This window comes from Halobacillus seohaensis (assembly GCF_042663045.1).
GTDB classification, from domain to species: Bacteria; Bacillota; Bacilli; order Bacillales; family Halobacillaceae; genus Halobacillus_A; species Halobacillus_A seohaensis.
The window spans coordinates 1-55,867 of sequence record NZ_JBHSZV010000019.1; the positions used below are offsets into that span (position 1 = coordinate 1).

General features: G+C 40.7%; 72 protein-coding genes, 1 pseudogene and 2 other annotated features (1 of these 75 cut by a window edge). Of the genes and pseudogenes, 71 read left to right on the plus strand and 2 right to left on the minus strand.

The genetic code is table 11. The features are described from left to right. The first annotated feature begins 162 nt into the window (after positions 1-162). From ACFQIC_RS08005 to rpsI, 69 genes and pseudogenes are all read left to right on the plus strand, one after another. Complete coding sequence (locus tag ACFQIC_RS08005) at positions 163-855, plus strand: MgtC/SapB family protein (protein ID WP_204710753.1); 693 nt, start codon at positions 163-165, stop codon at positions 853-855. A gap of 162 nt (positions 856-1,017) precedes the next feature. Beyond that, positions 1,018-1,482: a CtsR family transcriptional regulator gene (locus ACFQIC_RS08010; protein WP_204710755.1), complete on the plus strand. Its 465-nt coding sequence runs from the start codon at positions 1,018-1,020 to the stop codon at positions 1,480-1,482. Positions 1,483-1,502: 20 nt separating this feature from the next. Further along, a complete protein-coding gene (locus ACFQIC_RS08015; protein WP_204710757.1) occupies positions 1,503-2,051 on the plus strand; it encodes a UvrB/UvrC motif-containing protein in 549 nt (182 codons plus the stop codon). Further along, complete coding sequence (locus ACFQIC_RS08020; RefSeq protein WP_204710759.1) at positions 2,051-3,121, plus strand: protein arginine kinase; 1,071 nt, start codon at positions 2,051-2,053, stop codon at positions 3,119-3,121. The genes ACFQIC_RS08015 and ACFQIC_RS08020 overlap by 1 nt, the downstream gene beginning before the upstream one ends. A gap of 20 nt (positions 3,122-3,141) precedes the next feature. Next, complete coding sequence (gene clpC / locus ACFQIC_RS08025) at positions 3,142-5,598, plus strand: ATP-dependent protease ATP-binding subunit ClpC (RefSeq protein WP_204710761.1); 2,457 nt, start codon at positions 3,142-3,144, stop codon at positions 5,596-5,598. Between the two features lie 166 nt (positions 5,599-5,764). Next, positions 5,765-7,141 carry a DNA repair protein RadA gene (gene radA / locus ACFQIC_RS08030; protein ID WP_204710763.1) on the plus strand — a complete coding sequence of 459 codons (1,377 nt, stop codon included), beginning with the start codon at positions 5,765-5,767 and terminating at the stop codon, positions 7,139-7,141. Continuing rightward, a complete protein-coding gene (gene disA / locus ACFQIC_RS08035) occupies positions 7,142-8,215 on the plus strand; it encodes a DNA integrity scanning diadenylate cyclase DisA (RefSeq protein WP_204710765.1) in 1,074 nt (357 codons plus the stop codon). It begins immediately after the preceding gene. A 125-nt stretch (positions 8,216-8,340) separates the two neighbouring features. Next, positions 8,341-9,444, plus strand: coding sequence for a PIN/TRAM domain-containing protein (locus ACFQIC_RS08040; RefSeq protein ID WP_204710767.1), 1,104 nt, complete (start codon positions 8,341-8,343; stop codon positions 9,442-9,444). 180 nt (positions 9,445-9,624) lie between these two features. Next, a pseudogene (ispD, locus tag ACFQIC_RS08045) lies at positions 9,625-10,284 on the plus strand (2-C-methyl-D-erythritol 4-phosphate cytidylyltransferase); the annotation flags it as partial. Between the two features lie 45 nt (positions 10,285-10,329). Continuing rightward, the gene (gene ispF, locus ACFQIC_RS08050) at positions 10,330-10,812 is read left to right on the plus strand and encodes a 2-C-methyl-D-erythritol 2,4-cyclodiphosphate synthase (RefSeq protein ID WP_390217032.1); all 483 of its coding nucleotides are present in this window, start codon (positions 10,330-10,332) and stop codon (positions 10,810-10,812) included. Between the two features lie 58 nt (positions 10,813-10,870). Then, positions 10,871-12,340 carry a glutamate--tRNA ligase gene (gene gltX / locus ACFQIC_RS08055; RefSeq protein WP_204710771.1) on the plus strand — a complete coding sequence of 490 codons (1,470 nt, stop codon included), beginning with the start codon at positions 10,871-10,873 and terminating at the stop codon, positions 12,338-12,340. 44 nt (positions 12,341-12,384) lie between these two features. Further along, positions 12,385-12,599 (plus strand) — a binding site (T-box leader). Between the two features lie 124 nt (positions 12,600-12,723). Continuing rightward, positions 12,724-13,389, plus strand: coding sequence for a serine O-acetyltransferase (cysE, locus tag ACFQIC_RS08060; protein WP_204710772.1), 666 nt, complete (start codon positions 12,724-12,726; stop codon positions 13,387-13,389). After that, entirely contained in the window at positions 13,379-14,779 is a 1,401-nt protein-coding gene (cysS, locus tag ACFQIC_RS08065; RefSeq protein ID WP_204710773.1) for a cysteine--tRNA ligase, read from the plus strand. Before cysE ends, cysS begins: the two co-directional genes overlap by 11 nt. Positions 14,780-14,783: 4 nt before the next feature. Then, entirely contained in the window at positions 14,784-15,191 is a 408-nt protein-coding gene (locus ACFQIC_RS08070; RefSeq protein ID WP_204710774.1) for a Mini-ribonuclease 3, read from the plus strand. Beyond that, positions 15,188-15,931 carry a 23S rRNA (guanosine(2251)-2'-O)-methyltransferase RlmB gene (gene rlmB / locus ACFQIC_RS08075; RefSeq protein WP_204710775.1) on the plus strand — a complete coding sequence of 248 codons (744 nt, stop codon included), beginning with the start codon at positions 15,188-15,190 and terminating at the stop codon, positions 15,929-15,931. Before ACFQIC_RS08070 ends, rlmB begins: the two co-directional genes overlap by 4 nt. Before the next feature lie 3 nt (positions 15,932-15,934). Beyond that, positions 15,935-16,444: an NYN domain-containing protein gene (locus ACFQIC_RS08080; RefSeq protein ID WP_204710776.1), complete on the plus strand. Its 510-nt coding sequence runs from the start codon at positions 15,935-15,937 to the stop codon at positions 16,442-16,444. Between the two features lie 79 nt (positions 16,445-16,523). After that, positions 16,524-17,177, plus strand: coding sequence for an RNA polymerase sporulation sigma factor SigH (sigH, locus tag ACFQIC_RS08085; RefSeq protein ID WP_204710777.1), 654 nt, complete (start codon positions 16,524-16,526; stop codon positions 17,175-17,177). Positions 17,178-17,256: 79 nt separating this feature from the next. Then, positions 17,257-17,406: a 50S ribosomal protein L33 gene (gene rpmG / locus ACFQIC_RS08090; RefSeq protein WP_204710778.1), complete on the plus strand. Its 150-nt coding sequence runs from the start codon at positions 17,257-17,259 to the stop codon at positions 17,404-17,406. A gap of 41 nt (positions 17,407-17,447) precedes the next feature. Continuing rightward, a complete protein-coding gene (gene secE / locus ACFQIC_RS08095; protein ID WP_204710780.1) occupies positions 17,448-17,621 on the plus strand; it encodes a preprotein translocase subunit SecE in 174 nt (57 codons plus the stop codon). Between the two features lie 133 nt (positions 17,622-17,754). Then, positions 17,755-18,291, plus strand: a complete 537-nt coding sequence (gene nusG / locus ACFQIC_RS08100) for a transcription termination/antitermination protein NusG (RefSeq protein WP_204710783.1) — start codon at positions 17,755-17,757, stop codon at positions 18,289-18,291. Positions 18,292-18,441: 150 nt separating this feature from the next. After that, positions 18,442-18,867, plus strand: coding sequence for a 50S ribosomal protein L11 (gene rplK, locus ACFQIC_RS08105; protein ID WP_204710785.1), 426 nt, complete (start codon positions 18,442-18,444; stop codon positions 18,865-18,867). 115 nt (positions 18,868-18,982) lie between these two features. Beyond that, positions 18,983-19,678 carry a 50S ribosomal protein L1 gene (gene rplA / locus ACFQIC_RS08110; RefSeq protein WP_204710787.1) on the plus strand — a complete coding sequence of 232 codons (696 nt, stop codon included), beginning with the start codon at positions 18,983-18,985 and terminating at the stop codon, positions 19,676-19,678. A gap of 53 nt (positions 19,679-19,731) precedes the next feature. Further along, positions 19,732-19,880 (plus strand) — a sequence feature (ribosomal protein L10 leader region). 58 nt (positions 19,881-19,938) lie between these two features. Beyond that, complete coding sequence (gene rplJ / locus ACFQIC_RS08115) at positions 19,939-20,439, plus strand: 50S ribosomal protein L10 (RefSeq protein ID WP_204710789.1); 501 nt, start codon at positions 19,939-19,941, stop codon at positions 20,437-20,439. A 57-nt stretch (positions 20,440-20,496) separates the two neighbouring features. Continuing rightward, positions 20,497-20,862 carry a 50S ribosomal protein L7/L12 gene (gene rplL, locus ACFQIC_RS08120; RefSeq protein ID WP_204710791.1) on the plus strand — a complete coding sequence of 122 codons (366 nt, stop codon included), beginning with the start codon at positions 20,497-20,499 and terminating at the stop codon, positions 20,860-20,862. A gap of 125 nt (positions 20,863-20,987) precedes the next feature. Further along, positions 20,988-21,590: a class I SAM-dependent methyltransferase gene (locus ACFQIC_RS08125; protein ID WP_204710793.1), complete on the plus strand. Its 603-nt coding sequence runs from the start codon at positions 20,988-20,990 to the stop codon at positions 21,588-21,590. 321 nt (positions 21,591-21,911) lie between these two features. Beyond that, positions 21,912-25,442 carry a DNA-directed RNA polymerase subunit beta gene (gene rpoB / locus ACFQIC_RS08130; RefSeq protein WP_204710794.1) on the plus strand — a complete coding sequence of 1,177 codons (3,531 nt, stop codon included), beginning with the start codon at positions 21,912-21,914 and terminating at the stop codon, positions 25,440-25,442. A 59-nt stretch (positions 25,443-25,501) separates the two neighbouring features. Next, positions 25,502-29,110, plus strand: a complete 3,609-nt coding sequence (gene rpoC / locus ACFQIC_RS08135) for a DNA-directed RNA polymerase subunit beta' (protein ID WP_204710795.1) — start codon at positions 25,502-25,504, stop codon at positions 29,108-29,110. Between the two features lie 142 nt (positions 29,111-29,252). Continuing rightward, the gene (locus tag ACFQIC_RS08140) at positions 29,253-29,504 is read left to right on the plus strand and encodes a ribosomal L7Ae/L30e/S12e/Gadd45 family protein (protein ID WP_204710796.1); all 252 of its coding nucleotides are present in this window, start codon (positions 29,253-29,255) and stop codon (positions 29,502-29,504) included. 96 nt (positions 29,505-29,600) lie between these two features. Further along, a complete protein-coding gene (gene rpsL, locus ACFQIC_RS08145) occupies positions 29,601-30,014 on the plus strand; it encodes a 30S ribosomal protein S12 (protein ID WP_204710797.1) in 414 nt (137 codons plus the stop codon). Between the two features lie 53 nt (positions 30,015-30,067). Continuing rightward, positions 30,068-30,538 carry a 30S ribosomal protein S7 gene (rpsG, locus tag ACFQIC_RS08150; RefSeq protein WP_204710803.1) on the plus strand — a complete coding sequence of 157 codons (471 nt, stop codon included), beginning with the start codon at positions 30,068-30,070 and terminating at the stop codon, positions 30,536-30,538. A 42-nt stretch (positions 30,539-30,580) separates the two neighbouring features. After that, positions 30,581-32,659: an elongation factor G gene (gene fusA / locus ACFQIC_RS08155; protein WP_204710805.1), complete on the plus strand. Its 2,079-nt coding sequence runs from the start codon at positions 30,581-30,583 to the stop codon at positions 32,657-32,659. Positions 32,660-32,782: 123 nt separating this feature from the next. Next, on the plus strand, positions 32,783-33,973 hold the full coding sequence (gene tuf, locus ACFQIC_RS08160; protein ID WP_204710807.1) for an elongation factor Tu: 1,191 nt from the start codon (positions 32,783-32,785) through the stop codon (positions 33,971-33,973). A 412-nt stretch (positions 33,974-34,385) separates the two neighbouring features. After that, entirely contained in the window at positions 34,386-34,694 is a 309-nt protein-coding gene (gene rpsJ, locus ACFQIC_RS08165) for a 30S ribosomal protein S10 (RefSeq protein ID WP_204710809.1), read from the plus strand. A gap of 34 nt (positions 34,695-34,728) precedes the next feature. Then, positions 34,729-35,361, plus strand: coding sequence for a 50S ribosomal protein L3 (gene rplC / locus ACFQIC_RS08170; RefSeq protein ID WP_204710811.1), 633 nt, complete (start codon positions 34,729-34,731; stop codon positions 35,359-35,361). Positions 35,362-35,383: 22 nt separating this feature from the next. Beyond that, positions 35,384-36,007 carry a 50S ribosomal protein L4 gene (gene rplD, locus ACFQIC_RS08175; protein ID WP_204710813.1) on the plus strand — a complete coding sequence of 208 codons (624 nt, stop codon included), beginning with the start codon at positions 35,384-35,386 and terminating at the stop codon, positions 36,005-36,007. After that, on the plus strand, positions 36,007-36,294 hold the full coding sequence (gene rplW, locus ACFQIC_RS08180) for a 50S ribosomal protein L23 (RefSeq protein WP_204710815.1): 288 nt from the start codon (positions 36,007-36,009) through the stop codon (positions 36,292-36,294). The genes rplD and rplW overlap by 1 nt, the downstream gene beginning before the upstream one ends. Positions 36,295-36,328: 34 nt before the next feature. Then, complete coding sequence (gene rplB, locus ACFQIC_RS08185; protein WP_204710817.1) at positions 36,329-37,162, plus strand: 50S ribosomal protein L2; 834 nt, start codon at positions 36,329-36,331, stop codon at positions 37,160-37,162. A 57-nt stretch (positions 37,163-37,219) separates the two neighbouring features. Next, positions 37,220-37,498 carry a 30S ribosomal protein S19 gene (gene rpsS / locus ACFQIC_RS08190; RefSeq protein ID WP_204710819.1) on the plus strand — a complete coding sequence of 93 codons (279 nt, stop codon included), beginning with the start codon at positions 37,220-37,222 and terminating at the stop codon, positions 37,496-37,498. A 20-nt stretch (positions 37,499-37,518) separates the two neighbouring features. Further along, positions 37,519-37,860: a 50S ribosomal protein L22 gene (gene rplV, locus ACFQIC_RS08195; protein ID WP_204710827.1), complete on the plus strand. Its 342-nt coding sequence runs from the start codon at positions 37,519-37,521 to the stop codon at positions 37,858-37,860. 3 nt (positions 37,861-37,863) lie between these two features. Continuing rightward, on the plus strand, positions 37,864-38,505 hold the full coding sequence (rpsC, locus tag ACFQIC_RS08200; protein WP_204710829.1) for a 30S ribosomal protein S3: 642 nt from the start codon (positions 37,864-37,866) through the stop codon (positions 38,503-38,505). Between the two features lie 18 nt (positions 38,506-38,523). Next, positions 38,524-38,958: a 50S ribosomal protein L16 gene (gene rplP, locus ACFQIC_RS08205; protein WP_101847022.1), complete on the plus strand. Its 435-nt coding sequence runs from the start codon at positions 38,524-38,526 to the stop codon at positions 38,956-38,958. Then, on the plus strand, positions 38,948-39,148 hold the full coding sequence (rpmC, locus tag ACFQIC_RS08210; RefSeq protein ID WP_101847020.1) for a 50S ribosomal protein L29: 201 nt from the start codon (positions 38,948-38,950) through the stop codon (positions 39,146-39,148). The genes rplP and rpmC overlap by 11 nt, the downstream gene beginning before the upstream one ends. Before the next feature lie 24 nt (positions 39,149-39,172). Then, a complete protein-coding gene (rpsQ, locus tag ACFQIC_RS08215) occupies positions 39,173-39,436 on the plus strand; it encodes a 30S ribosomal protein S17 (RefSeq protein ID WP_204710830.1) in 264 nt (87 codons plus the stop codon). 41 nt (positions 39,437-39,477) lie between these two features. Continuing rightward, positions 39,478-39,846: a 50S ribosomal protein L14 gene (gene rplN, locus ACFQIC_RS08220; protein WP_204710832.1), complete on the plus strand. Its 369-nt coding sequence runs from the start codon at positions 39,478-39,480 to the stop codon at positions 39,844-39,846. Positions 39,847-39,882: 36 nt separating this feature from the next. Then, positions 39,883-40,194, plus strand: coding sequence for a 50S ribosomal protein L24 (gene rplX / locus ACFQIC_RS08225; RefSeq protein ID WP_204710834.1), 312 nt, complete (start codon positions 39,883-39,885; stop codon positions 40,192-40,194). Positions 40,195-40,220: 26 nt separating this feature from the next. Then, positions 40,221-40,760 (plus strand): 50S ribosomal protein L5, encoded by a 540-nt coding sequence (gene rplE, locus ACFQIC_RS08230; protein ID WP_204710836.1) that lies wholly within the window; start codon positions 40,221-40,223, stop codon positions 40,758-40,760. 26 nt (positions 40,761-40,786) lie between these two features. Then, positions 40,787-40,972, plus strand: a complete 186-nt coding sequence (locus tag ACFQIC_RS08235; RefSeq protein ID WP_204710838.1) for a type Z 30S ribosomal protein S14 — start codon at positions 40,787-40,789, stop codon at positions 40,970-40,972. Between the two features lie 30 nt (positions 40,973-41,002). Beyond that, positions 41,003-41,401 carry a 30S ribosomal protein S8 gene (gene rpsH, locus ACFQIC_RS08240; RefSeq protein WP_204710840.1) on the plus strand — a complete coding sequence of 133 codons (399 nt, stop codon included), beginning with the start codon at positions 41,003-41,005 and terminating at the stop codon, positions 41,399-41,401. 31 nt (positions 41,402-41,432) lie between these two features. Next, positions 41,433-41,969, plus strand: a complete 537-nt coding sequence (gene rplF, locus ACFQIC_RS08245) for a 50S ribosomal protein L6 (RefSeq protein WP_204710842.1) — start codon at positions 41,433-41,435, stop codon at positions 41,967-41,969. Between the two features lie 35 nt (positions 41,970-42,004). Further along, positions 42,005-42,367: a 50S ribosomal protein L18 gene (gene rplR, locus ACFQIC_RS08250; protein ID WP_204710844.1), complete on the plus strand. Its 363-nt coding sequence runs from the start codon at positions 42,005-42,007 to the stop codon at positions 42,365-42,367. A 20-nt stretch (positions 42,368-42,387) separates the two neighbouring features. Beyond that, positions 42,388-42,885 carry a 30S ribosomal protein S5 gene (rpsE, locus tag ACFQIC_RS08255; protein WP_204710846.1) on the plus strand — a complete coding sequence of 166 codons (498 nt, stop codon included), beginning with the start codon at positions 42,388-42,390 and terminating at the stop codon, positions 42,883-42,885. Between the two features lie 18 nt (positions 42,886-42,903). Beyond that, positions 42,904-43,086: a 50S ribosomal protein L30 gene (gene rpmD / locus ACFQIC_RS08260; RefSeq protein WP_204710848.1), complete on the plus strand. Its 183-nt coding sequence runs from the start codon at positions 42,904-42,906 to the stop codon at positions 43,084-43,086. A 30-nt stretch (positions 43,087-43,116) separates the two neighbouring features. Beyond that, entirely contained in the window at positions 43,117-43,557 is a 441-nt protein-coding gene (gene rplO / locus ACFQIC_RS08265; RefSeq protein WP_204710849.1) for a 50S ribosomal protein L15, read from the plus strand. Continuing rightward, positions 43,557-44,849 (plus strand): preprotein translocase subunit SecY, encoded by a 1,293-nt coding sequence (gene secY / locus ACFQIC_RS08270; protein ID WP_204710851.1) that lies wholly within the window; start codon positions 43,557-43,559, stop codon positions 44,847-44,849. The genes rplO and secY overlap by 1 nt, the downstream gene beginning before the upstream one ends. A gap of 40 nt (positions 44,850-44,889) precedes the next feature. Continuing rightward, on the plus strand, positions 44,890-45,543 hold the full coding sequence (locus tag ACFQIC_RS08275) for an adenylate kinase (protein WP_204710852.1): 654 nt from the start codon (positions 44,890-44,892) through the stop codon (positions 45,541-45,543). Beyond that, a complete protein-coding gene (gene map, locus ACFQIC_RS08280) occupies positions 45,540-46,286 on the plus strand; it encodes a type I methionyl aminopeptidase (protein ID WP_204710853.1) in 747 nt (248 codons plus the stop codon). The genes ACFQIC_RS08275 and map overlap by 4 nt, the downstream gene beginning before the upstream one ends. A gap of 16 nt (positions 46,287-46,302) precedes the next feature. Further along, positions 46,303-46,638, plus strand: coding sequence for a KOW motif-containing protein (locus ACFQIC_RS08285; RefSeq protein ID WP_204710854.1), 336 nt, complete (start codon positions 46,303-46,305; stop codon positions 46,636-46,638). Beyond that, positions 46,616-46,834, plus strand: coding sequence for a translation initiation factor IF-1 (gene infA / locus ACFQIC_RS08290; RefSeq protein WP_204710855.1), 219 nt, complete (start codon positions 46,616-46,618; stop codon positions 46,832-46,834). Before ACFQIC_RS08285 ends, infA begins: the two co-directional genes overlap by 23 nt. Positions 46,835-46,871: 37 nt before the next feature. Then, on the plus strand, positions 46,872-46,985 hold the full coding sequence (gene rpmJ / locus ACFQIC_RS08295; RefSeq protein WP_044153295.1) for a 50S ribosomal protein L36: 114 nt from the start codon (positions 46,872-46,874) through the stop codon (positions 46,983-46,985). Between the two features lie 24 nt (positions 46,986-47,009). Next, positions 47,010-47,375: a 30S ribosomal protein S13 gene (gene rpsM, locus ACFQIC_RS08300; protein WP_204710856.1), complete on the plus strand. Its 366-nt coding sequence runs from the start codon at positions 47,010-47,012 to the stop codon at positions 47,373-47,375. 24 nt (positions 47,376-47,399) lie between these two features. Beyond that, positions 47,400-47,795 carry a 30S ribosomal protein S11 gene (rpsK, locus tag ACFQIC_RS08305; RefSeq protein ID WP_204710857.1) on the plus strand — a complete coding sequence of 132 codons (396 nt, stop codon included), beginning with the start codon at positions 47,400-47,402 and terminating at the stop codon, positions 47,793-47,795. 180 nt (positions 47,796-47,975) lie between these two features. Continuing rightward, complete coding sequence (locus ACFQIC_RS08310) at positions 47,976-48,920, plus strand: DNA-directed RNA polymerase subunit alpha (protein ID WP_204710859.1); 945 nt, start codon at positions 47,976-47,978, stop codon at positions 48,918-48,920. Positions 48,921-48,964: 44 nt separating this feature from the next. Further along, entirely contained in the window at positions 48,965-49,324 is a 360-nt protein-coding gene (gene rplQ / locus ACFQIC_RS08315) for a 50S ribosomal protein L17 (RefSeq protein WP_204710861.1), read from the plus strand. Between the two features lie 160 nt (positions 49,325-49,484). Then, complete coding sequence (locus ACFQIC_RS08320) at positions 49,485-50,324, plus strand: energy-coupling factor ABC transporter ATP-binding protein (RefSeq protein WP_204710863.1); 840 nt, start codon at positions 49,485-49,487, stop codon at positions 50,322-50,324. Continuing rightward, the gene (locus ACFQIC_RS08325) at positions 50,300-51,172 is read left to right on the plus strand and encodes an energy-coupling factor ABC transporter ATP-binding protein (RefSeq protein WP_204710865.1); all 873 of its coding nucleotides are present in this window, start codon (positions 50,300-50,302) and stop codon (positions 51,170-51,172) included. Before ACFQIC_RS08320 ends, ACFQIC_RS08325 begins: the two co-directional genes overlap by 25 nt. Beyond that, positions 51,165-51,962 carry an energy-coupling factor transporter transmembrane component T family protein gene (locus tag ACFQIC_RS08330; RefSeq protein ID WP_204710867.1) on the plus strand — a complete coding sequence of 266 codons (798 nt, stop codon included), beginning with the start codon at positions 51,165-51,167 and terminating at the stop codon, positions 51,960-51,962. The genes ACFQIC_RS08325 and ACFQIC_RS08330 overlap by 8 nt, the downstream gene beginning before the upstream one ends. Positions 51,963-51,978: 16 nt before the next feature. Then, complete coding sequence (truA, locus tag ACFQIC_RS08335) at positions 51,979-52,719, plus strand: tRNA pseudouridine(38-40) synthase TruA (protein ID WP_204710869.1); 741 nt, start codon at positions 51,979-51,981, stop codon at positions 52,717-52,719. Positions 52,720-53,046: 327 nt separating this feature from the next. After that, positions 53,047-53,484, plus strand: a complete 438-nt coding sequence (gene rplM / locus ACFQIC_RS08340; RefSeq protein ID WP_204710871.1) for a 50S ribosomal protein L13 — start codon at positions 53,047-53,049, stop codon at positions 53,482-53,484. A 21-nt stretch (positions 53,485-53,505) separates the two neighbouring features. Next, a complete protein-coding gene (rpsI, locus tag ACFQIC_RS08345; protein ID WP_204710873.1) occupies positions 53,506-53,898 on the plus strand; it encodes a 30S ribosomal protein S9 in 393 nt (130 codons plus the stop codon). 165 nt (positions 53,899-54,063) lie between these two features. Here rpsI and ACFQIC_RS08350 read toward each other — a convergent pair whose 3' ends face one another. After that, positions 54,064-54,216, minus strand: coding sequence for a serine hydrolase (locus tag ACFQIC_RS08350; RefSeq protein WP_204710885.1), 153 nt, complete (start codon positions 54,214-54,216; stop codon positions 54,064-54,066). 9 nt (positions 54,217-54,225) lie between these two features. Continuing rightward, complete coding sequence (locus ACFQIC_RS08355) at positions 54,226-54,348, minus strand: hypothetical protein (protein WP_390217031.1); 123 nt, start codon at positions 54,346-54,348, stop codon at positions 54,226-54,228. A gap of 302 nt (positions 54,349-54,650) precedes the next feature. On the opposite strand from ACFQIC_RS08355, the gene cwlD reads away from it, so the two are divergent. Both cwlD and ACFQIC_RS08365 read left to right on the plus strand, forming a co-directional pair. Further along, the gene (gene cwlD, locus ACFQIC_RS08360; RefSeq protein ID WP_204710875.1) at positions 54,651-55,367 is read left to right on the plus strand and encodes an N-acetylmuramoyl-L-alanine amidase CwlD; all 717 of its coding nucleotides are present in this window, start codon (positions 54,651-54,653) and stop codon (positions 55,365-55,367) included. Between the two features lie 88 nt (positions 55,368-55,455). Continuing rightward, positions 55,456-55,867, plus strand: partial view of an Mrp/NBP35 family ATP-binding protein gene (locus tag ACFQIC_RS08365; RefSeq protein ID WP_204710877.1) — the 5' portion only. 647 nt of this gene lie beyond the right edge of the window; 412 of the gene's 1,059 nt are visible here — the first part of the coding sequence; the start codon lies at positions 55,456-55,458; its stop codon lies off the right edge, out of view.

Sequence of the window (55,867 nt, forward strand, 5' to 3'; positions counted from 1 at the left end):
AGTTAAGCTCTTCAGCGCCGATGGTAGTCGGGTCGATCCCCGTGAGAGTAGGACGCTGCCACGTTAACTTAAAAAAAGTCGAAAGCATAAGCTTTCGACTTTTTTTATATATTTAATACATATCACCGATTTTTATTTCTGATGGCAAGGGTGGGGGAAACAATGGAACAAATATATATGTTTACGGAAAATCTTGATATATTTTCAATCCGTTTATGTATTGCCTTATTACTATCGGGTTTGATTGGTTTTGAGAGAGAATTAAAAAACCACTCGGCTGGATTCCGTACCCATATTCTTGTAGGGATTGGTTCCTGTTTAATGATGTTATTATCTTTATATGGATTTGAATCATTTATTCTTCATTATGACAATACCCGGTTCGATCCCTCTCGTATTCCTTCTTACGTTATAAGTGGGATTGGTTTTCTTGGGGCAGGTACAATTATTGTGAATGGAATGACAATAAGGGGATTAACTACCGCAGCGTCAATTTGGACTGTAGCTGGATTGGGTTTAGTTGTAGGTGCCGGTATGTATGGGGTGGCTATACTAGCTACTCTACTTGTGCTCCTTAGCTTAATCTTCTTAAATAATTTAGAGAAGAAGTATGTAAGTCATTACTTTAAGAACTCCTATGTAATACTTGCAGACGACCATGTGAAAATAAGTGAGGTTCTTTCTGTTTTTGATAACGAAAGTATGATGCTTCAAAGAGTTGAGTTAGAAAAGGAGAATAATGATAGAAGGAAAATTTTCATTCAATTAGAAAGCAACCAGCACTATGATGAAGCTTATTTATTAGAGAACCTATCGAAACTAAATAATGTAATACAAGTTACTCAGAGAAATTAAAAACTATGCGATATATATCGTATAGTTTTTTTGTTTTAATCTTGGATTAATTAGGGAATGATTACTTATGTAACTCAAAACATTTTAGTTGCTAAAGAAAATAAAATTAGTATAATAAAGTTAAGGTCAAAGATAGTCAAAGTCAAAAGAGGGGGAGGGAAAATGCGGAATATTTCCGATATTATTGAAGAGTACTTGAAAAACATCTTAGATGAGAATCAAAAGCAAGCCATTGAAATTAAGCGAAGTGAAATTGCAGATCAATTTCAGTGTGTTCCATCTCAAATTAATTATGTGATTAAAACCCGTTTTACTGTGGAAAAGGGGTATATAGTTGAAAGTAAGCGTGGTGGCGGCGGTTATATCCGTATACGTCGTGTACAACATCGCTCAGAATCACAGATGATTGATGAGATTGTCAGTATGATTCAGCCAGAGGTTTCTCAGTCTGTAGCTATAGATATCATTCAAAGATTATTTGAAAACGATAGTATTACAGATCGTGAAGCACGCATGATGGGTAGTGTGATGGAACGTGAGATTCTTGCATTCCCTCTTCCTCTCAGGGATGAGATCCGTTCCAGAATCCTTACGGCTATGTTGTTTACCCTTAAGTATAAAAGTTAGCTTAGGAGGGAGGAATTATTATGGATTGTCAACGATGCCATAAACGTCCTGCGACTGTTCACTTGACCCAAGTCATAAATGGTGAAAAGACAGAAACTCATGTATGTGAATATTGTGCCAAAGAAAAAGGATATATGAGTGATAATGAAGAAAACTTTACGTTAAATGATTTATTATCAGGGCTTTTTAATTATGAACAAAGTCCATCGATAAAAGGTAATCATTCAAAAGCTTTTCAATCCAATAAACAACTGAAATGTCCAACTTGTGGCTTAACCTATCAAAATTTTGCGCAAATTGGCAAGTTTGGGTGTGGAGATTGTTATAAAACCTTTAATGAGCGTTTGAATCCGATATTCCGCCGTGTGCATAGTGGAAATACGAGGCATGACGGGAAGGTTCCTAAGCGAGAAGGTGGAAATTTGCATTTGAAAAGGCAAATTGGAGAATATAAATCCGAACTTCAGCGTCTGATTGAACAAGAAGAGTTTGAGGAAGCTGCTAAAATAAGAGATCAGATCCGTTCTTTAGATCATCAACTTCATCAGGGAGAGGAGGATGAGGAATAATGTCTATAGAACAATTTATAAATGGAGCGATTAGTCCCTGGATGAAGGAAGAGGGACCAGACAGTGACATTGTCATGAGTAGCCGCATCCGATTGGCTCGAAACTTTCAGAAGTACCCTTTCCCGATTATAGCTTCTGAAGAGCGAATGGAAGAGGTACTAAACTTTTTTAAAAAAGAATACAATGGTCAGTCTTTTAGAGATTACAAGAAATTTGAAGTTGTCGAAATGAATGATTTGCAACCAATTGAGAAAAGAGTTTTAGTTGAAAAGCACTTAATCAGTCCGCATTTAACAGATCACTCAAAATATTCAGCATCTTTAATTTCACAAAATGAACAAGTATCGATTATGATTAATGAAGAGGATCACATTCGCATTCAACTTTACTTCCCAGGATTTCAATTAGACCGTGCTTTAGAACAAGCATCACAATTAGATGACTGGTTAGAAGAAAAAGTAGATTATGCCTTTGATGAAAATAGAGGATATTTAACATCTTGTCCAACAAACGTTGGTACGGGAATGAGAGCCTCGGTAATGATGCATTTACCTGCATTGGCCATGACGCAACAAATTAACCGTATGACCCCTGCCATTAACCAGCTTGGACTTGTCGTCCGTGGGATTTATGGAGAAGGAAGTGAAACGGTTGGAAATATATTTCAAATTTCCAATCAAATTACTTTAGGGAAATCAGAAGAAGATATTGTTGAGGATTTGCATAGTGTAGTCAGGCAATTGATTGATCAAGAACGCAAGGCCCGTCAGGTATTGATGCATCGGTCTGGCATGCAACTTGAAGATCGAGTATTTCGCTCCTATGGTGTTTTGAAGCACAGTCGCATCATAGAGTCTAAAGAGGCGGCTAAGTGTTTATCTGATCTGCGCCTTGGAATAGACTTAGGGTTTATTGAACATATACCCCAAACTATATTAAACGAACTGATGGTGTTGACCCAGCCTGGGTTCTTACAGCAATATGCGAAAGAATCCTTATCTCCATCTGAGCGGGATATTCGCCGAGCATCGTTAATTAGAGAAAGAGTTCAGCTAGAAAATAAAGAATAATTTGTTAGGAGGTTTTGTCCATGATGTTTGGACGATTTACTGAGAGAGCACAAAAAGTTCTAGCATTAGCGCAAGAGGAGGCAGTTCGCTTAGGCCATAATAATATTGGTACCGAGCACATTTTGTTAGGTTTGGTTAGTGAAGGAGAAGGTATCGCTGCCAAAGCACTGACTGCCTTAGGCCTTGAATCTAGCAAAATCCAACAAGAAGTAGAAAATTTAATTGGTAAAGGCGAAAAGGTATCCCAAACGATTCACTATACACCTCGTGCGAAAAAAGTTATCGAGCTGTCAATGGATGAAGCACGAAAGTTAGGCCATTCTTATGTAGGTACAGAGCATATTCTCCTCGGTTTAATTCGTGAAGGAGAAGGTGTAGCTGCTCGGGTATTGAATAACCTTGGTGTAAGTCTGAATAAAGCACGTCAACAAGTTTTACAGCTCCTTGGAAATAATGAATCGACTGGTGGCCAAAACCGCCGTGGCGGAAGTGGTAGTTCTCAATCAGCTAACGCTAACACACCGACTCTTGATTCCTTAGCACGGGATCTAACTGCCATTGCTAAAGAAGGTAATATTGATCCGGTAATTGGGCGTAGTAAAGAGATTGAGCGTGTGATTCAAGTTCTTAGCCGACGCACAAAAAACAACCCAGTACTTGTAGGTGAACCTGGTGTTGGTAAAACTGCCATTGCTGAGGGACTTGCTCAACAAATTATGGATAATGAAATCCCAGAAATCTTACGAGATAAACGAGTGATGACACTTGATATGGGTACGGTGGTAGCTGGGACAAAATATCGTGGTGAATTTGAAGATCGCTTGAAGAAAGTGATGGAAGAAATTCGTCAGGCGAACAATATTATTCTATTCATTGATGAGTTACACACGCTAATTGGTGCAGGTGGCGCAGAAGGTGCTATTGACGCATCGAATATCTTGAAGCCGTCATTAGCCCGAGGTGAACTACAATGCATTGGTGCAACTACTCTTGATGAATATAAGAAGTATATCGAAAAAGATGCTGCACTTGAGCGTCGTTTCCAACCAATTCAAGTGGGCGAACCTAATTTGGAAGAATCGGTTCAAATTTTAAAAGGATTGCGTGATCGTTATGAAGCACACCATAGAGTTTCGATTACAGATGATTCCATCGAATCTGCTGTTCGTTTCTCTGATCGTTATATTCCAGATCGTTTCTTACCAGATAAGGCGATTGATTTAATTGATGAAGCAGCATCAAGAGTTCGTCTTCGTTCTTATACGGCTCCGCCAAACTTAAAAGAGTTGGAACACAAGCTTGAAGAAGTTAGAAAAGAGAAAGACGCTGCTGTTCAAAGTCAAGAATTCGAGAAAGCGGCTTCCCTAAGAGATACAGAGCAACGGTTACGTGATGAACTTGATCAAACGAAAGACGAATGGAAAGAAAAGCAAGGCCAAGAGGATTCTGAAGTGACGGTAGAAGATATCGCTGCCATCGTCTCTACATGGACGGGGATACCAGTTGCTAAAATGACTAAAGATGAGAGTGAGCGATTGCTTCATCTAGAAGATACACTTCACAATCGTATTATCGGTCAAGAAGAAGCTGTGAAGTCAATATCTAAAGCGATCCGTCGTGCTCGTGCAGGTCTTAAAGATCCGAAACGTCCTATTGGTTCCTTTATCTTCCTAGGACCTACAGGTGTAGGTAAAACAGAACTAGCCCGTGCATTAGCTGAAAGTATGTTTGGTGAAGAAGACGCTATGATTCGTATTGATATGTCCGAGTATATGGAAAAACACAGCACTTCCCGTTTAGTAGGTTCACCTCCGGGTTATGTAGGATATGAGGAAGGCGGTCAATTAACCGAAAAAGTTCGTAATAAACCGTACTCTGTTATCCTGTTGGATGAAGTTGAAAAAGCACACCCAGAAGTATTTAATATTCTTCTGCAAGTATTAGAAGATGGACGATTAACCGATTCTAAAGGTCGTGTGGTTGATTTCCGTAATACGGTATTGATTATGACTTCAAACGTAGGTGCTCAAGAACTGAAAAGTAATAAATATGTAGGCTTTTCAATGGGTGAAGCGGGACAAAGCTATAAAGATATGAAATCTAAAGTTACTGAAGAACTAAAAAAGGCATTCCGCCCAGAGTTCTTAAACCGTATCGATGAAACTATTGTGTTCCACTCTCTTGAGAAGAAACACATGAAGCATATTGTTACCCTAATGGCAGAGCAGTTAAGAAAACGTCTGCTTGATCAGGAAATTGACTTTACGTTGACAGAAAAAGCGATTGATCATATTGCTGAAGAAGGGTTTGACCCTGAATATGGTGCACGCCCATTACGTCGTTCCATTCAGAAAAACGTAGAAGATCTGTTATCAGAGGAATTATTAAAAGAAAATATAGAAAAAGGTCAAAAAGTGAAAATTGACCTAAATGATAAAAAAGAATTTACTGTTCATTCTCAGCAAGAAGCTAAATAAGATAAGTTATGGACGAGATAAGAAATCTTGAAAATCGGAAGGTTTTTGCCTTCCGATTTTTTACATATTATATTATGATTTTAGTAAGAGAAATTTAATTAAATTGATATGATTATGAAACTTTTTCACAAGCTATATCGTTTATAATAAAGAGGGAGAGATTGTCTTGGCAAAAAGAAAAGTAAAGTTTGTTTGTCAGGAATGTGGGTATGAAGCTCCCAAATGGATGGGGAAGTGTCCTGGCTGCCATCAGTGGAATACACTTGTTGAAGAGTCAGCCATTACGGGCGGAGGATCTAGACACGTATTTCAAACCAATTCCTCTACGTCTGCAAAGCCGGAGAAGATAACGGCAATAAAATCTGACAAAGAACCAAGAATGGCGACAGATATGCCTGAACTTAATCGCGTTCTCGGTGGTGGCATAGTGCCGGGGTCATTGGTTTTAATTGGTGGAGATCCGGGTATCGGAAAATCAACATTACTTTTGCAAGTTTCTGCGCAGATTGCGAATAAACAATTACCAGTATTATATATTTCAGGAGAAGAGTCTTCCCGTCAGACTAAACTTCGAGCAGAAAGATTAGGGATTCATTCTGATGAGTTATATGTATTACCTGAAACAAATCTACAAGACGTCATCAATCAAATTGAGGCAATTGAACCCAAGTTTGTTGTCATTGATTCGATTCAAACGATTTTTAAAGAGGATGTGACTTCAGCGCCTGGCAGTGTTTCGCAAGTGCGTGAATGTACAAGTCAGTTAATGAGAATTGCTAAGACTAAAGGCATTCCTATTTTTATAGTAGGACATGTAACAAAAGAGGGATCCATCGCTGGCCCTCGTTTGTTGGAGCACATGGTAGATGCTGTTCTTTATTTTGAAGGAGAACAACATCATACTTTTCGTATATTGCGAAGTGTGAAGAACCGTTTTGGAAGTACACATGAAATGGGAATTTTCGAAATGAAGGAGAAGGGCTTAGAGGAGGTGTTGAACCCTTCTGAGATCTTTCTTGAGGAAAGGTCCCAAGGAGCAGCGGGATCCATTGTAGTAGCTTCTATGGAAGGCACACGACCTGTTTTAGTGGAAATACAGGCGCTGATATCTCCGACTGCATTTGGAAACCCTAGAAGAATGGCGACAGGTATAGATAATAGTCGTGTGCCACTTTTGATGGCTGTACTTGAAAAGCGAGCCGGTTTACTTTTACAAAACCAGGATGCTTACATTAAAGTGGCTGGCGGGGTGAAACTCGACGAACCTGCCATTGACTTGGCAGTGGCAATCAGCATTGCTTCTAGCTTTAGGGATCAAGTTTCAAATGGTGATGATGTGGTTGTTGGAGAAGTAGGTTTAACAGGTGAAGTTAGGCGGGTGGCACGAATAGAACAACGAGTTCAAGAAGCGGCAAAGCTTGGATTTAAGCGAGTTATTATTCCAAATAAGAATTTAGAAGGTATGAAACCACCTTCATCTATTAAAGTGATTGGTGTTAGTACAGTTCAAGAAGCCATGCAAGTTATATTGGGGGATCGGTAAATGGAAGGACATGAACATAATGAAAACCTTATCGGTGGTATGCTCAAATTCGTGGCCCCTGGTACCCCGCTTCGTGACGGGATTGATAATGTGCTTCGAGCTAACACAGGGGGATTAATTGTAATAGGCTACGGTAAAGAAGTTCAAGGCTTAGTTGACGGAGGATTTCATATTCAGTCAGACTTTACTCCGGCTCACTTATACGAATTAGCTAAAATGGATGGAGCGTTACTTCTCGATGATGAAGGATCCAAAATTTTATATGCAAATGCTCAATTGATGCCTGACCCTGAAATAATCTCAACGGAGACAGGAATGCGTCATCGGACCGCTGAACGTGTAGCTAAACAAACCGGGTATCTAGTCATAGCTATATCACAGCGGCGAAATGTGATTACCTTGTACAAAGGATCGATTCGATATTCATTGAAGGATATTGGGGTGATTCTAACTAAGGCAAATCAAGCAATTCAAACGCTGGAAAAATATAAAATTGTTCACGATCAAAGCATTACTAACCTTGGAGCAATGGAATTTGAAAACATGGTTTCTTTTTCTGAAGTCATTCAAGTGGTCCACCGCATTGAGATGGTGTTACGTATTAAACGGGAAATCTTAAACTATGTTAATGAACTTGGAACGGAAGGAAGACTTATCCAGTTGCAGTTAACAGAACTCGTTTCTAATATAGAAGAAGAGGCAACTCATTTATTAAAAGATTATAGCAAGCGTCCCGATTACGAGCCCTATTATATTTTAAGGAAGATGCAGGAGGTTTCAGGGACAGAGTTATTGTCAGATGAACAAGTGCTAAAGTTGCTTGGTTACTCATCTACCACAAAGTTAACGGATCATATATATCCAAGAGGTTATCGGATCATGCAGAGAATTCCACGGTTACCTTCATTGATTATTGAGCATATAGTCGGCAAGTTCGGAACATTAAATGATGTTGTGCAGGCTTCGGTAAAAGAACTTGTGGAAGTAGATGGTGTTGGAGAAGTTCGGGCCAAGAAGATATGCGATGGGTTAGAACGGATTCAGGAACAGTTGTTTGTTGATCGTCACTTATAAACTCTCCATTCCTTTTAAAATTGAAAAAATTTGGAATTTATGCTAGTTTAATAAACAACATTTTTTAATTTTCACGATTAATAGGCCATTAGATTGGTCATAATGAATTTAAGGAGGTGAAGCAAGTGCTTAAACGAATTGTTCAGTTATTTATTGTTATAACCGGTGGTACTATAGGATATCTATATATTCCGGAAATACTAGCAAATATGGACCTTTCCTGGCAAGGTTGGATTCAATCCGTGGCAGGGGCTATTATCGGAGCACTTATACTATTTTTATTAACGTTTTGGATTGTAGATTATATAGTCGATTTCCTCAGGTGGGTGGAGGATGCCCTCGTACGAGTCCCGGTAGCGGATTTATTGTTTGGAAGCTTAGGATTAATCGTGGGACTTATAATTGCTTATTTAATCAATAACTTGTTACAAGATATTGAAATCAAGGTGATCAGCCAGATTTTGCCGATTTTCATTACCTTCTTGTTAGGGTATTTTGGTTTTCAAGTCGGATTCAAGCGTAAAGATGAATTTTTGAATTTATTAATGATCGCTAAAAAAGACAAAAAAGCAAATGAGGATGAGATCGCACAGAATGCAACAGAAGCTGAAGCATTAATACCGAAAGAAAAGATATTAGATACCAGTGTCATTATCGATGGTCGAATCGCTGATATTTGTGAAACACATTTTCTAGAAGGAACGATTGTGATCCCTCAATTCGTGTTAGAAGAACTTCAACACATTGCTGATTCTTCTGACGGTCTTAAGCGTAATCGGGGACGTCGAGGACTTGACATCCTAAACCGTCTACAAAAAGATTTACCCGTTAAAGTAGAGATTTACGATGGGGATTTTGAAGATGTTCAGGAAGTAGATAGTAAGCTTGTGAAACTGGCAAAGGTAATGGATGGAATCGTAGTAACCAATGATTTTAATTTAAATAAAGTATGTGAATTTCAAAATGTCCAGGTATTGAACATTAATGATCTGGCAAATGCTGTGAAACCTGTGGTTCTTCCAGGAGAAGAAATGACTATCCAAGTCATAAAAGATGGCAAGGAACAAAAGCAGGGGATCGGGTATTTAGATGATGGTACGATGATCGTAGTTGAAGAAGGAAAAAATTATATCGGAAAAACAATTGAGGTTATTGTTACGAGTGTGTTGCAGACCTCTGCTGGACGAATGATTTTCGCAAGACCAAAATCACTTGAAAAAGCATTGTAAAAACGGTATAACAAATAGAGACTAACAAAAGTGATAACTATGTGTTATCGCTTTTGTTATTTCAGCGTAGGTTCTTTAAGCAGGCAGTGATGCCCTAAAGCCCAATCGTTGATTAACCCGTAAAACAAGGAGGGGGAACCCTTCAATGACGGAAGCTTCACTTTATATAGGGTGGTAATTATGACAAATTACACAGCAATAATATTAGCTGCAGGACAAGGGAAACGAATGCTGGCTGGAAAGAACAAACAGTTTTTGAAGATAAATGACCTGCCTCTTATCATACATACACTAACTATTTTTGTTCAGGATCCTTGGTGTAATGAGATGGTGCTTGTAACTAATGAACAAGAACATAATCAAATGAATGAACTACTTAAGGAATATTTTCCAGGTGAAAACATACGGCTTGTAAATGGGGGAGACCAACGTCAAGACAGTGTTTACTCTGGGTTACAACTCGTAGAGCGTACCCGACAACCTGTTTTTATTCATGACGGAGCCCGTCCTTTTGTAAAAAGAGAAAACCTTCATGAATTAGCTAGCGTAGTCGCCAAACGTGGAGCGGGATTGCTAGCAGTCCCTATAACAGATACGATTAAACAAAGAAGTCACGATCGTTTGGAGACACTGGACCGCAGTACTCTTTGGGCAGCCCAAACCCCTCAAGGCTTTGACTACTCTTTAATTTTGAAAGCACATGATCACGCAAAAAAGGAACATCATTATGGCACGGATGATGCCTCTCTAGTTGAACGGCTTGGCGGAAATGTAGATATCGTACAAGGAAGCTACAATAACATAAAGTTAACGACTCCCGAAGATTTAGCGAAGGCAGAGTCTTATATAACCCATCACGAAAAGAGAAAGGTCGTGAAAGAACCAGTGATTCGAATTGGACAAGGATTTGACGTTCATCAATTTGCTGAAGGTCGACCATGCATCATAGGTGGTGTAGAGATACCTCATGAGAAAGGTTTGCTTGGTCATTCAGACGCTGATGTCCTGCTACATACAATCGCTGATGCATGCCTTGGGGCGATTGGGGAAGGTGACATCGGTAGGCACTTCCCAGATGCTGATGAGGCTTTTAAAGACGCTGACTCAGGTGAACTTCTAAAAAAAGTTTGGGAATCTGTAAAAGCCCAAGGGTTTGATCTTGGTAATTTAGATTGTACAGTCATTGCTCAAGACCCTAAAATGGCCCCTTATATTCAAGAGATCCGTGAACGTATTGCCAAACTGTTAGAAAGCGAAGTAGAGAAAATCAATGTAAAAGCAACGACGACCGAGAAGTTAGGATTTACAGGTCGAAAAGAAGGCGTAGCGGCTCAAGCTGTAGTTCTTCTGCAAAATGGTCAACAATAATGACCAAATAATGATAAACTAAAAAAAGATTAAGAACGGAATGGAAGGAGATCAATTCATGAGTAACGAAGTACGTGTGCGCTATGCACCAAGCCCAACGGGAAATCTTCATATAGGGAATGCCCGTACAGCTTTATTTAACTATTTATACGCTAGGAACGCAGGTGGGAAGTTTATTATCCGCGTTGAAGATACTGATGCAAAACGAAATGTAGCAGGTGGAGAAGAAAGTCAGTTAAATTATTTAAAATGGCTTGGTATCGACTGGGACGAAGGTGCAGACGTTGGGGGTAATTATGGTCCTTACCGTCAGATGGAACGTCTAGATATTTATAAAAAGTACGTAGATGAATTACTAGAACGTGACCTTGCTTACAAATGTTATATGACGGAAGAAGAAATAGAAGCTGAACGAGAAGCTCAAATTGCCAGAAGTGAACCACCGAAATATTCTGGAGCTCATAGTAATCTTTCGGAACAACAAATAAGAGAGTTTGAAGCAGAAGGTCGCGAGCCGAGTATTCGAATTCGTGTGCCTGAAAATCACACTTATGAATTTAATGATATTGTTCGAGAGAAAATTTCTTTTGAATCGAGTGACTTTGGTGACTGGGTAATTGTAAAGAAGAATGGCACACCGACGTATAACTTTGCTGTAGCCATTGATGATCATTTGATGGAAATTACTCATGTACTGCGTGGGGAAGAGCATATTTCCAATACTCCGAAGCAACTCATGGTTTATAATGCGTTTAACTGGGAAGCGCCGAAGTTTGGGCATATGACGCTCATTCTAAATGAGAACAGGAAGAAGCTAAGTAAACGTGATGAGCATATCTTGCAATTTATCGAACAGTATAAAGATTTAGGCTATTTGCCTGAAGCGCTTTTTAATTTTGTAACTTTGCTAGGTTGGTCTCCAGTCGGAGAGGAAGAGATTTTTACTCAAGATCAGTTAATTGATATCTTTGATGCTGAACGTCTATCTACATCACCAGCTATTTTTGATCCGGCTAAGTTAAAGTGGATGAACAACCAATACATTAAGGCTTCTAACCTAGAGAGTGTTATTGATTTAACTCTTCCTCACCTCATCAAGGCTGGACGAGTTGGGGAGCAATTGAGTGAAGAAAACCGAGAATGGACCCATGAGCTTATTTCGTTATACCATGAGCAATTAAGTTATGGAGCTGAAATTGTTGAGCTTACCGATCTCTTTTTTAAAAATGAAATCCAATACAGTGAAGACGCGTTAGAGGTGCTTCGAGGCGAACAAGTCCCAGAAGTGCTGGAAGCATTTAAAGAAAAGCTTGCTCAATTAGATGAGTGGACTCCGGAAAATATTAAAGCACAAATTAAAGCGACTCAAAAAGAGACAGGCCATAAAGGCAAGAAGCTATTCATGCCTATCCGCGTAGCAACAACGGGTCAAACCCATGGACCGGAACTTCCTAATGCTATTCGTTTACTGGGCTTAGAAACGGTAACAATTCGTCTTGAAGATGCATTGAACCAAATTCAAGACTAAACAATTCACAAATGATACTTTTTGTCATATAGTAAAGGTACTATACGAAAACGTTGATGAGGATAAGTAAGAAATGAAGCCCTTAGTTAGAGAGAATCACCTTAGGCTGAAAGTGATTTTAAGGGGAATTCTGAAATGCACCTCTGAGTCTCTAGTTGAATTTCAAGTAGACTAGGGCGGAACCTGCCGTTATCGGGTCGAAGTGGGGAGACTATTTTACTCCCAAACAGAGTGGAACCGCGCTAAACGCGTCTCTGTGCTACCAAGCACAGAGACGCGTTTTTTAATGAAAAATAATAGGTGTAGGCAAGGCAATATTATTTACTTTATAAGTGTTAGGTTTATCATTCCTTTCCACTTTTCACAGAAGAGGAGGCTTATAGATGGGGCTATTTAAAATGTTTAAGGATGATGTAGATGTCGTATTTGATCAAGATCCCGCTGCCCGTTCCTATATTGAAGTTATTTTAACGTATGCTGGCTTGCATGCGACTTGGTCGCATCGAGTGGCTCATGCTCTTTTTAAGCGAAAGTTCTTTTTTCTGGCTCGCATCATCTCTCAAATCAGCCGTTTTCTAACAGGAATTGAGATCCATCCCGGAGCCAAGATTGGTCGTCGCTTTTTTATTGATCATGGAATGGGTGTGGTTATCGGAGAGACGTGTGAGATTGGTGACAATGTAACGCTTTTCCAAGGAGTAACCCTTGGGGGAACGGGAAAAGAAAAAGGCAAGCGTCATCCCACACTAAAAGACAACTCCCTAGTAGCTACTGGAGCAAAAGTATTAGGTTCTATTACTATTGGAGAGAATTCTAAAGTAGGAGCGGGTTCGGTTGTGTTGAATGATGTACCTGACAACTCCACGGTAGTAGGAATTCCGGGGCATGTAGTAGTTCAAGACGGAAAGAAAGTTAGGCAAAAAGATTTAGATCACCACAAGCTTCCTGATCCTGTATATGATCGTCTAGACGAAATGGAAGAAGAAATTAAACAGCTTTGTTTGCAATTAGAAAAAGAGGAAGAAGGAGCGAAGCAGAATGAGCATTAGGTTATACAATACGCTGACTCGATCTAAAGAATCTTTTATACCAATAGAAGAAGGAAAAGTAAAGATGTATGTATGTGGTCCCACTGTATACAACTATATTCATATCGGTAATGCTCGACCAGCCATTGTGTTTGATACGGTAAGACGCTACTTTGAATATCGAGGTTTTGATGTGGAGTATGTATTAAACTTTACCGATGTTGATGATAAGTTAATTAAAGCGGCAAATGAACTTGGGGAAGAAGTGCCTGACATTGCAAACCGTTTTATTCAAGCTTATAAAGAAGATGTCGGTGCGTTAGGTGTGAAAGAAGCGGTCCATCATCCGCGCGTAACAGAGAATATGGATGAAATTATTGCTTTTATCCAAGGACTAATTGAAAAAGGGTTTGCCTATGAGTCTGATGGCGACGTTTATTTTCGCACCCGTTCTTTTAATCAATATGGAAAACTTTCACATCAATCCATTGATGAACTTCGTTCTGGAGCAAGAATTGAAGTAGGTGAGAAAAAAGAAGATCCTATTGATTTCACATTATGGAAAGAAGCGAAACCTGAAGAGATATCGTGGGAGAGTGATTGGGGAAATGGTCGTCCTGGCTGGCATATTGAATGCTCAGCGATGGCTAAGAAATACCTTGGTAATACGATCGATATACACGCAGGTGGGCAAGATTTAACTTTCCCTCACCATGAGAACGAAATCGCCCAGTCTGAGGCGAATAATGGAAATTCTTTCGCTCGTTATTGGATGCACAATGGATATATTAATATTGAAAACGAAAAAATGTCCAAGTCTTTAGGGAATTTTGTACTTGCTCATGATCTAGTGAAAAAGCACGATCCTCAAGTCATTCGTTTCTTTATGTTAAGTGTACATTATCGCCATCCGATTAATTTCAGTGATGAGCTATTAGCTGGAGCTAAGAATAGTTTCGATCGAATTCGTAACGCCTTCGAAAACTTAAAGCATCGTCATGAAACGAGTTTAAATTTAACAAATGATAATCAAAAGTGGTTCGATGAAATTAATCAGCAAAAGCAGCAATTTATAGTGGAGATGGATGATGATTTTAATACTGCTAATGCCATTTCTGTCTTATTTGATGTAACGAAGTCTGCCAATCTTTACCTGCAATCAGAACAAACGCACACAGAAGTAATTACAGGCTTTACAGAATTGATTAAGGAACTAATGGGAGTATTAGGATTACAAATTGAACAAGAAACGGAATTGTTGGATGAAGAAGTGGATGATCTCATAGAAGAGAGAAAGCAAGCACGTAAAGACCGCAATTTTGCTCGAGCCGATGAAATTCGTGACGAACTTAAAGAGCGTAATATTATTTTAGAAGATACTGCTCAAGGTATACGTTGGAAACGAGGGTGAGCATATGACAATTTCTAACGTGAAACAAATGAAGAGTCTGGCTTTGGCCTATATGGGAGACGGAGTTTACGAGCTGTATGTACGGCGTTACTTATTGGAAAAAGGTGCAGTTAGACCTGAATTGTTACACAAAACTGCTATTCAGTTCGTTTCTGCAAAATCCCAGGCAAAAGTAGTCCGATCTTGGCAGGAAGAAGGCATTTTAACCGAGGAAGAAGAAGCGGTACTTAGGCGCGGAAGGAATGCAAAATCCGGTACGACACCAAAGAATACAGACGTGCAAACTTATCGTTATTCAACAGCATTTGAAGCTGTTATTGGATTCCATTACTTATCTGGAAATGAAGAACGTTTAGAAGAATTAGTAGCAAATGCCATACAATTTGTCGAAGAAAGGAGAGAAAATGAATGAGTGATGAATGGATTATAGGGAAAAATCCAGTACTTGAAGCGATTAGGTCCGGACGCTCGATTAATAAAGTTTTTGTATCTGAACATCTTCAGCCTCAAGCTTTACGAAAAATCGAGCAATTAGCAAAAGAAAACGGTGTGCTTGTCCAAAAATCGCCAAAGAAGAAGATTGATCAGTTAGTTGAAGGCAATCATCAAGGAGTTATTGCTGCTGTTGCCGCATACGAATACAGCGATATTGAAGATCTCTTTGCCCGAGCTGAAGAAAAAGGTGAAGTACCATTTTTTGTTATTTTAGATGAAGTTGAAGATCCTCACAATCTAGGTTCGGTCCTTCGTACGGCAGACGCAAGCGGAGTTCACGGAGTGATTATACCTAAACGCCGTTCTGTGGGCCTAACATCGACTGTTGCTAAAACATCCACGGGTGCTATTGAATATATTCCGGTTGCAAGAGTGACAAACTTGTCACGTACGATTGACGAGCTGAAAGAGCGTTTCGTATGGGTGGTTGGTACTGATGCCCAAGGTACAGAAGACTATCGGCAGCTTGACGGGACAATGGCTGTAGCATTAGTGATCGGTAGTGAAGGAAAAGGAATGAGTCGTTTAACAAAGGAGAAGTGTGACTGGACGGTAAGCCTTCCCATGGCCGGTGAAGTAACTTCTTTAAACGCGTCCGTAGCTGCCTCTTTACTTATGTATGAAGTGTATAGGAAGCGTCACCCCATTGGGGAATAAGCAATGAATGTATTGTTGGTAGATGGTTACAACATTATCGGCGCTTGGCCGGAATTAAAAAAGCTAAAAGATGAAGATTTAAAACAAGCTCGCGATTTACTCGTTGAAATGATGGCTGAGTATCAGTCCTACACAGATGATCGGATTATCATCGTCTTTGATGCGTACCATGTAAGAGGGCTTGAACATAAACAAAAGAATTATAAGATCGAAATTATATATACCAAAGAAAATGAAACGGCTGACGAACGAATCGAAAAACTTGCGGGGCAATTGAATGATGTAAGAACGCAAGTATATGTAGCGACATCAGATTACGCGGAACAGCGTACCATATTTGCTCAAGGCGCGTTTCGCAAGTCAGCCAGAGAATTATATATTGAGATGAAAAATATAGAACAAGAAATTATAAAAGATGTAGAATATCATAAACACCTGCAATATCAGTCTAAAATCCCCATTAATAAAGAAATACGTGACATTTTTGAAAGATGGCGTCGGGGCGATAAATAATAGAAGCCTAGTTGACGCTTTTGAAACGCTTACTGTATAATATTTCTATATTTAGGTACCACAGTCGGAGGGATCCTGAGTGAGCATCGGACAGACGAAGACGGGCATCGAGAAGCTGGATTTTAGTAAACTTAATGATGAAGAAGTCATTGAAAGAATCAACCAGGGGCAAGTCCAAGCTCTAGATTATTTAATTGATAAGTACAAAAATTTCGTTCGTGCAAAAGCGCGAACGTATTTCCTCATTGGCGCAGATCGGGAGGACATAGTTCAGGAAGGGATGATTGGTCTTTACAAAGCCATCCGCGACTACCAAGTAGACAAGCTTTCTTCTTTCAAGGCATTTGCTGAACTGTGTGTAACACGTCAAATCATCACCGCTATCAAAACTGCCACTCGACAAAAACATATCCCACTCAATTCTTATGTTTCTCTAGATAAACCAATTTTTGATGAAGAGGCCGATCGCACACTGCTAGATGTCATAGCGGGATCCAAATCTATTGATCCTCAAGAGTTAATGGTAAATAAAGAGAGATTTGGGGTTATAGAAGAGAAAATTTCTGAGTTACTAAGTGAACTAGAACAACAAGTATTAGCATTATATTTGGACGGAAAAACTTACCAGGAAATTTCTGTAGACTTAAATCGGCATGTGAAATCAATTGACAATGCACTTCAACGGGTGAAAAGAAAGCTTGAAAGGTATATTGAATTTAGTGAAACCACCTAAATAAAGCTAGATTGACACTTCTTTGTAAGCGTGCTAAATTGGTGGAAGTGAATAAACCTCTAGAATGAGGTGAATGTCGATGAGAAAAAAAGTAATTTTAGCTTGTACACAATGTCTGAGCCGTAATTATACTACGAATATAAACCGAACTAACCAAACGGAACGTTTGGAAGTTCGTAAGTTTTGCAAAACGTGTAGTACTCATACACTTCATCGCGAAACAAAATAAAGGATGAAGCCGGTTGGCGCAAGTTTGGGGGTAGTATGAACATGTTTAAATTCTTCAAAAATGTATCTCGTGAAATGCGTAAGGTAAGCTGGCCTAAAGGCAGGGAACTTAGAAAGTATACAATTACAGTTTTAGGTACTGTAGCTTTTGTAGCCGTGTATTTTGCTATAGTAGATTTGGGCATTACACAAATACTTGAACTTCTTCCGAGATAATAGTAAAGTCAAAATTGTGATATACTAGGTTATACTCTTGTTGAAAAAACCCGTCTAACGGGTTTTTTCATGTTGGAAATCATTTTAAAATGTACGATAAGGGAGGGAAGGGCAAGCCACTTGTCCTGTATAAATGGAAAAAAGATGGTATGTGGTCCACACGTATTCAGGTTATGAAAACAAAGTGAAGACCAACCTAGAAAAACGAGTCGAGTCAATGGGAATGGAAGATAAGATTTTTCGTGTCCTTGTTCCCGAGGATGAAGAAACGGAAATTAAAAATGGAAAAAGAAAAGTAAATAAGAAAAAGGTGTTCCCGGGTTACGTCATCGCTGAGATGGTTATGACGGATGATTCTTGGTATGTCGTACGTAACACACCCGGAGTCACTGGTTTCGTTGGTTCGACGGGTTCTGGCTCAAAACCAATCCCTCTCTTAAATGAAGAAATAGAAACAGTTCTTAAGCGTATGGGAATGACAGAGCCTACTAAAGCTGATGTTGATTTTGAAATAAAAGAGAGTGTTAATGTAATAGAAGGGCCATTTGCTAACTTCACAGGAACGATCGAATATATAGACACTGACAAACAAAAGGTAAAGGTTCATGTGAATATGTTTGGCCGTGAAACACCTGTTGAATTAGACTTTTCTCAAATAGAAAAGTTTTAAAAATTGGTATCCCTCTTGCAATATGAGTGAATAAATGCTAAAATTTCAATGTTCTTTATGTGCCTCTAGGAAGAGGTGTTATGCATATTGTAATTGAGTGGGAGGGGAAAACCCTATTACCACATCACGGACTTTAAGGAGGTGTGTCTCGTGGCTAAAAAAGTTGTTAAAGTTGTAAAGTTACAAATTCCAGCAGGTAAAGCTAACCCAGCTCCACCGGTAGGACCGGCATTAGGACAAGCGGGTATTAATATCATGGGCTTCTGTAAAGAATTTAACGCTAAAACGCAAGATGAAGCTGGTATGATTATTCCGGTTGAAGTCTCAGTTTTTGAGGACCGTTCTTTTACATTTGTTACAAAAACTCCACCAGCTGCTGTTCTACTTAAGAAAGCAGCAGGAATCGAATCAGGTTCAGGTGAGCCGAACCGTAACAAGGTAGCTTCCGTTAATAGCGAACAAGTAAAAGAAATCGCTGAAACGAAAATGCCTGACTTAAACGCTGCTGACGTTGAAGCTGCAGTGCGCATGGTTGAAGGTACAGCGCGCAGCATGGGTATCACAGTTGAAGACTAATCCCACAGCGTCACTCTAATGGAGTAAAAGGTTGCGAGATGGGAGTGATCCTAGCTTCGCAACCTTTATTCGTGGGAGGTTAATCCGTTAAAACCACAACGAGGAGGAAATAGAAATGGTTAATAAAAGCAAAAAGCAACAAGATCTAGGAAAACTTGTTGATCGTACAAAAGCTTATGAAGTACAAGAAGCAATCAGCCTTGTGAAAGAGACGGCTAAAGCGAGCTTTGATGAAACAATTGAAGCTGCGTTTCGTCTAGGAGTAGATCCAAAGAAAGCGGACCAACAAATCCGTGGAGCAATGGTGCTACCACATGGTACAGGTAAATCACAGCGTGTGCTTGTTTTTGCAAAAGGTGAGAAAGCAAAAGAAGCAGAAGCTGCTGGAGCAGACTATGTAGGAGAACAAGACTTAATTAATCAAATTAATCAAGGATGGTTCGACTTTGATGTAGTAGTTGCAACACCTGACATGATGGCTGAAGTAGGTAAGCTTGGTCGTGTACTAGGACCAAAAGGACTTATGCCAAACCCTAAAACAGGTACTGTGACGTTTGAAGTAGAAAAAGCAGTGAATGAAATCAAAGCAGGTAAGGTAGAGTATCGTGTCGACAAAGCAGCTAATATTCATGTGCCAATTGGAAAAGCCTCTTTTGACCAAGAAAAGCTTGCTGAAAACTTTGCGGCAATTACAGATGCATTAGTAAAAGCTAAGCCACAAGCTGCTAAAGGTATTTACATGCGTAATGCTGCTGTTTCTTCAACAATGGGCCCTGGCGTCAAAGTTGACGTTTCTGGTTTTGTGAAGTAATAAATTTATAGTTGACTTTTCGTTTTTGGTTTATTATAATTAGAAACGTTGTATCAATTAAATACGTTATACCGAAGACAGTAGGGGCGAGCTGATCGCTTAATTTCCTACCGAGGTGTGTGCATAAACAGGGCAGAGTTCGAATGACCTGTTCTGACATACGTACCTCCATGTCTCGTGGAGGTACTTTTTATTTTGTGTCAACCTTTTATAACACGAACTCCAATCGGTATGATGAAAAGTCATTAGGAGGTGGAACGATGAGCAAAATTATTGAGCAAAAGCAGCAGGTTGTAGCTGAAATTGCAGACAAGTTCCGTAACAGTAAATCTGCAGTATTAGTGGATTACCGCGGTCTTGACGTTGCAGAAGTAACTGAATTGCGTTCACAGCTTCGTGAAGCGAATGTGGATTTCAAAGTGTACAAAAACACAATGACTCGCCGTGCGATTGCAGAAGCTGAACTAACAGAACTGGACGAAGTTCTTGTTGGACCTACTGCTCTAGCATTCAGTGAAGACGACGCTGTATCTCCAGCAAAAGTTCTTAACAACTTTGCGAAAGATCACACGAACCTTGAACTTAAAGGTGGAGTGATCGAAGGAAAGGTTGCAACTCTTGATCAAATCAAGGAGCTTGCTACTATCCCGAGCTACGAGGGACTTGTTTCTATGTTCCTAAGCGTGCTACAAGCACCAGTTCGCAACTTCGCTTATGCTACAAAAGCAATTGCAGAACAAAAAGAAGAAGAAAGCGCGTAAGCTAGCGCGAGTTTTGGGTTAAATAAATTATTTTAAAATCTAAGGAGGAAATTTCTCATGTCTAACGAACAAATTATCGAAGCGATTAAAGAAATGTCTGTTCTTGAGCTTAACGACCTAGTTAAAGCAATTGAAGAAGAATTTGGTGTATCTGCTGCAGCCCCAGTTGCGGCCGGTGGTGCTGCTGCAGGTGGCGAAGCTGAAGAAGAACAAACTGAATTTGATGTAGTACTAGAATCTGCTGGAAGCTCTAAAATCAAAGTGGTTAAAGCAGTTCGCGAAATCACTGGTCTTGGTCTTAAAGATGCAAAAGATCTAGTAGATAACGCTCCTGGCGCTATCAAAGAAGGCGTTGCTAAAGAAGAAGCTGAAGAAATGAAATCTAAGCTTGAAGAAGTTGGCGCTTCTATCGAACTTAAGTAATCGCATGATCAAGAAAAGCTCGCTGACTATCGGCGAGCTTTCTTTTTCTTCTTTTTTATTCCGCGTTAGCAAACAAAGTATAAAACTATTAATGGAATTTCACTTTATATAAGAAGGTGTTCTGTATGACTGAACATTATTATTCTAAAAAAACAGAAGTGAAAAGTGATCAACGCTCCTTCTCTTTTAATTTAAGAGGGAATGACTTCACTTTTACAACGGACTATGGAGTGTTTTCGAAGGCGGAAGTTGACTTTGGTTCTCGTGTGTTAATCGAAGCCTTTACTATGCCGGGGACTCCTGGTGACGTTCTTGATATTGGTTGTGGTTACGGACCGATTGGATTATCTGTTGCAAAGGAATTTTCTGATCGTCAAATTGTGATGGCTGACGTAAATGAACGTGCACTTGGGCTTGCTGAGAGAAACGCTATCCAAAACAAAATAGATAATGTCACGATTAAAGAAAGTGATCGTTTTACCAATCTCGAAAACTATTCATTTGCCGTAATTCTAACAAACCCGCCTATTCGTGCAGGTAAAGATGTTGTCCATTCTATATTGGAAGATTCCTTTATGGCATTACTTCCTGGTGGAGAGTTATGGGTAGTCATTCAAAAGAAACAAGGGGCGCCATCGGCGATTGATAAGTTGGAAGAACTTTTTGGGAATGTAGAAGTTGTTATAAAGAAGAAAGGTTACTATGTTCTTAAGGCTGAAAAGGTTTGACGACCTAATTCATTTGTGATACTATTGAAAAATGCCAATATGACCTTTGCATTGTCAAGGCCTATTTTTAGTTTTTTTGTATAAAACGCTAAAAAACGGATAGAATGGTAAATCGTACAAGTAATAAAATGAAATGAGGTTTTTATTTGAAAACCCTTTTTCCTTTTTGTCTAACGTTAGAGAAAAATGAAGAAACACCATTCGCAACTGCGGATGTTTAAATAATAGTGCTTGTGGCAAGATCAACCGCAAGCCTGTTCGGCATGTCTTTGCCGAACCCTTTTTTCGTTATAAATATGCTTGATTGAAGGGGTGAATCAGTTGTCAGGTCAACTAGTTCAATATGGACGACACCGCCAAAGGCGAAGTTACGCACGTATTAGTGAGGTATTAGAGTTACCTAATTTAATCGAGATTCAAACCGCTTCTTATAATTGGTTTTTAGAAGAAGGTTTGAAAGAAATGTTTAAGGATATTTCTCCGATTGAAGATTTCACAGGAAACCTCTCATTAGAATTTATAGACTACAGCCTAGGTGAGCCAAAGTATCCAGTCGATGAATCAAAAGATCGTGACGTAACATACAATGCGCCACTTCGTGTAAAGGTTCGTCTTTTAAATAATGAAACAGGCGAAGTGAAAGAGCAAGAAGTATTTATGGGAGATTTCCCGTTAATGACCGACACCGGTACCTTTGTTATTAATGGGGCTGAACGTGTTATCGTTTCACAACTTGTTCGTTCTCCAAGCGTCTATTTCAACAAGAAGATTGATAAAAACGGGAAGCGCGGAAACACTGCTACAGTGATCCCGAACCGTGGAGCATGGTTGGAATTTGAAACGGATGCGAAAGATGTAGCACACGTTCGAATTGACCGTACTCGTAAACTTCCTATAACCGTTTTACTCCGTTCTCTAGGTTTCGGTACTGATCAAGAAATCATTGATTTGATCGGTGAAAACGAGTACTTGAAAAACACGCTAGAAAAAGATAATACGGAAAACAGTGAAAAAGCGTTGCTTGAAATCTACGAACGACTACGTCCAGGAGAGCCGCCAACTGTAGAGAACGCAAAAAGCTTACTTGTCTCCCGATTCTTTGATCCTAAGCGTTACGACCTAGCTAGAGTTGGTCGTTATAAAATGAATAAGAAGCTTCACATTAAAGATCGTTTGTTTAATCAAACTCTTGCAGAAACTTTAGTAGATGAGGAAACTGGTGAAGTATTAGCAGAGAAGGGCGCCAAAATTGATCGCCGTTTGTTGGACAGGCTAATTCCTCATTTTGATAATGAGGAAGAAACTACAAGCGAACGTATTCTAGAACCTTCCGAGGGTGTATTAGAAGAGCCAATTCGTGTTCAGTCTGTGAAAATAGTAGACCCTACTGATCCAGAAGGGGAACGATCTATTAATGTGATTGGCAATGCTAACATTGATCATGATGTTAAAAACATCACCCCGGCTGACATTATTTCATCTATCAGTTATTTCTTTAATTTACTGCATAGTGTCGGTGGAACAGATGACATTGATCACTTAGGAAATCGTCGTCTTCGTTCCGTTGGTGAGTTGTTGCAAAACCAATTCCGTATAGGTTTATCTCGTATGGAGCGAGTAGTACGTGAGCGTATGTCGATTCAAGATACGTCTTCTATTACTCCGCAACAATTGATTAACATTCGTCCGGTGATTGCATCTATTAAAGAATTCTTTGGTAGTTCCCAGCTTTCACAGTTTATGGACCAAACGAATCCGCTTGCTGAACTAACTCATAAACGTCGTTTGTCAGCACTTGGACCCGGTGGTTTAACTCGTGAACGTGCAGGCTTTGAAGTTCGTGACGTTCACTACTCCCACTATGGTCGTATGTGTCCGATCGAAACACCTGAAGGGCCAAACATCGGTCTAATAAACTCTCTGTCATCTTACGCAAAGGTAAATGAATTTGGGTTTATTGAAACACCTTATCGTCGTGTTGATCCTGAAACGAATAAAGTTACAGCACACATTGATTATTTGACTGCTGATGAAGAAGATAATTACGTTGTAGCTCAGGCCAATGCTAAACTTGCTGAAGATGGATCTTTCACAGACGCAGAAGTTATTGCGAGATTCCGAGGAGAAAACACAGTAGTTCCACGTGACCGTCTAGATTATATGGATGTTTCTCCAAAACAAGTTGTGTCTGCAGCGACGGCATGTATTCCGTTCCTAGAGAACGATGACTCTAACCGTTCCCTAATGGGTGCAAACATGCAGCGTCAAGCAGTACCATTGCTTAAACCAGATGCACCAACTGTTGGAACGGGGATGGAATACGTTTCAGGTAAAGACTCCGGAGCAGCAGTTATTTGTCAACATGACGGTTTGATCGAACGTGTTGAAGCAAAAGAAGTTCTTGTTCGTCGTGTATCTGAAGTAGATGGCCAAGAGGTAGAGGGAGATTTAGACCGCTATCGTTTGCAGAAATTCATTCGTTCTAACCAAGGAAGTTGTTATAACCAGCGACCAATCGTATCCAAAGGTGACCGTGTAACTAAAGGGGAAATACTTGCTGATGGACCATCCATGGATATGGGTGAGCTAGCTCTAGGCCAAAACCCTCTTGTAGCCTTTATGACATGGGATGGTTACAACTACGAGGATGCCATCATCATGAGTGAGCGTCTTGTGAAAGATGATGTATATACTTCTATTCATATAGAAGAATATGAATCTGAAGCTCGTGATACGAAACTCGGACCTGAAGAGATCACTCGTGATATTCCAAACGTCGGTGAAGATGCTCTTCGTGACTTGGATGATCGTGGTATTATCCGAGTTGGAGCTGAAGTTAGTGATGGCGATCTGCTTGTTGGTAAAGTTACACCTAAAGGGGTGACAGAGTTATCAGCTGAAGAGCGTTTGTTACATGCTATTTTCGGTGAAAAAGCACGTGAGGTTCGTGATACGTCACTTCGTGTACCACACGGAGCAGGCGGTATCGTACTGGATGTAAAAATCTTTAACCGTGAAGACGGTGATGAATTACCTCCAGGTGTTAACCAACTCATTCGTGCCTATATCGTGCAAAAACGTAAGATCTCTGAAGGGGATAAGATGGCTGGACGACACGGGAATAAAGGTGTTATTTCTAAAATCCTTCCAGAAGAAGATATGCCTTTCTTACCAGACGGAACCCCTGTTGATGTCATGCTGAACCCACTTGGGGTACCTTCACGTATGAACATTGGGCAAGTTCTAGAGCTACACTTAGGCATGGCGGCACGTCAGCTTGGTATTCGTGTAGCAACCCCGGTGTTTGATGGTGCGCGTGAGGAAGACGTCTGGGGAACGCTTGATGAAGCCGGAATGGCTCGTGACGCGAAAACAATCCTGTATGATGGTCGTACGGGAGAACCGTTTGATAATCGAGTGTCAGTTGGGGTTATGTATATGATTAAACTTGCCCACATGGTAGATGACAAGTTGCACGCTCGTTCAACAGGGCCGTACTCTCTTGTCACCCAGCAACCACTAGGTGGTAAGGCACAATTTGGTGGACAACGTTTTGGTGAAATGGAAGTTTGGGCACTTGAAGCTTATGGTGCCGCGTATACCTTGCAGGAAATCCTAACGGTGAAATCAGATGACGTCGTGGGTCGTGTGAAAACGTATGAAGCGATTGTTAAAGGAGATAATGTGCCGGAACCTGGTGTGCCAGAATCCTTTAAGGTACTTATCAAAGAGCTTCAAAGTCTAGGTATGGATGTTAAGATTCTAGATGGTGATGAAGAAGAGATTGAAATGCGAGATATTGAGGAAGAACAAACGAAAGAATCCGAGAAAATGAATCTAGAGGAACAATAGACCTGATCTTTGTTCTAAGCTTAGGGTAGAACCTGGATACTAAAAGGGAGGTAGGCCCCTTGCTAGATGTTAATAAATTTGAGTATATGAAAATTGGTCTGGCTTCACCAGACAAGATACGCTCTTGGTCGTATGGTGAGGTAAAAAAACCTGAAACAATCAACTATCGTACGTTGAAGCCAGAAAAAGACGGCTTGTTCTGTGAGAGAATTTTTGGTCCTCAAAAGGACTGGGAATGTCACTGTGGAAAGTATAAACGCGTACGTTACAAAGGAATTGTTTGTGATCGTTGCGGAGTAGAAGTAACAAAAGCGAAGGTTCGTCGTGAGCGTATGGGGCACTTAGAGTTAGCTGCCCCTGTTTCTCACATTTGGTACTTTAAAGGTATTCCAAGTCGTATGGGACTTGTCCTTGACATGTCTCCTCGTGCTCTGGAAGAAGTAATTTATTTTGCGGCATATATTGTAACTGAACCAGGTGAAACAGCTCTTGATAAGAAACAACTTTTATCTGAAAAAGAATACCGTTCCTATCGTGAAAAGTTCGGTCAAGGATTCCAAGCTGCGATGGGTGCTGAAGCTATTCGTAAACTTCTTTTCGACATTGATCTTGATGGAGAAGTAGAAACGCTGAAAGAAGAACTGAAAACTGCTCAAGGACAACGTCGTACTCGTGCGATTAAGCGTCTGGAAGTTCTTGAATCTTTCCGGAATTCAGGTAACAATCCATCATGGATGATACTGGATGTTCTTCCGGTAGTTCCGCCGGAATTACGTCCAATGGTTCAATTAGATGGAGGACGTTTTGCGACATCTGACTTGAACGACTTATATCGCCGTGTAATCAACCGTAATAACCGTTTGAAACGTCTTCTTGATCTTGGGGCACCAACGATTATCGTTCAAAACGAAAAACGTATGCTTCAAGAAGCTGTAGATGCATTGATTGATAATGGTCGCCGCGGTCGTCCGGTTACAGGTCCAGGAAATCGTCCCCTCAAATCCCTTTCTCATATGTTAAAAGGGAAGCAAGGTCGTTTCCGTCAAAACCTTCTTGGTAAACGTGTCGACTATTCTGGTCGTTCCGTTATCGTAGTAGGTCCTAGCTTGAAAATGTATCAGTGTGGACTTCCAAAAGAAATGGCACTTGAGCTATTCAAACCATTTGTTATGAAAGAGCTTGTTTCTCGCGGATTAGCCCATAATATTAAATCGGCCAAACGTAAGATTGAGCGTGTACATCCAGAGGTTTGGGATGTTCTTGAAGATGTTATTAAAGAACACCCTGTACTGCTTAACCGTGCACCAACACTGCACCGTTTGGGGATACAGGCTTTTGAGCCAACCTTAGTAGAGGGTCGCGCCATTCGACTGCACCCGCTCGTATGTACAGCTTATAATGCTGACTTTGATGGTGACCAAATGGCTGTTCACGTTCCGTTATCTTCTGAAGCACAGGCTGAGGCCCGCATACTAATGCTAGCAGCTCAAAACATTTTAAACCCTAAGGATGGCAAACCTGTTGTTACACCTTCACAGGATATGGTGTTAGGTAACTATTACCTCACCTTAGAGCGTGCTGGTTCAGTAGGTGAAGGCACGGTTGTGAAGGACTTAAATGAGGCAATCATGGCCTACCAAAATGGATATGTACACTTGCATACTCGTGTAGCTGTTCAGGCAGGTTCGCTAAACAATGAAACCTTTACAGAAGCTCAACACAACCAATTGCTTCTTACGACTATTGGTAAGTTGATCTTTAATGAGATGCTTCCCAACTCGTTCCCTTATATGAACGAGCCGACACAGGAGAACCTTGAAATTAAAACTCCAGAACATTACTTTATTGCAAAGGGAACGGATATCAAGAAAGAAATCGCAAGTCGCGAAGAAGTTCTTCCGTTCAAAAAAGGAATTCTAGGAGATATCATTGCGGAAGTGTTTAAACGATTCTCTATTAGTGAAACATCTAAAATGTTGGATAGTATGAAGGATCTTGGGTTTGCTTATTCTACAAAAGCAGGTATAACAGTTGGTGTATCTGATGTTGTGGTACTTCCTGAAAAGCAAGAAATCTTAGAAGAAGCACAAGGTAAAGTAGATAAAGTACTCAAGCAATTCCGTCGTGGTCTAATCACTGAAGGGGAACGTTATGACCGAGTTATTGAGATTTGGTCTGCGTGTAAGGATGACATTCAGAATCGTTTGATGAGTTCCTTAAATCCACGCAACCCAATTTTCATGATGAGTGATTCGGGTGCCCGTGGTAACGCATCAAACTTCACACAGCTTGCAGGTATGCGTGGTTTAATGGCCAACCCGGCTGGACGAATTATTGAACTACCAATCAAATCAAGTTTCCGTGAAGGTTTAACGGTTCTAGAATACTTCATCTCAACTCACGGTGCTCGTAAAGGTCTTGCTGATACAGCACTGAAAACAGCTGATTCAGGTTATCTGACACGTCGACTTGTAGATGTGGCGCAGGATGTTATCGTTCGTGATGAGGATTGTGGAACTGATCGTGGTTTGACAGTTAGCTCGCTAAAAGAGGGAACTGAACTTATCGAACCATTGATTGATCGATTAATCGGTCGTACAGCTTTCCAAACAGCTATACATCCTGAAACAGGTGCTGTTCTTGCTACTCGAAACGAAGTTATTTTCGAAGATGCAGCAAAACAGATTGTTGATGCAGGTATTGAAGAAGTAGTCATCCGTTCTGCCTTTACTTGTAACACGAAGCATGGTGTATGTAAGAAGTGTTATGGTCGTAACTTGGCTACAGGTGACGAAGTTGAAGTAGGAGAAGCTGTAGGTATCATCGCAGCCCAATCCATTGGTGAACCAGGTACACAGTTAACAATGCGTACCTTCCACACAGGTGGTGTTGCAGGTGACGATATCACACAAGGTCTCCCACGTATTCAAGAGATTGTTGAAGCGCGTAACCCTAAAGGTCAAGCTGTAATAACAGAGATCAAGGGTAATGTTGTAGAAATCAATGAGGTTAAAGAAAAACAAGAAATTATGGTTCAAGGTAATGTGGAAACTCGCACTTACACCGCACCGTATGGTTCTAGGTTGAAAGTTTCTATCGGAGACGAATTGCAAGCCGGCGAACCGTTAACAGAAGGTTCAATTGACCCTAAGGAATTGTTAACCGTTCAAGGCTTAGAAGGCGTCGAAGTTTATCTATTGAAAGAAGTGCAAAAAGTATACCGTATGCAAGGTGTTGAGATTTCCGATAAACACATCGAAGTTATGGTTCGTCAAATGCTTCGTAAGGTTCGGGTGCTCGACTCAGGGGATACAGATGTTCTTCCGGGATCACTGCTTGAGATCCATCAATTTAAAGATGCCAACCAAAAAGTTCTCGTGGAAGGCGGCCAACCGGCTGTCGGCCGACCGGTTATTCTCGGTATTACCAAAGCATCGCTTGAAACGGATAGTTTCCTATCTGCAGCATCTTTCCAGGAAACAACACGTGTCCTAACTGATGCAGCAATTAAAGGTAAGCGCGATGAATTACTAGGTCTTAAAGAGAATGTTATTATCGGTAAACTTGTTCCAGCAGGTACTGGTATGACAAGGTACCGTAAGATTAAAGCAGAATCAGAGAAAAAAGAAGAAAAAGCTGAAGCTGTAGAAGAAGTTACTCAGCCATAATCTAAAGCTAGAGGTAAACAGGATAAAATAAGGGAGCATCTTATGTTGAACTATTTTAAAAATACAGTTGACATGGATTTTACCAAGTGATAACATGATCTAGGTGCTTCCGTTTATCCTTGTTACTTTGGAGGATATGAAGATGTCTTATGAAAAAGTAGCACAGGCTAAATCAGAAATAGTCATTGGAATCAAACAAACACTAAGATCTATGAAAAATGGTGAAGTGGTTGAAGTCATAACGGCTGATGATGCAGATCAGTTGATGACTATGAAAGTAGCTAAACTAGCTGCACAATTAAACATTCCTCATACGAGGGTTAATTCCATGAAGGAATTAGGAAATGCGTGTGGCATTGATGTTGGAGCTGCAACAGTGGCAATAAAGCAATAAAGTTTTGGCGTGTAATCGCGAAAGCTTTGTTTTTTGGCTTTTTATGAACCACCTGGATGTGTGGTATTAATAAATTTTGAAGGGAGGATAATTATTATGCCAACTATAAACCAATTAGTACGTAAGGGACGCGTAAGCAAAAGCAAACAGTCTGACTCTCCAGCTTTGAATAAAGGCTTTAACAGCTATAAAAAGCGTATGACAGATCAGTCTTCTCCACAAAAACGTGGTGTTTGTACACGTGTAGGTACGATGACTCCTAAGAAACCGAACTCCGCATTACGTAAGTATGCTCGTGTTCGTCTTACGAATCAAATCGAAGTGAACGCCTACATTCCTGGAATTGGCCACAACCTACAAGAGCACAGTGTTGTTCTTATTCGTGGCGGACGTGTTAAAGATTTACCTGGTGTGCGTTATCACATCGTACGCGGTGCATTAGACACTGCAAGCGTTGACGGTCGTATGCAAGGTCGTTCTAAATACGGTACAAAGAGACCAAAAAAATAAACAATGCGTATGAAACGCATGTTAAATAAAAACCAAAGAAAGGAGGGGAACATATGCCACGTAAAGGACCAGTAGCTAAACGTGATGTGTTACCAGATCCAATGTACAATTCTAAGCTTGTTACTCGTATGATCAACCAAATTATGGTTGACGGCCGACGCGGTAAAGCTCAGAAAATACTTTATAAATCTTTTGAACTTGTTCAAGAGCGTAGTGGAAATGAAGCTATGGAAGCTTTTGATCAAGCTATGAAAAATGTAATGCCAGTACTAGAAGTTCGTGCTCGCCGTGTAGGTGGTTCAAACTATCAAGTACCAGTCGAGGTACGTCCAGAACGTCGTCAAGCACTAGGTCTTCGTTTCATTGTAAATTATGCGCGTCTACGCGGAGAACAAACAATGGAAGAACGCCTTGCTAACGAAATTCTAGATGCTTCAAACAATACAGGTGCTGCTGTTAAGCGCCGCGAAGACATGCACAAAATGGCGGAAGCAAACAAAGCATTCGCTCACTACCGTTGGTAATCACCAACGAAATAAACTTTCACTCAGGAAGGAGAAAAAATCATGCCTAGAGAGTTCTCCTTGGAAAAGACTCGTAATATCGGCGTAATGGCTCACATTGACGCTGGTAAAACGACTGCAACCGAGCGTATTCTTTTCTACACAGGACGTATCCACAAAATAGGTGAAACTCACGAAGGAGCTTCACAAATGGACTGGATGGAGCAGGAACAAGAGCGCGGAATCACGATAACTTCCGCTGCAACAACTGCTCAGTGGAAAGGTCACCGTATTAATATTATTGACACCCCTGGGCACGTTGACTTCACTGTAGAAGTTGAACGTTCTCTGCGTGTGCTTGATGGTTCTGTAGCTGTATTAGATGCTCAGTCTGGTGTTGAACCACAAACTGAAACTGTATGGCGTCAGGCAACAACTTATGGTGTTCCACGAGTCGTTTTCATCAACAAAATGGATAAAATCGGAGCCGACTTCATTTACTCGTTAGGGACGTTAAAAGACCGTCTTGGAGCAAATGCTGCTGCGGTACAACTTCCAATTGGTGCTGAAGATGATTTCGAAGGAATCATTGATCTTGTAACTATGGAAGCATACTATTACATGGATAACCTAGGAACTCGTGCGGAAGCTCGCGAAATTCCAGATGAATACAAGGAACAAGCTGAAGAGTATCGTACTCTTCTTGTAGAATCTGTTGCTGAACTTGATGAAGAATTGATGATGAAGTACCTTGAAGGTGAAGAAGTTACAAACGAAGAGTTGAAAGTTGCGATTCGTACAGCAACTCTTGGTGTAGACTTTTACCCAGTATTCTGTGGTTCTGCTTTCAAAAACAAAGGAGTTCAACTGTTAATTGATGGTGTCATTGATTATCTACCATCTCCTTTGGATGTACCACCAATTGAAGGACACGTTCCACAAACGGATGAACACGTGGTACGTAGACCAGATGATAAAGAGCCGTTCTCAGCATTGGCCTTTAAAGTTGCTACAGACCCTTATGTTGGAAAACTAACATTCTTCCGTGTTTACTCTGGTACATTAAGTTCTGGTTCTTACGTGAGGAACTCTACTAAAGATAAGCGTGAACGTGTAGGACGTATACTGCAAATGCACGCTAACTCTCGCCAAGAAATCTCTGCCGTTTACGCTGGGGATATTGCTGGTGCTGTTGGTCTTAAAGATACCGGAACTGGTGACACACTATGTGACGAGAAGAGTTTAGTTATTCTTGAGTCTATGGAATTCCCTGAACCAGTTATTTCTGTAGCGATTGAACCTAAATCTAAAGCAGATCAAGACAAAATGGGGATTGCACTTGGTAAGCTTGCTGAAGAAGACCCTACGTTCCGAACAGAAACAAACGTAGAGACTGGACAGACGATTATAGCTGGTATGGGTGAACTTCACCTTGACATCATCGTTGACCGTCTTCGTCGTGAGTTTAAAGTTGATGCGAACATTGGTGCTCCACAAGTTGCTTATCGTGAGACTTTCCGTGCTAGTGCACAAGTCGAAGGTAAATTCGTACGCCAGTCCGGTGGCCGTGGACAATTCGGTCACGTTTGGGTTAAATTTGAGCCGAACGATGAAGGTGCTGGATATGAATTTGTTAACAAAATCGTTGGCGGTGTAGTACCGCGTGAATACATTCCATCTGTTGAAGCGGGTATTAGAGATTCCTTAGAAAATGGTGTATTAGCTGGATACCCAATGGTCGACATTAAGGCTACTCTTTATGATGGCTCTTATCACGATGTTGACTCCAATGAAATGGCCTTCAAAGTAGCAGCATCAATGGCACTTAAAGAAGCTAAAAACAAATGTAAACCTGTACTTCTAGAACCAATGATGAAAGTTGAAGTTGTTATTCCGGAAGAGTATATGGGAGATATTATGGGTGATGTAACTTCCCGTCGTGGACGTGTTGAAGGAATGGAAACTCGTGGTACTGCTCAGGTTGTTAAAGCATTTGTACCGCTTTCTGAGATGTTTGGTTACTCGACTGCGCTTCGTTCAAACACTCAAGGACGTGGAACCTACACTATGCATTTTGATCACTATGAGGAAGTTCCGAAGAGCATTTCTGAGGAAATTATCAAGAAAAATGCTGGTGAATAATTGATTTTTTTGCTGAGTTGAAGTATAACTTGTATTGTAAGCAGGGAGTATAAAATACTCCCTGCTTCACATAAAAAATCCAATTTAAATAACTTTGTATTTAATTAAAGGAGGAAATATAGAATGGGTAAAGAAAAATTCGACCGTTCCAAGTCCCACGTTAACATTGGTACTATTGGACACGTTGACCATGGTAAAACAACATTAACTGCAGCTATTACAACTGTACTTCACAAAAGATCCGGTGAAGGCTCTGCAATGGCATACGATATGATCGATGGTGCTCCTGAAGAGCGCGAACGTGGTATCACAATCTCTACTGCCCACGTTGAGTATGAAACTGAAAACCGTCACTATGCACACGTTGACTGCCCAGGTCACGCTGACTATGTTAAAAACATGATCACTGGTGCTGCACAAATGGACGGTGCTATTCTAGTTGTATCTGCAGCTGACGGCCCGATGCCGCAAACTCGTGAGCACATCCTACTTTCTCGTCAAGTTGGTGTACCTGCGATTGTAGTATTCCTTAACAAAACAGATATGGTAGATGACGAAGAACTTCTTGAACTAGTTGAAATGGAAGTGCGCGATCTACTTTCCGAGTATGACTTCGATGGTGATGATGTACCAGTAATAAGTGGTTCCGCACTTAAAGCTCTTGAAGGAGATGAAGAGTATGAGCAACGCATCTTCGACCTTATGGATGCTGTTGACGAATTCATCCCGAACCCAGCGCGTGATGTTGACCAAGCATTCATGATGCCAGTAGAGGACGTATTCTCTATCACTGGCCGTGGTACTGTTGCAACTGGTCGTGTTGAGCGTGGTAAAATTAAAGTTGGAGATGACATTGAAATCATCGGTCTTGCTCCAGAAGCTCGCAAAACTACAATCACTGGTGTTGAAATGTTCCGTAAGCTTCTTGACTATGCAGAAGCTGGTGATAACATTGGTGCACTTCTTCGTGGTGTTAACCGTGAAGATATCAACCGTGGTCAAGTACTAGCTAAGCCTGGTACAATTACTCCACACACAAAGTTCCAAGCAGAAGTTTATGTACTATCAAAAGATGAAGGCGGACGTCACACTCCATTCTTCTCTAACTACCGTCCTCAGTTTTACTTCCGTACAACTGACGTAACTGGTGTTATCCAACTTCCAGAAGGCGTAGAGATGGTAATGCCTGGTGATAACGTAGAAATGACTGTAGAACTTATTTCTCCAATCGCAATTGAAGATGGAACTAAGTTCTCCATTCGTGAAGGTGGCCGTACTGTAGGCGCTGGCGTTGTTGCTAAAATCACTGAATAATATTAAGATGTTCTTCTTTAAACAAACAGAAACTCTTATGGGTTTCTGTTTGTTTTTGGTTTCAGTCATCTATTAAGTTATTAGTGAAAACTTAAATACTAGACTTTGCACTAACGCCATAATTATACCGGTGAACTATTAGTGAACTGATCACAAGATCCATTAAATAATATAAACCTATTGAAATCGTCAAAAAACCCTAGTATAATACATTGAAGTGTTCATATTAATTATTTTATGAATTAACACTTGCATTGCTAACAATTATTCTATATAATTAGTAATGTTGGTCATAAAAGGCGATGAAACGAAAGGTTGTTGACACACACGGCCCCTTTGCCATGGTCGGTGAGTTGAGGAATTTTCGTGGAGAATGTCTATTTCTAAAATGGGCGAAGAAGGAGGGAACATAATGGCAAAAGAAAAAATTCGTATTCGTTTAAAAGCGTATGATCATAGGGCTTTAGATCAGTCTGCTGAAAAAATTGTAGACACAGCGAAGAGGTCTGGTGCGAACGTATCTGGTCCGATTCCACTTCCAACTGAGAGGTCAATCTATACTGTACTTCGTGCAACTCACAAGTATAAAGATGCTCGTGAACAATTCGAAATGCGCACACACAAACGTCTAATCGACATTGTTAATCCGACGCCACAGACGGTCGATTCGCTAATGCGTCTAGATCTACCATCTGGTGTGGATATCGAAATCAAACTTTAAAATAAATAGATAATTATAATAGGAGGTGTAACGGATGACGAAAGGAATCTTAGGACGTAAAGTCGGGATGACTCAGATCTTTTCAGAGAGCGGAGAGTTAATTCCAGTAACAGTTGTACAAGCGGAACCTAACGTTGTTTTGCAGAAGAAAACAGAAGAAAACGATGGTTATGAAGCTGTTCAACTAGGTTTTGCTGATCAAAAGTCAAACCGCTTAAAGAAAGCCGATCAAGGTCATGCTGAGAAAGCAAGCACAACACCTAAGCGCTACATTCGTGAATTCCGTAACTCAAACCTTGATGACTATGATTTAGGTCAAGAGGTTAAGGTGGATATTTTCGAAACTGGTGACGTGATTGATGTAACAGGAACTTCTAAAGGGAAAGGTTTCCAAGGTGCGATCAAGCGCCACAACCAATCTCGTGGACCAATGACACACGGTTCCCGCTATCACCGCCGTCCTGGTGCGATGGGTCCAATTGATCCAATGCACGTATTCAAAGGAAAGAAACTTCCAGGACAAATGGGTGGCAAACAAATCACGCTACAAAACCTTGAAATTGTTAGTGTTGACGCTGAGCGCAACTTACTATTAATTAAAGGTAATGTACCTGGCCCGAGAAAATCTTACGTTAAAGTAACGAGTGCAATAAAGGCTAGCAAATAATTAACGGAAGGGAGGATATGTCATGCCTAAAGTAGCACTATTAAACCAAAGCGGCTCTAAAGTTGGAGATGTTGAACTGAATGACGCTGTTTTTGGTATTGAACCAAACACTCATGTATTACATGAAACTGCTGTGTCACAACGCGCATCCTTGCGTCAAGGCACGCACAAAGTTAAAAACCGTTCAGAAGTTAGCGGCGGCGGTCGTAAACCGTGGCGCCAAAAAGGAACCGGACGTGCTCGTCAAGGTACTATTCGTGCACCACAATGGGTAGGTGGCGGTACTGTATTTGGTCCTACACCACGTAGCTATAGCTACAAATTGCCTAGAAAGGTTCGACGTTTAGCACTTAGATCAGCTTACTCTTCTAAGTTACAAGAAGACAACATTGTTGTTCTTGAAGGTCTTTCTTTTGATGCACCGAAGACTAAGGAAGTAGTTAGCTTGCTTAAAGGACTAGATGTGAACGAAAAAGCTCTTATTGTTACTGCAGATAAGAACGATAACGTTGTTCTATCATCTAACAATATCCCTACAGTGAAGGCATTGACTGTAGATGAGGTAAGTGTGTTAGATTTACTAACGCATGACAAACTTATCCTAACGAAGGACGCAGCTGAAAAAGCAGGGGAGGTGCTCTCATAATGAAAGAACCACGCGATATTATTAAACGCCCTGTCATTACTGAACAATCATCTGACCTTATGGGAGAAAAGAAATATACGTTTGAAGTGAGCACGAAAGCAAATAAAACGGAAATTAAAGATGCAATTCAAGAAATTTTCGGAGTTAAAGTTGCTGGAGTAAACACGATGAACCTTAAAGGTAAATTTAAGCGTATGGGTCGTTTCGGTGGCTATCGTTCTGATCGTAAGAAAGCAGTTGTTACATTGACTGAAGACAGTGAAGAACTAGAAATTTTTGAAGCATAAATTACAAATCTAATCAGTGAAGGAGGGAAAAAAGATGGCGATTAAAAAGTTTCGACCAATTACTAACGGTCGTCGACACATGACAGTATCTGATTTCGCGGAAATCACAACTGATAAACCTGAACGCTCCCTATTGACTCCACTACACAAGCGCGGTGGACGTAACAACCAGGGTAGACTGACAGTTCGTCATCAAGGCGGAGGCCACAAGCGTCATTACCGTATTATCGACTTCAAGCGCGACAAAGACGGAATACCTGGACGCGTTGCCACGGTTGAGTATGATCCAAACCGCTCCGCTAACATTGCACTAATTAACTACGTTGATGGTGAAAAACGTTACATTTTAGCACCTAAGGGTCTAAAAGTAGGTAATGAAATCATCTCTGGTCAAGGATCAGATATCAAACCTGGGAATTCTCTTCAATTGAAAGATATTCCTATCGGTACAGTTATACACAACGTAGAACTTAAACCAGGCCGCGGAGGACAACTTGTACGTTCAGCAGGTACTTCTGCACAAATCCTTGGTCGTGAAGAGAAATACACCCTCGTACGTCTTACTTCTGGTGAAGTTCGTCTAGTGCTAAGTACTTGCCGTGCAACAGTTGGTCAAGTTGGAAACTTAGAACACGAATTAATCAGTGTAGGTAAAGCTGGACGTTCTCGCTGGCAAGGCAAGCGCCCAACTGTACGTGGTTCTGTTATGAACCCTAGCGATCACCCACACGGTGGTGGTGAAGGACGTGCACCAATCGGCCGACCTTCTCCAATGTCTCCATGGGGTAAACCAACTCTTGGTTACAAGACGCGTAAACGCAACAAACCGTCTGATAAATATATCGTTCGTAAAAGAGGTAAAAAATAACGGGATTGCACGACAGGCAATGAAACCCGTCAACCAATCACGAAGGGAGGTTTATTCATGGGCCGCAGCCTAAAAAAGGGACCTTTTATTGATGACCATTTGATGAAAAAAGTAGAAAAGTTGAACGAAGATAACAAGCACCAGGTGATTAAAACATGGTCTCGTCGTTCTACCATCTTCCCAAACTTTGTGGGACACACAATCGCAGTTTATGATGGACGTAAACACGTACCTGTATACGTAACTGAAGATATGGTGGGTCATAAACTTGGTGAATTCGCGCCAACCCGTACGTTCAAGGGACACTCTGGCGACGACAAGAAAACAAAACGATAATGTAGAGAGGAGGCACTCTAATGCAAGCTAAAGCAGTTGCTAAAACCGTTCGTATTGCTCCTCGTAAAGCTCGTTTAGTTATCGATTTAATTCGAGGAAAAAACGTAGGTGACGCGATCGCAACATTGCGCTTAACTCAGCGCGGCGCTTCTCCAGTGATTGAGAAGGTGCTAAATTCTGCGATTGCTAATGCTGAACACAATTATGAAATGGATACAGATAATTTATATATTTCCGAAGCGTTTGTAAATGAAGGCGTAACTCTTAAACGTTTCCGTCCACGTGCTATGGGACGCGCAAGTCAAATCAATAAACGCACGAGCCACATCACAGTGGTTGTATCAGAAAAGAAGGAGGGATAATCAGTGGGTCAAAAAGTTAATCCGGTAGGTCTTCGTATTGGCGTTATCCGTGACTGGGAGTCAAAGTGGTACGCTGGCAAGGACTATGCTGACTTGTTGCATGAAGATATTAAAATTCGTGAATATACAGAACAACGTCTTAAAGACGCTGCCGTATCTACGGTTGAAATAGAACGCGCAGCAAACCGTGTAAACATTTCCATTCACACTGGTAAACCAGGAATGGTTATTGGTAAGGGCGGATCAGAAGTTGAAGCACTTCGTAAATCGTTGAATGCTCTTACTGGTAAACGTGTTCACATCAACATCGTTGAAGTGAAAAAACCTGATTTGAACGCTACTCTTGTAGCAGATAGTATCGCACGTCAACTGGAAAACCGTGTGTCTTTCCGTCGTGCACAGAAACAAACAATTCAACGCGCTATGCGTGGTGGAGCTAAAGGTATTCGTACACAAGTATCTGGACGCCTTGGCGGTGCCGATATCGCTCGTGCTGAATATTACAGTGAAGGAACAGTACCACTTCACACACTTCGTGCAGACATCGATTATGGAACTGCAGAAGCAGACACAACTTACGGTAAACTTGGTGTTAAAGTGTGGATCTATCGTGGAGAAGTCCTTCCAACCAAAACTAATAAATAAGGAAGGGGGAACAGCATTATGTTAATGCCTAAACGTGTTAAATATCGTCGTCAACACCGCGCAAGCCTAAAAGGCCGTGCGAAAGGTGGAACATCCGTATCTTTCGGTGAATATGGTTTACAAGCAATTGATCCAGCATGGATCACAGCCCGTCAAATCGAGGCAGCGCGTATCGCGATGACTCGTTACATGAAGCGTGGCGGTAAAGTATGGATTAAAATCTTCCCAGATAAGCCTTATACTGCTAAACCCCTAGAAGTTCGAATGGGTTCTGGTAAAGGTGCTCCAGAAGGTTTCGTGGCTGTAGTAAAACCAGGAAAGATTTTGTTTGAAATAGCAGGTGTATCTGAAGAAGTTGCTCGTGAAGCGTTACGTCTTGCTTCTCACAAGCTACCGATCAGAACTAAATTTGTAAAACGCGAAGAAATTGGTGGTGAAATCAATGAAGGCTAATGAAATCCGTGAATTAACCACTGCCGAAATTGAACAAAAAGTTAAGTCTCTTAAAGAAGAACTTTTTAACCTACGTTTCCAGCTGGCAACAGGTCAACTTGAGAACACTGCGCGTATTCGCGAAGTTCGTAAGTCTATTGCTCGTATGAAATCTGTTGCTCGCGAACGTGAGCTAGGCGTAAATAACTAATAGTTGAGAGGAGGTCACCCTCACATGAGTGAACGTAATAATCGTAAAGTTTACACTGGCCGTGTAGTATCTGACAAAATGGATAAAACCATTACTGTTCTAGTTGAAACTTACAAATTCCACAAACTTTATGGCAAGCGCGTAAAGTATTCGAAGAAACTTAAGACTCACGATGAAAACAACCAAGCTAAAAATGGCGACGTTGTACGTATCATGGAAACTCGTCCGTTGTCAGCAACGAAACGTTTCCGTCTTCTAGAAGTCGTAGAAGAGTCTGTTATTATCTAATATAGTTCGCTCGGAGAAATTCCGAAGGGAGGTTACAGTATATGATTCAACAGGAGACTCGATTGAGAGTAGCCGACAACTCTGGTGCACGTGAAATCCAAACGATTAAAGTATTGGGTGGATCTGGTCGTAAGACTGCTAATATCGGTGATATAATCACCGCTACAGTGAAACAGGCAACACCAGGAGGCGTTGTTAAAAAAGGCGAGGTAGTAAAAGCCGTAATTGTACGTTCTAAAAGTGGTATGCGTCGTAAAGATGGTTCATATATTCGCTTTGACGAAAACGCAGCCGTAATTGTACGTGAAGACAAAGGTCCACGCGGTACACGTATCTTTGGACCGGTAGCTCGTGAACTACGTGATGCAAAATTCATGAAGATCGTATCATTAGCTCCAGAAGTAATATAAAAACCTGAAATGCCTTGTTAAGGAGGTGCGCGAAGCATGCACGTAAAAAAAGGTGACAAAGTAATGGTTATTTCTGGCAAGGACAAAGGTAAGCAAGGAACGATCCTTGAATCTTACCCTAAGAAAGAACGTGTCCTTGTAGAAGGAATTAACGAAATTAAGAAACACGCAAAGCCTTCACAAGATAACCCACAAGGTGGGATTCTTACTCAAGAAGCGCCAATTCATGTCTCAAACGTAATGCCAATTGATCCTAAATCTGGCGAGCCAACTCGTGTTGGTCATAAAGTTGAAGACGGAAAGAATGTTCGTATCGCGAAAAAATCTGGTGAAGCATTAGATAACTAATCCAGTGATGAAAGGAGGGCCACTTGATGAACGAAATGAAGAAAAAATATCAAGAAGAAATTGTGCCATCTATGATGAGCAAGTTTGAATACGATTCTGTTATGCAAACACCTAAAGTCGAAAAAATCGTAATTAACATGGGTGTTGGTGACGCTGTTCAAAATGCGAAAGCATTAGATTCAGCTGTTGAAGAACTATCATTGATCTCTGGTCAAAAACCCTTGATCACGAAAGCTAAAAAGTCAATTGCAGGTTTCCGCTTGCGTGAAGGTATGCCAATCGGTGCGAAGGTAACACTTCGCGGAGATCGTATGTACGAATTCTTCCAAAAACTAGTTGGAGTATCACTACCACGTGTTCGTGACTTCCGCGGGATCTCAAAGAAAGCTTTTGACGGTCGTGGAAACTATACACTAGGTGTAAAAGAACAATTGATTTTCCCAGAAATTAATTATGACAAAGTAGATAAAGTGCGTGGCATGGATATCGTTATCGTTACTTCAGCGGAAACTGACGAAGAATCACGTGAACTATTAGCTCAATTCGGTATGCCGTTTCAGAAATAATGAGCTAACCATAAGGAGGGAAGATTGTGGCTAAAAAATCTATGGTCGCGAAGCAACAGCGCAAACAAAAGTACGAAGTACGCGAATATACTCGTTGTGAACGTTGCGGACGTCCTCATTCCGTACTACGCAAATTTAAGCTTTGCCGTATTTGTTTCCGTGAACTTGCACACAAAGGACAAATCCCTGGTGTCAAAAAAGCCAGCTGGTAAACCCGATATAGGGAAGGAGGTATATAAGTTATGACTATGACAGATCCGATTGCAGATATGCTTACGCGTATTCGAAACGCGAATATGGTTCGTCACGAGAAGCTTGAACTTCCAGCTTCTAAAGTGAAAAAAGAAATTGCTGATATCCTAAAACGTGAAGGTTTTGTACGTGATTATGAATTTGTAGAAGATAGCAAACAAGGAGTTCTTCGCATTTTCCTTAAATACGGTCAAAACGAAGAGCGTGTAATCACTGGAGTTAAGCGTATCAGTAAACCAGGACTACGTGTTTATGCTAAAGCTGAAGAACTTCCAAAAGTTCTTAACGGACTAGGTGTAGCCGTTGTTTCTACTTCAAAAGGTGTACTAACAGATAAAGAAGCTCGTGAACAAGCCATTGGTGGCGAAGTTCTGGCTTACGTTTGGTAATCGAAACAGATAAGACAGGAGGTGCAAATGAATGTCTCGCGTAGGATTGAAATCATTAGAAATTCCTGAAGGTATTGAAATCATTCAGGACAATAAAACAATCACAGTTAAAGGTCCAAAAGGTGAATTGACTCGTACGTTCCATGAGGATATTACGGTGAAGCTTGAAGATAACGTTCTTACAGTGTCTCGTCCAAGCGAACACAAAGAACATCGTGCTCTTCACGGTACTACTCGAAGCCTGATCGCTAATATGGTTGAGGGTGTATCCAAAGGATTTGAGAAAAACCTTGAACTTAACGGGGTAGGATACCGTGCGCAAAAGCAGGGAGAAACAGTTGTTGTTAATGCTGGTTACTCTCACCCAATAGAAGTTGAAAACCGTGAGGGAATCGAAATTGAAGTTCCTGCAAACACGAAAATAACTATTAAGGGAATCGACAAAGAGCTAGTCGGTGCTGTTGCAGCAAAGATCCGTGCTATCCGTCCTCCTGAGCCTTATAAAGGTAAAGGAATTCGTTACGAAAACGAACATGTTCGCAGAAAAGAAGGTAAAACAGCTAAATAAGGTTCTAAGGTAAGGAATAGAAAGGAGTGACCCAGATGATCACAAAGGCTGATAAGAATGTTGTCCGTAAAAAACGTCATGCGCGTGTACGCTCAAACGTTGTAGGGACAGCTGTACGTCCGCGTTTAAACGTTTATCGCTCAAACAAACACATCTATGCACAATTAATTAATGACGACAACCAAGAAACTGTTGCAAGTGCCTCTACAGTAGATAAAGATTTAAGTCTTGATAATACTGGTAACGTAGAAGCAGCACAAAAAGTCGGTGAATTAGTTGCTAAGCGTGGGAAAGACAATGGCTATAAAGTGATTGTGTTTGACCGTGGTGGTTACTTGTATCATGGACGTGTGAAAGCACTAGCAGATGCGGCTCGCGAAGCCGGCCTAGAATTTTAATCGTTAAAGGAGGGACATACATGCTAACAAAAATTGACCCTAATAAACTAGATTTAGAAGAACGCGTAGTTACGATTAACCGTGTTGCAAAAGTAGTTAAAGGTGGACGTCGTTTCCGTTTTGCTGCATTGGTTGTCGTAGGAGATAAAAATGGTCATGTTGGATTTGGTACTGGTAAAGCACAAGAAGTACCAGATGCAATTAAAAAAGCTATCGATGATGCGAAGAAAAGTTTGATTTCTGTTCCAATTAAAAACACGACAATTCCTCACGAGGTTATAGGAAGATTCGGTGCTGGTAATATTCTGATGAAGCCTGCCGCTGAAGGTACTGGAATTATTGCTGGTGGCCCTGTACGTGCAGTTCTTGAATTATCAGGTGTACACGATATACTTTCTAAGTCACTTGGTTCAAACACACCAATTAACATGGTTCGTGCGACACTAACTGGACTTAATGAACTTAAGCGCGCAGAAGACGTTGCTCGACTTCGTGGGAAGTCAGTAGAAGAACTGTAGGATAAGGAGGGAAATGAAATGGCTAAAAAGTTAGAAGTTACCCTCACGCGCAGTGTTATTGGCAGATCAGAAGATCAGCGTGCAACAGTTAAAGCACTCGGTCTAAGTAAAATTCGTCAATCTGTCGTAATCGAAGATAACCCAGCGATTCGAGGTATGGCTAATAAGGTATCTCACCTTGTATCGATTAAAGAACTATAAGTAAAGAATCAATAATAAGGAGGTGCTCGTATGAAACTGCATGAACTGAAACCATCAGCTGGATCCAAGAAAGAACGCAACCGTGTAGGTCGTGGTATGGCTTCTGGTAATGGTAAGACTTCAGGTCGTGGCCACAAGGGTCAAGGACAACGTTCAGGTAGTAAAACTCGTCCAGGTTTTGAGGGTGGTCAAATGCCACTTTTCCAACGTTTGCCGAAACGTGGTTTTACGAACATTCATCGTAAGGAATTCGCGATTATTAATCTTGATGCTCTTAACCGCTTTGAAGAGGGCGCAGAGGTTACTCCAGAACTTCTACTTGAAACTGGCATTGTCAGTCAAGAAAAAGCTGGCATTAAAGTTCTCGCTAAAGGTTCTGTTGAAAAGAAGCTTACTGTGAAAGCTCATAAGTTCTCTGCTTCGGCTAAAGAAGCTATTGAAGCAGCGGGCGGTCAAACTGAGGTGATTTAATGTTCCGGACAATCTCCAATTTTATGCGCGTGGGTGATATTCGGCGGAAAATTATATTCACTTTATTAATGCTGATTGTTTTTCGCTTGGGTACATTCATTCCTGTTCCCTTTACAAACCGGGACGCAATTAACTTCATGGATGAACAAAATGCGTTTGGATTTCTAAACACATTTGGAGGCGGTGCACTGCAGAATTTCTCGATTTTTGCAATGGGGATCATGCCGTATATTACAGCCTCCATCATCATGCAGTTGTTGCAGATGGATGTCGTAGCTAAATTTGCGGAATGGAAAAAGCAAGGTGAAGTGGGTCGCCGAAAATTAGCTCAGTTTACCCGCTATGGAACGATTGTTTTAGCTTTTATACAAGCAATTGGAATGTCTATTGGGTTCAACGCATTAGCTGGAGGTCAACTCATCGCTAATCCCGGCCCTGCAAAGTTCTTAATCATTGCTCTTGTATTAACAGGCGGAACAGCATTCCTAATGTGGCTTGGTGAGCAAATTACGTCTCACGGCGTTGGAAATGGTATTTCCATATTGATATTTGCCGGTATAGTTGCTGCTATTCCGACAGGAGCAAACCAACTGTATGACCAGTATATTACTGGTGCGGGTGATGAATTGTTTATTAATCTAGTGATTATCGCAATCATTGCATTAGTCATTGTCGCGGTAGTTGTTGGAGTTATATTCATTCAGCAAGCACTTCGTAAGATACCAATTCAATATGCGAAAAAACTCGTTAACCGATCTCCAGTAGGTGGACATTCAACTCATTTACCGATTAAGGTTAATGCTGCAGGGGTTATTCCAGTAATCTTTGCAATTTCATTCATTATCGCACCAAGAACTGTTGCTGGTTTCTTTGAAGGTAATGAAGTAGCCTCTGTTATTCAATATATCTTTGATTATCAGAATTGGCCTGGAATGATTATCTATGTTGCGTTAATAATTGCATTCACATATTTCTACACATTTGTCCAGGTAAACCCTGAGCAAATGGCCGAGAATTTGAAAAAGCAAGGCGGTTATATTCCTGGAATTCGTCCTGGTGCAAATACTGAGACGTATCTTACACGAGTGATGTACCGTTTAACTTTCGTAGGTTCAATCTTTCTAGCAGCTGTATCGATTCTTCCTATTATTCTTGGTTCAGTAGCTAATCTACCCCCAAGTGTTCAGGTTGGAGGAACAGGATTGCTCATCGTTGTAGGTGTAGCCCTTGAAATGATGAAGCAACTTGAGAGTCAGCTAGTGAAACGCCACTATAAAGGCTTTATTAAATAAATTGTGAAAAGCTAATGAAAAAGAGAGCGGAGGGAAGACGTTGAATTTAATTCTGATGGGTCTTCCTGGTGCCGGTAAAGGTACTCAGGCAGAGATGATTGTCGAAAAATATAACATCCCTCATATCTCAACTGGAGATATGTTCCGTTTAGCTATCAAAGAAGGAACGGCACTTGGTCAAGAAGCTAAATCATATATGGATAAAGGTGAACTAGTTCCTGATGAAGTAACAATCGGAATTGTTCGCGAGCGTCTTAAGAAACCAGATTGTCAAGGTGGATTCTTACTTGATGGATTTCCACGTACCATTGCTCAGGCAGAAGCCCTTGAGAATTTATTGAAGGATATGAATGAGTCAGTCGATTATGTGCTTCATATTGATGTTCCAAAAGATCAACTTCTCGAACGACTAACCGGACGAAGAGTTTGTCCAACTTGCGGAGCAACATATCATGTTATCTTCAATCCTCCAAAAGAGGATGGGAAATGTGATCATGATGGGGCTGAACTGATTCAACGTGAAGACGATCAACCTGAAACTGTTAAAAAACGTTTAGAAGTTAATGTTGAGCAAGCTCAACCACTTTTGAAATTCTATCAAGATAAAGGATATTTAGTCACCTTTAATGGCGATAATGATATCGATCTAGTTTTTAAGGATATTGATAAAAAACTCGGAGGCCTTGTGAAATGATTATTTGCAAAACACCACGGGAATTAGAAATTATGCGAGAAGCTGGCAGAATTGTCGCCTTAACGCACCAGGAAATGAGGAAAAACATCCGTACTGGAATAACAACTGGTGAATTAGATCAAATTGCTGATCAATTCATACGCAGTAAGGATGCATTACCTTCTTTTAAAGGTTATAATGGATTCCGTGGTAGTATTTGCGTATCGGTCAATGAACAGCTCGTTCATGGAATACCCGGTAATCGGGTGCTTAATGATGGAGATATCATTAGTATCGATATTGGTGCGAAATATCAAGGTTATCATGGTGACTCGGCTTGGACCTATCCTGTCGGCGCCGTAGATGAAAACACTGCTGAATTGCTGCAAGTAACTGAATCATGTTTGATGAAGGGACTTGATGAGGCAAAACCGGGTGTACGCCTTTCGAATATATCCCACGCCATTCAGAGCTATGTCGAAGGTAAAGGTTTTTCGATTGTACGTGAATATGTGGGTCATGGAGTAGGGAAGGAACTACATGAGGATCCTCAAATCCCTCATTATGGTCCCCCAAACAAAGGACCTCGCTTGAAACCTGGAATGGTGCTGGCTGTAGAACCGATGGTTAATGCAGGGTCTCGTTATGTCAAGACTCTTAGTGATCGTTGGACGGTAGTGACACAAGATGGTAGAATGTGTGCGCACTTTGAACACACCATCGCGATTACGGAAGAAGGTTACGAAGTCTTAACTACAACCTAAGTGAAGGTGATCTTGTTTGAATGATTCTGAGTCGAGTCCACGAATAGGTCAAGTTGTTCGTATTGTACAAGGACGCGAGGCGGGTCAGTATGCAGTTGTCATAGATATTCTTGATGGCCGCTTTTTACTGCTTGCCGACGGAGAGAAACGTAAGTATGATCGACCAAAGAAAAAGAATTTACAGCATGTAGAGCTTATGGATTTCATCTCTCCGGAAGTCCAAAACAGCCTTCTAGAAACTGGTCGCGTCACAAATGGCAAGCTTCGATTTGCCGTATCAAAATATGTCAATGAAGAAGTGACTGATTTGAAGAAGGGAGATCAACTCGATGGCGAAAGACGATGTAATTGAGGTGGAAGGTACTGTCGCTGAAACTCTACCGAATGCTCAGTTCAAAGTAGAGCTTGAAAACGGCCACACCGTTTTAGCTCACGTTTCTGGTAAGATTCGCATGCACTTCATTCGAATCTTACCTGGAGACAAAGTGACGGTAGAACTTTCCCCATATGATCTGACAAGAGGACGTATTACGTACCGTTATAAATAAAAAATACAATACTCCGTTATAAAAGGAGGTATGGATGATGAAGGTAAAACCTTCTGTTAAACCAATGTGTGAGAAATGCAAAGTTATCCGTCGTAAAGGTAAAGTAATGGTTATCTGTGAAAATCCTAAACACAAACAAAAACAAGGTTAATAATGAAGGAGGTGCACGTACCCAATGGCACGTATAGCAGGTGTAGATATCCCTCGTGATAAACGAGTAGTCGTATCTCTAACTTATATCTATGGTGTAGGAAAATCATTAGCTAGTGAAGTATTGACAGATGCAGGCGTTTCTGAAAATACTCGCGTTCGTGATCTTACAGAAGATGAATTAGGTAAGATCCGTAAAGCACTTGACAACCACAACGTTGAAGGTGATCTTCGCCGTGAGAATTCTTTAAACATCAAACGTTTAATTGAGATTGGTTCTTACCGTGGAATTCGTCACCGCCGCGGACTTCCAGCTCGCGGACAGAAGACCAAAAACAACTCTCGTACTCGTAAAGGCCCACGTCGTACAGTGGCTAACAAGCGTAAATAATTAGCAAAAAGGAGGTAAAACTACATGGCACGTAAAGCAAACACCCGTAGTCGTAAACGTCGCGTCAAAAAGAATATTGAGAGTGGAGTTGCGCATATCCGCTCCACTTTTAACAATACGATCGTAACGATCACCGACGTTCAAGGCAACGTAATCACTTGGAAGAGCTCTGGAACACTTGGCTTCAAAGGATCTCGTAAATCTACTCCATTTGCTGCTCAAATGGCTTCTGAAGCCGCTGCGAAAGACGCTATGGACAACGGAATGAAAACACTTGAAGTTACTGTTAAAGGCCCTGGAGCTGGACGTGAAGCAGCAATTCGTTCACTACAAGCTGTTGGTCTTGAGATCACTGCGATTCGTGATGTGACTCCAGTACCACACAACGGTTGCCGTCCGCCAAAACGTCGTCGCGTATAATAATTCTGAATAGAATTTGTCACCCTGTCTATAATGGGTTATGATAGCTTTTAAAATCGCAATGCCATAAGACAGTCATAGAGTAGTTCGTCTTGTAATCAGGACTGCCTACCTGAGGAATTTCGGTTAGGCCAATTGTCTAACCGGGGTTTCGACGTTTTGAAGGAGGGTTTTGTTTAAATGATCGAAATTGAAAAGCCAAAAATTGAACCGGTTGAGATCAGCAGTGATTCCACATTCGGTAAATTCGTCGTTGAACCGCTTGAGCGTGGATATGGTACAACACTAGGTAACTCCTTACGTCGTATTTTATTATCCTCACTACCTGGTGCTGCCGTTACATCTGTTCAAATTGACGGAGTTCTCCATGAGTTCTCTACAATAGAAGGTGTTGTAGAAGATGTAACAACCGTAGTGTTAAATCTAAAGAAACTTGCTTTGAAGATTTATTCTGACGAAGAGAAGACTTTAGAGATTGATGTGCAGAAGGAAGGTAAGGTAACAGCTGCTGATATTACGCATGATAGTGATGTAGAAGTACTAAACCCTGATCTTTTCATCGCAACATTAGATAGTAAAACCCCTCTACGTATGCGTATTACTGCAGAACGCGGGCGAGGATATCGTCCAGCTGAAGGTAATAACCATGATGATTTACCAATTGGGGTTGTTCCAGTTGACTCAATTTTTACCCCTGTTTCTCGTGTGACCTACCAAGTGGAAAACACTCGTATTGGTCAAACTTCAAACTTTGATAAGTTGACTTTAGACGTTTGGACTGATGGAAGCATTCGTCCAGAAGAAGCGATCTCTCTTGGAGCTAAAATCTATATGGAACACCTCAATATTTTTGTAGGCCTTACTGATGAAGCTCAAAAGGCTGAAATCATGGTCGAAAAAGAAGAGGACCAAAAAGAAAAAGTACTTGAGATGACAATCGAAGAGCTTGATTTGTCTGTACGTTCGTATAACTGTTTGAAACGTGCGGGAATTAACACAGTGCAGGAACTTGCAAATAAATCAGAAGAAGATATGATGAAGGTTCGTAATCTTGGTCGTAAATCTCTTGAAGAAGTTAGGTACAAGCTAGATGAGCTTGGACTAGGTTTAAGAAAAGAAGATTAATGGATCGACACATCTAAGAAATTCCTATAAGGGAGGGATATTTCATGGTTAGAAAGTTAGGACGTACTACCGATCAACGCATGGCGCTACTACGCAACTTAGCGACTGACTTGATCATTCATGAACGTATTGAAACAACTGAAGCTAAAGCTAAAGAGCTTCGTTCTGTTGTTGAAAAAATGATTACACTAGGTAAGCGTGGCGATCTTCACGCTCGTCGTCAAGCTGAATCGTTCCTTTACAAAGCAGATGCTAATGAAGAAGGAGACCAAACAGCCCTTCAAAAGCTGTTCTCTGATGTTGCACCACGCTATGAGGAACGTCAAGGTGGTTACACTCGTGTACTTAAGTTGGGCGAGCGTAAAGGTGATGGAGCTAAGATGGCTATCATTGAACTAGTTTAATGTCACCATTTAAATTTTTTAAAAGGGCAGGACGGAATCTCGACTCGAGGTTAACTCCAGCCCTTTTTTTATTGTTTAAATTCAAGAGTAATATGTCATAAAGGCACGGGAAATGTTGAAAAATATTTCCCGGGAAATTAGCAGAGTGGAGGAGAACCACATGGCAGAGAGCCAAATTGAGTTTAGAAATGTTTCTTTTCGGTACCAAGATGATATGCCTTGGGTATTGAATAATGTGAGCTTTAAAATAGCTGCTAACGAATGGGTAGCTATTATCGGCCATAATGGTTCTGGTAAATCTACCATCGCGAAGCTAACGAATGGTTTGTTAATTCCTCAAGAAGGTGAAATTTATGTGGATGGACAAAAGGTGAGTGCTGAGACTGTTTGGGATGTGAGAAAAAGTGTTGGTATGGTATTCCAAAACCCCGATAATCAATTCGTAGGTACAACGGTTAGAGACGATGTAGCTTTTGGTATGGAGAATAATGGTATGCCAAGGGACTTAATGCTTGAGCGAATTGAACAGAGTTTATCTGCTGTAGGAATGCTAGGGTATGAGCGACAAGAACCTCATAGGCTCTCGGGTGGCCAAAAGCAACGTGTTGCAATAGCAAGCGTGCTAGCTGTATCCCCGAAATATATTATTCTAGATGAAGCAACAGCAATGCTTGACCCCAAAGGTAGGAAAGAAATCATGAATACGATACTTGAGGTACAAGAGCAAAGGAATTTATCTCTTGTAACGATTACACATGACTTGTTAGAAGTCACTCAGGCAGAACGGGTGTTGGTTATGAACGAAGGCGAGGTATGGCTAGAAGCGAGTCCTCGAGAGGTTTTTGAGAAACAAGAGCAATTGCAGAAAATTGGCTTAGATACTCCTTTTGTAACGAAACTAGCAGAAGAACTAAAAACTGCTGGCTTTAGTTTTAGACGTGAGCCACTTAATCACCAGGAGTTATTGGAGGAATTATGGACATTTCGTTTAAACACGTGAGTTATATTTATCAACCTAATAGTCCGTTCGAACACCAGGCACTAAACGATTTGTCATTTCAAATTGACTCTGGTTCCTTTGTTGCTATCATTGGGCATACTGGTTCTGGGAAGTCGACACTTATTCAACATTTAAATGGTCTCGTTCAACCAACTCAAGGCGAAGTTACAATTGGTCCATATCATATTAAGGCTGAAGAAAAGAATAAACAGTTACGAGAACTGCGCGAAAAGGTAGGAGTTGTCTTTCAGTATCCAGAACATCAGTTATTCGAAGAGACGGTGGAAAAGGATATAGCTTTCGGTCCAAGTAACTTTGGAGTGAATGAAGCAGAAATTAAAAGACGCACAAAAGAGGCTATTGAATCTGTGCATTTAGATGAAGAATTGTTAAAGCGTTCTCCTTTCGACTTGAGTGGTGGACAAATGCGGAGGGTAGCTATTGCTGGTGTATTGGCTATGAACCCTAATGTGCTTGTACTTGATGAGCCAACGGCAGGTCTAGATCCTAGAGGTCAACATGAAGTCATGGGCATGTTCGCTCGCTTACATCGCGATAAGCATTTAACGACTGTATTAGTCACGCATAGTATGGAAGACGCTTTAACTTACGCTGATCATATAATTATATTAAATGATGGTGAAGTCTATAAACAGGGAGCACCTCTTGATATCTTTAAAGAAAAAGAAGCGTTGCAGAAAGTCCAATTAGATGTTCCAGAAATTATAGAATTCTTAACCAAAGTAGAAAATAAATTTCATAGTGAGATCCCTTATCGAGGTCAATCAATAGCTGAATTAGCAAAAGAACTGACCTTAATGGTGAAAGGGGCGCGCGATCATGAGTAGTTCAATGATGATCGGTCAGTATATCCCGGGGGACTCCTTTATTCATAAGCTTGACCCACGGACGAAAATAGCCATTATCTTTTTCTTTGTTGTGATCGTATTTTTTGCTAATTCTGTTATGAGTTATGGAGTGTTGACGTTATTTGCTTTAGGAAGTGTTTTTGTAACAAGGATTCGAGTGCGATATATTTTAAAAGGATTAAAGCCTGTATGGTTTTTGATTGCTTTTACATTCCTTCTCCATTTATTTGTAACGAAGGAAGGGGAAGTGATCACAACTATTTTAGGATGGGACCTGCATCGTGGGGCTCTTATTCAAGGTGCTTCCATCTCATTGCGCTTTTTCTTGCTGATTATGGTTACATCACTTCTAACATTAACAACAACACCAATTGAAATAACGGATGCTATTGAACAATTGTTGGGCCCTTTGAAAAAATTTCGTTTTCCTGTCCATGAATTAGCTTTAATGATGTCCATTTCATTGCGTTTCATCCCAACTTTAATGCAAGAAACTGAAAAAATTTCAAAAGCCCAGGCATCCCGAGGTGTAGATTTCCGTACAGGGGCGTTTAAAGACCGTATAAAAGCTGTCATCCCACTTTTGGTACCTTTGTTCGTCAGTGCCTTTAAACGTGCAGAAGAGCTCGCTATGGCCATGGAGGCTAGAGGGTACAAAGGTGGCGAAGGCCGAACAAAATTAAGAGAACTGCAGATTGGTCGCAGAGATTGGTTTGTCTATGTATTGTTTGCAATATTAATTGTCGGTTTATTTTTAGCTAGAAATTGAGTTGGAGGAAGGGAAAATGTATCGTATTAAATGTGAAGTGAAATATGATGGGACAAATTATGCGGGTTACCAAGTGCAGGCCAATGCAAACACTGTGCAAGCAGAGTTAGAAAAAGCATTGAAAAAGATACACAAAGGAAAACATGTGAAAACCAAAGCTTCAGGAAGAACTGATTCAGGTGTTCATGCTAAAGGCCAGGTTTTTCACTTTGATACCAATTTAAACATTCCTTCTTCTAACTGGAAAAGGGCATTGTATGCTACTCTACCATATGATATTTATGTCTCTAATGTTGATAATGTAGACGAGGACTTTCACGCTCGTTATCACACGACAGGTAAAGAGTACCGCTATTTTGTGCGTAATCATCCTGAGCCTGATATCTTCCGTCGAAATTACTCATATCACATAAGAAAGGCTTTAGATGTTGAAGCCATGTTAGATGCTTGTCAGATTATTCAAGGGGAACATGACTTCACATCATTTTGTGCGACTCGTGCTGATGTAAAGGGAAGTAAAGTGAGAACGGTTCAACGAGCTACGATAGAGAAAGAAGGTTCTGAACTTGTGTTTATATTTAAGGGGAGTGGTTTTTTATATAATATGGTACGTATTTTAGTTGGTACGATTCTAGAGGTTGGGCGAGGCAATCATCGCCCAGAAAAATTAAGAGAGATGTTAGAAGCACGTAATCGTGAAGCTGCTGGTATTACTGCACCGCCTCATGGATTGTTTCTTTGGAAGGTGGATTACTAACTGTACCGATGTTTTTCTTCAATGTTCGTACCCTCAACTTGATGGTTCACAAAATGGGCCGTTTAAATAATTCATCCCGTTAAGATGAATCACTTTACTACGTGGCTTTCTAATGCGAGTCCTGTCTACAAGGCGGCTTTCGCTTTTCTATTAAAAAACAACGTTTCCTTGCGTTTAATACCTTGACATATGGTACAGGAGTGTTATATTATAATCTATGGCATTTTATTTCTATACCACGGTTAGCCCCGGAAACTAATCGTATTTGAGATAAATTTATATTGAAGCTTTATGAAACTAATTATAATTATTCAGGAGGGAACCTATATGCGCACAACTTTCATGGCAAATGAAAACACCGTGGACCGCAAATGGTACGTAGTGGATGCTGCAGGGCAAACACTTGGTCGTCTTTCAAGCGAAGTTGCATCAATCCTTCGCGGTAAAAATAAACCTACGTACACTCCACATGTTGATACTGGTGACCATGTCATCATCATCAATGCTGGAGAAATCGAACTTACTGGTAATAAAATCAATGATAAGATCTATTACCGTCACTCAACTCACCCAGGTGGATTGAAACAGCGTACAGCTAACGAAATGCGTACTAAATACCCTGAGCAAATGCTTGAACTTGCTGTTAAAGGGATGCTACCTAAAGGAAGCCTAGGACGTAAGATGGGCAAGAAACTTCATGTATACGCTGGAACTGAGCATAAGCATGAAGCACAACAACCAGAAGTTTACGAACTTCGTGGATAATAAAAAGGGAGGTAATCAATAGTGGCACAAGTACAATACTCTGGTACTGGACGTCGTAAAAAATCAACTGCTCGTGTACGTCTTGTTCCTGGAACGGGTCGTGTAGTAGTAAATAAGCGTGATGCTGAAGAATTTTTCCCATATGAAACACTTCGTATGATTCTTAAGCAGCCTTTAGCTGTTACAGAGACTGAAGGAAACTATGATGTTTATGTGAATGTCGATGGTGGAGGTTTCACTGGTCAAGCTGGTGCAATCCGTCACGGAATCGCTCGTGCTCTTCTTGAAGCTGATCCGGAATACCGCACACCACTTAAACGCGCTGGACTTCTAACGCGTGATGCACGTATGAAAGAGCGTAAGAAATACGGTCTTAAAGGTGCACGTCGTGCTCCACAGTTCTCTAAGCGTTAATATCTTTTCAAAAAGTTCTTTTCCTTTAATGGGAAAGGACTTTTTTTGTTATGAAAAATTGGGAAAGGTTAAACAGATTAATTCCGAGTTCTCACATGCTACCGAGTTGTTATCTTAGCTTATCAATCCATGATTTTTAATAATTTCTTTTACACCAATTCTCTTCTATAATTTCAAGATGAACTTCACCCCAAACAAGACCTCGTTCAATCGTTGTTGAAATTCTGTTGCTGCAATTCTTTTGAAATGTCCTTCTTCATATAATTTCAAGGCAGCTGTAGCGGTGAATATTTTACTGAGAGAGGCAACATCAAAGATTGTATCTTTTTACATCCCGATTGGCTCATCAATTTTAGTTGCTAAATCACCTTCATATAACAGAGCATTTCCATAGGCTGCGTGTTGGGCGATGTGTCCTTTGTTAGCTACTAAAGTGACTGCTCTAAGCATGTCTCCCTCAGAAATGCTTACATTTATGATCGTATCAATCTTCTGAAGTGGAATTTCTATTAAAACCGAACTACTTATGAATTTTCTCGGTTGTGTATTTCTGTGGTAGTTTTTTAATGGCTTGTTTTTCCCTTAGATTCCTCTTTTTAAAAGATATGAATTAACGGGCACTTTTGTACACTATTTATTATTTTAAAGCAATATATCGTGTGCAAAATCCTTTGAAATATAACATGAAGGAGCTATTCATATTTTCAGTTCTTGTCCCATATATTTAGCTACAAGGGTAAGGGAGTGGGGATATGGTACGTCGATTGAAAACAATCTTCTGGTTTGTTGCAATTTTAATTTGCGTAAGCATCATAGCTATTCCTGTTCAGGAAGTTAAAGATACATGGCAAACGTGGTCTTCTCCGTTATTTGGAAAAGTGATTGTCCTTGATCCAGGCCATGGTGGTCCTGATGCAGGCGCAAGCGGGGCGAATGGAACAGAAGAAAAAGGAATTACCTTAAATCTTTCTAATTATTTAAAAGACTATTTGCAAGAAGCGGGCGCCATTGTTTTTTTAACAAGAGAAGATGATCGAGATCTATCACCTGCACCATTATCAACAAAACCAGGTAGTTTATCTGCTCGTAAAGCAGAGGATATCCGAAAACGTATTGGGATTATCAATGATTCGAATGCCGATCTTTTTATAAGTCTGCATTTGAATGCGAGTCCGAATACGCAGTGGCGTGGTGCACAAACCTTTTTCAATCCGAACAAAGAAGCTAGTGAAAAGTTAGCAAATGATATACAAGGAGAAATCCGTGATAATTTAGAAAATACCAATAGGGAACCTGCAGGTCTTAGAAATATTTATATTTTAAAACATGGTGATCCGCCTGGAGCTTTAGTAGAAGGAGGTTTTTTGTCAAACCCGCAGGAGAGGGAGCTTCTCGAAAGTGAGGATTATCAAAGAAAAGTTGCTGCTTCTATTTATAGGGGAATTCTAAAGTATATGACAGAAGAATAATTCCCTCGTATTATGCAAATTACTTAGGAAGCGTTTCATATATGTTATACTTGCATTGTTGAAACATTTTCTAAGGAAGGTGACCCATTTGCTTACACAAGAAAAGGTACTAGAGATCCTCCATTCTGTCGAAGATCCGTTTTTACATAAAACGTTAGAAGAGACTGGTGGAGTAGAGGAAATTAAGATAAAGGAAGAAAAGGACCATGTAAGTGTTAAAGTTCTAATAGCTAAGACAAATACAGCTGAACAAATGGAACTTCAGCAAAAAATTGTGAATGAACTGAAAAGTGGCGGAGCAGCTACCGTTGGGCTTCGCTTTGATAAGTTACCTGATGATGTAATTGAAAAGTTCCAACCACAAGCGGAAGAGGAGCAAGAGGCTTCTTTACTAGGTGGAAAGCCAGGGACTAATTTCATCTCTATTGCTAGTGGTAAAGGTGGCGTAGGGAAATCAACAGTAACGGTAAACCTTGCTGTTTCGCTTACTCGTTTAGGTA

Coding starts and splice junctions, on each gene's coding strand:
- truA (WP_204710869.1), top strand. CDS start 51,979: ATGTATCGTATTAAATGTGAAGTGAAATATGATGGGACAAATTATGCG.
- rpmG (WP_204710778.1), top strand. CDS start 17,257: ATGAGAAAAAAAGTAATTTTAGCTTGTACACAATGTCTGAGCCGTAAT.
- rpmJ (WP_044153295.1), top strand. CDS start 46,872: ATGAAGGTAAAACCTTCTGTTAAACCAATGTGTGAGAAATGCAAAGTT.
- rplW (WP_204710815.1), top strand. CDS start 36,007: ATGAAAGAACCACGCGATATTATTAAACGCCCTGTCATTACTGAACAA.
- rpmC (WP_101847020.1), top strand. CDS start 38,948: ATGAAGGCTAATGAAATCCGTGAATTAACCACTGCCGAAATTGAACAA.
- clpC (WP_204710761.1), top strand. CDS start 3,142: ATGATGTTTGGACGATTTACTGAGAGAGCACAAAAAGTTCTAGCATTA.
- rplJ (WP_204710789.1), top strand. CDS start 19,939: ATGAGCAAAATTATTGAGCAAAAGCAGCAGGTTGTAGCTGAAATTGCA.
- rpsJ (WP_204710809.1), top strand. CDS start 34,386: ATGGCAAAAGAAAAAATTCGTATTCGTTTAAAAGCGTATGATCATAGG.
- ACFQIC_RS08355 (WP_390217031.1), bottom strand. CDS start 54,348: ATGCTTAGAGCAGTCACTTTAGTAGCTAACAAAGGACACATCGCCCAA.
- ACFQIC_RS08010 (WP_204710755.1), top strand. CDS start 1,018: ATGCGGAATATTTCCGATATTATTGAAGAGTACTTGAAAAACATCTTA.
- rplD (WP_204710813.1), top strand. CDS start 35,384: ATGCCTAAAGTAGCACTATTAAACCAAAGCGGCTCTAAAGTTGGAGAT.
- ACFQIC_RS08325 (WP_204710865.1), top strand. CDS start 50,300: ATGGACATTTCGTTTAAACACGTGAGTTATATTTATCAACCTAATAGT.
- cysE (WP_204710772.1), top strand. CDS start 12,724: ATGGGGCTATTTAAAATGTTTAAGGATGATGTAGATGTCGTATTTGAT.
- secY (WP_204710851.1), top strand. CDS start 43,557: ATGTTCCGGACAATCTCCAATTTTATGCGCGTGGGTGATATTCGGCGG.
- rplP (WP_101847022.1), top strand. CDS start 38,524: ATGTTAATGCCTAAACGTGTTAAATATCGTCGTCAACACCGCGCAAGC.
- rpsE (WP_204710846.1), top strand. CDS start 42,388: ATGCTAACAAAAATTGACCCTAATAAACTAGATTTAGAAGAACGCGTA.
- ACFQIC_RS08140 (WP_204710796.1), top strand. CDS start 29,253: ATGTCTTATGAAAAAGTAGCACAGGCTAAATCAGAAATAGTCATTGGA.
- rplL (WP_204710791.1), top strand. CDS start 20,497: ATGTCTAACGAACAAATTATCGAAGCGATTAAAGAAATGTCTGTTCTT.
- gltX (WP_204710771.1), top strand. CDS start 10,871: ATGAGTAACGAAGTACGTGTGCGCTATGCACCAAGCCCAACGGGAAAT.
- secE (WP_204710780.1), top strand. CDS start 17,448: ATGTTTAAATTCTTCAAAAATGTATCTCGTGAAATGCGTAAGGTAAGC.
- ACFQIC_RS08020 (WP_204710759.1), top strand. CDS start 2,051: ATGTCTATAGAACAATTTATAAATGGAGCGATTAGTCCCTGGATGAAG.
- ACFQIC_RS08080 (WP_204710776.1), top strand. CDS start 15,935: ATGAATGTATTGTTGGTAGATGGTTACAACATTATCGGCGCTTGGCCG.
- ACFQIC_RS08310 (WP_204710859.1), top strand. CDS start 47,976: ATGATCGAAATTGAAAAGCCAAAAATTGAACCGGTTGAGATCAGCAGT.
- infA (WP_204710855.1), top strand. CDS start 46,616: ATGGCGAAAGACGATGTAATTGAGGTGGAAGGTACTGTCGCTGAAACT.
- disA (WP_204710765.1), top strand. CDS start 7,142: ATGGAAGGACATGAACATAATGAAAACCTTATCGGTGGTATGCTCAAA.
- rplO (WP_204710849.1), top strand. CDS start 43,117: ATGAAACTGCATGAACTGAAACCATCAGCTGGATCCAAGAAAGAACGC.
- cysS (WP_204710773.1), top strand. CDS start 13,379: ATGAGCATTAGGTTATACAATACGCTGACTCGATCTAAAGAATCTTTT.
- rpsL (WP_204710797.1), top strand. CDS start 29,601: ATGCCAACTATAAACCAATTAGTACGTAAGGGACGCGTAAGCAAAAGC.
- map (WP_204710853.1), top strand. CDS start 45,540: ATGATTATTTGCAAAACACCACGGGAATTAGAAATTATGCGAGAAGCT.
- rplE (WP_204710836.1), top strand. CDS start 40,221: ATGAACGAAATGAAGAAAAAATATCAAGAAGAAATTGTGCCATCTATG.
- ACFQIC_RS08125 (WP_204710793.1), top strand. CDS start 20,988: ATGACTGAACATTATTATTCTAAAAAAACAGAAGTGAAAAGTGATCAA.
- nusG (WP_204710783.1), top strand. CDS start 17,755: ATGGAAAAAAGATGGTATGTGGTCCACACGTATTCAGGTTATGAAAAC.
- cwlD (WP_204710875.1), top strand. CDS start 54,651: ATGGTACGTCGATTGAAAACAATCTTCTGGTTTGTTGCAATTTTAATT.
- ACFQIC_RS08330 (WP_204710867.1), top strand. CDS start 51,165: ATGAGTAGTTCAATGATGATCGGTCAGTATATCCCGGGGGACTCCTTT.
- rlmB (WP_204710775.1), top strand. CDS start 15,188: ATGAGTGATGAATGGATTATAGGGAAAAATCCAGTACTTGAAGCGATT.
- rpsS (WP_204710819.1), top strand. CDS start 37,220: ATGGGCCGCAGCCTAAAAAAGGGACCTTTTATTGATGACCATTTGATG.
- rpsH (WP_204710840.1), top strand. CDS start 41,003: ATGACTATGACAGATCCGATTGCAGATATGCTTACGCGTATTCGAAAC.
- tuf (WP_204710807.1), top strand. CDS start 32,783: ATGGGTAAAGAAAAATTCGACCGTTCCAAGTCCCACGTTAACATTGGT.
- rplA (WP_204710787.1), top strand. CDS start 18,983: ATGGTTAATAAAAGCAAAAAGCAACAAGATCTAGGAAAACTTGTTGAT.
- rplF (WP_204710842.1), top strand. CDS start 41,433: ATGTCTCGCGTAGGATTGAAATCATTAGAAATTCCTGAAGGTATTGAA.
- rpsG (WP_204710803.1), top strand. CDS start 30,068: ATGCCACGTAAAGGACCAGTAGCTAAACGTGATGTGTTACCAGATCCA.
- rplQ (WP_204710861.1), top strand. CDS start 48,965: ATGGTTAGAAAGTTAGGACGTACTACCGATCAACGCATGGCGCTACTA.
- fusA (WP_204710805.1), top strand. CDS start 30,581: ATGCCTAGAGAGTTCTCCTTGGAAAAGACTCGTAATATCGGCGTAATG.
- ACFQIC_RS08070 (WP_204710774.1), top strand. CDS start 14,784: ATGACAATTTCTAACGTGAAACAAATGAAGAGTCTGGCTTTGGCCTAT.
- rplC (WP_204710811.1), top strand. CDS start 34,729: ATGACGAAAGGAATCTTAGGACGTAAAGTCGGGATGACTCAGATCTTT.
- rplV (WP_204710827.1), top strand. CDS start 37,519: ATGCAAGCTAAAGCAGTTGCTAAAACCGTTCGTATTGCTCCTCGTAAA.
- rplN (WP_204710832.1), top strand. CDS start 39,478: ATGATTCAACAGGAGACTCGATTGAGAGTAGCCGACAACTCTGGTGCA.
- rplM (WP_204710871.1), top strand. CDS start 53,047: ATGCGCACAACTTTCATGGCAAATGAAAACACCGTGGACCGCAAATGG.
- rpsM (WP_204710856.1), top strand. CDS start 47,010: ATGGCACGTATAGCAGGTGTAGATATCCCTCGTGATAAACGAGTAGTC.
- ACFQIC_RS08005 (WP_204710753.1), top strand. CDS start 163: ATGGAACAAATATATATGTTTACGGAAAATCTTGATATATTTTCAATC.
- rplR (WP_204710844.1), top strand. CDS start 42,005: ATGATCACAAAGGCTGATAAGAATGTTGTCCGTAAAAAACGTCATGCG.
- ACFQIC_RS08015 (WP_204710757.1), top strand. CDS start 1,503: ATGGATTGTCAACGATGCCATAAACGTCCTGCGACTGTTCACTTGACC.
- rpsQ (WP_204710830.1), top strand. CDS start 39,173: ATGAGTGAACGTAATAATCGTAAAGTTTACACTGGCCGTGTAGTATCT.
- rpsK (WP_204710857.1), top strand. CDS start 47,400: ATGGCACGTAAAGCAAACACCCGTAGTCGTAAACGTCGCGTCAAAAAG.
- rpmD (WP_204710848.1), top strand. CDS start 42,904: ATGGCTAAAAAGTTAGAAGTTACCCTCACGCGCAGTGTTATTGGCAGA.
- rplX (WP_204710834.1), top strand. CDS start 39,883: ATGCACGTAAAAAAAGGTGACAAAGTAATGGTTATTTCTGGCAAGGAC.
- ACFQIC_RS08320 (WP_204710863.1), top strand. CDS start 49,485: ATGGCAGAGAGCCAAATTGAGTTTAGAAATGTTTCTTTTCGGTACCAA.
- rplB (WP_204710817.1), top strand. CDS start 36,329: ATGGCGATTAAAAAGTTTCGACCAATTACTAACGGTCGTCGACACATG.